Annotated in this window: 57 protein-coding genes, 3 tRNA genes and 1 pseudogene (2 of these 61 cut by a window edge); 47 read left to right on the forward strand and 14 right to left on the reverse strand. The window is 52.3% G+C overall.

The annotated features are described in order from the left end of the window. Positions 1 to 716, reverse strand: the beginning of a protein-coding gene (frdA, locus tag HV334_RS02185) for a fumarate reductase (quinol) flavoprotein subunit (RefSeq protein ID WP_181221115.1). 1075 nt of this gene lie to the left of the window's left edge; only the first 716 of its 1791 coding nucleotides appear in the window; it begins with the start codon at positions 714 to 716; its stop codon lies off the left edge, out of view. Between the two features lie 324 nt (positions 717 to 1040). Here frdA and epmA point away from each other — a divergent pair, with 324 nt between their 5' ends. The 4 genes from epmA (at position 1041) to HV334_RS02205 (ending at position 5067) form a co-directional block, all read left to right on the forward strand. Then, positions 1041 to 2018, forward strand: a complete 978-nt coding sequence (gene epmA / locus HV334_RS02190; RefSeq protein WP_003830517.1) for an elongation factor P--(R)-beta-lysine ligase — start codon at positions 1041 to 1043, stop codon at positions 2016 to 2018. 214 nt (positions 2019 to 2232) lie between these two features. Next, positions 2233 to 3735: a glutamate/gamma-aminobutyrate family transporter YjeM gene (yjeM, locus tag HV334_RS02195; protein ID WP_047500025.1), complete on the forward strand. Its 1503-nt coding sequence runs from the start codon at positions 2233 to 2235 to the stop codon at positions 3733 to 3735. Positions 3736 to 4036: 301 nt separating this feature from the next. Continuing rightward, positions 4037 to 4753: a hypothetical protein gene (locus HV334_RS02200; protein ID WP_181221116.1), complete on the forward strand. Its 717-nt coding sequence runs from the start codon at positions 4037 to 4039 to the stop codon at positions 4751 to 4753. Beyond that, positions 4753 to 5067 (forward strand): YjeO family protein, encoded by a 315-nt coding sequence (locus tag HV334_RS02205; protein WP_047500022.1) that lies wholly within the window; start codon positions 4753 to 4755, stop codon positions 5065 to 5067. The genes HV334_RS02200 and HV334_RS02205 overlap by 1 nt, the downstream gene beginning before the upstream one ends. Positions 5068 to 5117: 50 nt before the next feature. Here the strand turns inward: HV334_RS02205 and mscM are convergent, their stop codons facing one another. The 3 genes from mscM to rsgA all read right to left on the reverse strand — a co-directional run bounded on the left by mscM (position 5118) and on the right by rsgA (position 10563). Next, positions 5118 to 8432 (reverse strand): miniconductance mechanosensitive channel MscM, encoded by a 3315-nt coding sequence (gene mscM / locus HV334_RS02210; RefSeq protein ID WP_016151404.1) that lies wholly within the window; start codon positions 8430 to 8432, stop codon positions 5118 to 5120. 17 nt (positions 8433 to 8449) lie between these two features. Continuing rightward, a complete protein-coding gene (gene asd, locus HV334_RS02215) occupies positions 8450 to 9418 on the reverse strand; it encodes an archaetidylserine decarboxylase (RefSeq protein ID WP_181221117.1) in 969 nt (322 codons plus the stop codon). Positions 9419 to 9510: 92 nt separating this feature from the next. Continuing rightward, positions 9511 to 10563, reverse strand: a complete 1053-nt coding sequence (gene rsgA / locus HV334_RS02220; protein WP_019078196.1) for a small ribosomal subunit biogenesis GTPase RsgA — start codon at positions 10561 to 10563, stop codon at positions 9511 to 9513. Between the two features lie 105 nt (positions 10564 to 10668). Between rsgA and orn the strand changes: the two genes are divergently transcribed. The 4 genes from orn (at position 10669) to HV334_RS02240 (ending at position 11881) form a co-directional block, all read left to right on the forward strand. Further along, positions 10669 to 11214 carry an oligoribonuclease gene (orn, locus tag HV334_RS02225; RefSeq protein WP_016151407.1) on the forward strand — a complete coding sequence of 182 codons (546 nt, stop codon included), beginning with the start codon at positions 10669 to 10671 and terminating at the stop codon, positions 11212 to 11214. A gap of 240 nt (positions 11215 to 11454) precedes the next feature. Further along, positions 11455 to 11530, forward strand: a tRNA-Gly gene (locus HV334_RS02230). A 156-nt stretch (positions 11531 to 11686) separates the two neighbouring features. Continuing rightward, positions 11687 to 11762: transfer RNA gene (locus HV334_RS02235), tRNA-Gly, on the forward strand. Between the two features lie 43 nt (positions 11763 to 11805). Next, positions 11806 to 11881 (forward strand) — tRNA-Gly (locus HV334_RS02240). 269 nt (positions 11882 to 12150) lie between these two features. Here the strand turns inward: HV334_RS02240 and queG are convergent. Beyond that, entirely contained in the window at positions 12151 to 13290 is a 1140-nt protein-coding gene (queG, locus tag HV334_RS02245; protein ID WP_047500017.1) for a tRNA epoxyqueuosine(34) reductase QueG, read from the reverse strand. Between queG and nnr the strand changes: the two genes are divergently transcribed. The 23 genes from nnr to HV334_RS02360 all read left to right on the forward strand — a co-directional run bounded on the left by nnr (position 13289) and on the right by HV334_RS02360 (position 37228). Then, positions 13289 to 14836, forward strand: a complete 1548-nt coding sequence (gene nnr / locus HV334_RS02250) for a bifunctional ADP-dependent NAD(P)H-hydrate dehydratase/NAD(P)H-hydrate epimerase (RefSeq protein WP_181221118.1) — start codon at positions 13289 to 13291, stop codon at positions 14834 to 14836. The two genes, queG and nnr, sit on opposite strands and share 2 nt — an antisense overlap. Then, positions 14808 to 15269, forward strand: a complete 462-nt coding sequence (gene tsaE, locus HV334_RS02255; protein WP_016151410.1) for a tRNA (adenosine(37)-N6)-threonylcarbamoyltransferase complex ATPase subunit type 1 TsaE — start codon at positions 14808 to 14810, stop codon at positions 15267 to 15269. Before nnr ends, tsaE begins: the two co-directional genes overlap by 29 nt. Positions 15270 to 15285: 16 nt before the next feature. Continuing rightward, the gene (amiB, locus tag HV334_RS02260) at positions 15286 to 16617 is read left to right on the forward strand and encodes an N-acetylmuramoyl-L-alanine amidase AmiB (protein WP_141876169.1); all 1332 of its coding nucleotides are present in this window, start codon (positions 15286 to 15288) and stop codon (positions 16615 to 16617) included. 9 nt (positions 16618 to 16626) lie between these two features. After that, the gene (gene mutL / locus HV334_RS02265; RefSeq protein WP_181221119.1) at positions 16627 to 18489 is read left to right on the forward strand and encodes a DNA mismatch repair endonuclease MutL; all 1863 of its coding nucleotides are present in this window, start codon (positions 16627 to 16629) and stop codon (positions 18487 to 18489) included. Next, positions 18482 to 19432 carry a tRNA (adenosine(37)-N6)-dimethylallyltransferase MiaA gene (gene miaA / locus HV334_RS02270; RefSeq protein ID WP_016151413.1) on the forward strand — a complete coding sequence of 317 codons (951 nt, stop codon included), beginning with the start codon at positions 18482 to 18484 and terminating at the stop codon, positions 19430 to 19432. Before mutL ends, miaA begins: the two co-directional genes overlap by 8 nt. An 84-nt stretch (positions 19433 to 19516) precedes the next feature. Then, positions 19517 to 19825, forward strand: a complete 309-nt coding sequence (hfq, locus tag HV334_RS02275; RefSeq protein WP_003025584.1) for an RNA chaperone Hfq — start codon at positions 19517 to 19519, stop codon at positions 19823 to 19825. A 74-nt stretch (positions 19826 to 19899) separates the two neighbouring features. Further along, entirely contained in the window at positions 19900 to 21180 is a 1281-nt protein-coding gene (gene hflX / locus HV334_RS02280; protein ID WP_016151415.1) for a ribosome rescue GTPase HflX, read from the forward strand. Between the two features lie 189 nt (positions 21181 to 21369). Continuing rightward, entirely contained in the window at positions 21370 to 22623 is a 1254-nt protein-coding gene (gene hflK, locus HV334_RS02285; protein ID WP_016151416.1) for an FtsH protease activity modulator HflK, read from the forward strand. Positions 22624 to 22625: 2 nt separating this feature from the next. Beyond that, positions 22626 to 23630 carry a protease modulator HflC gene (hflC, locus tag HV334_RS02290; RefSeq protein WP_181221120.1) on the forward strand — a complete coding sequence of 335 codons (1005 nt, stop codon included), beginning with the start codon at positions 22626 to 22628 and terminating at the stop codon, positions 23628 to 23630. An 82-nt stretch (positions 23631 to 23712) separates the two neighbouring features. Then, entirely contained in the window at positions 23713 to 23910 is a 198-nt protein-coding gene (locus tag HV334_RS02295) for a DUF2065 family protein (protein WP_019078201.1), read from the forward strand. A gap of 102 nt (positions 23911 to 24012) precedes the next feature. Continuing rightward, on the forward strand, positions 24013 to 25311 hold the full coding sequence (gene purA, locus HV334_RS02300; RefSeq protein WP_003025606.1) for an adenylosuccinate synthase: 1299 nt from the start codon (positions 24013 to 24015) through the stop codon (positions 25309 to 25311). A 216-nt stretch (positions 25312 to 25527) separates the two neighbouring features. Continuing rightward, complete coding sequence (nsrR, locus tag HV334_RS02305) at positions 25528 to 25953, forward strand: nitric oxide-sensing transcriptional repressor NsrR (RefSeq protein ID WP_003025609.1); 426 nt, start codon at positions 25528 to 25530, stop codon at positions 25951 to 25953. A 38-nt stretch (positions 25954 to 25991) separates the two neighbouring features. Then, a complete protein-coding gene (rnr, locus tag HV334_RS02310) occupies positions 25992 to 28454 on the forward strand; it encodes a ribonuclease R (RefSeq protein WP_047500007.1) in 2463 nt (820 codons plus the stop codon). A 70-nt stretch (positions 28455 to 28524) separates the two neighbouring features. Next, positions 28525 to 29256, forward strand: coding sequence for a 23S rRNA (guanosine(2251)-2'-O)-methyltransferase RlmB (gene rlmB, locus HV334_RS02315; RefSeq protein WP_003830482.1), 732 nt, complete (start codon positions 28525 to 28527; stop codon positions 29254 to 29256). A 124-nt stretch (positions 29257 to 29380) separates the two neighbouring features. Further along, entirely contained in the window at positions 29381 to 29785 is a 405-nt protein-coding gene (locus HV334_RS02320; protein ID WP_149381742.1) for a DUF2170 family protein, read from the forward strand. 15 nt (positions 29786 to 29800) lie between these two features. Then, positions 29801 to 30499 (forward strand): PspA/IM30 family protein, encoded by a 699-nt coding sequence (locus HV334_RS02325; protein ID WP_181221121.1) that lies wholly within the window; start codon positions 29801 to 29803, stop codon positions 30497 to 30499. Further along, on the forward strand, positions 30499 to 31566 hold the full coding sequence (locus HV334_RS02330) for a potassium channel family protein (protein ID WP_181221122.1): 1068 nt from the start codon (positions 30499 to 30501) through the stop codon (positions 31564 to 31566). The genes HV334_RS02325 and HV334_RS02330 overlap by 1 nt, the downstream gene beginning before the upstream one ends. Continuing rightward, positions 31566 to 32225 carry a YjfK family protein gene (locus tag HV334_RS02335; protein WP_181221839.1) on the forward strand — a complete coding sequence of 220 codons (660 nt, stop codon included), beginning with the start codon at positions 31566 to 31568 and terminating at the stop codon, positions 32223 to 32225. The genes HV334_RS02330 and HV334_RS02335 overlap by 1 nt, the downstream gene beginning before the upstream one ends. A 17-nt stretch (positions 32226 to 32242) precedes the next feature. Beyond that, complete coding sequence (locus HV334_RS02340) at positions 32243 to 32686, forward strand: DUF350 domain-containing protein (protein WP_181221123.1); 444 nt, start codon at positions 32243 to 32245, stop codon at positions 32684 to 32686. Between the two features lie 21 nt (positions 32687 to 32707). Further along, positions 32708 to 33625 (forward strand): IS5-like element ISEc35 family transposase, encoded by a 918-nt coding sequence (locus tag HV334_RS02345; protein WP_028016400.1) that lies wholly within the window; start codon positions 32708 to 32710, stop codon positions 33623 to 33625. Between the two features lie 85 nt (positions 33626 to 33710). Next, positions 33711 to 34352 (forward strand): DUF1190 domain-containing protein, encoded by a 642-nt coding sequence (locus tag HV334_RS02350; RefSeq protein ID WP_181221124.1) that lies wholly within the window; start codon positions 33711 to 33713, stop codon positions 34350 to 34352. Positions 34353 to 34354: 2 nt separating this feature from the next. Beyond that, a complete protein-coding gene (locus HV334_RS02355; protein ID WP_149381752.1) occupies positions 34355 to 35521 on the forward strand; it encodes a glutathionylspermidine synthase family protein in 1167 nt (388 codons plus the stop codon). Positions 35522 to 35605: 84 nt separating this feature from the next. Then, on the forward strand, positions 35606 to 37228 hold the full coding sequence (locus HV334_RS02360; RefSeq protein WP_047358896.1) for an isovaleryl-CoA dehydrogenase: 1623 nt from the start codon (positions 35606 to 35608) through the stop codon (positions 37226 to 37228). A gap of 85 nt (positions 37229 to 37313) precedes the next feature. Here the strand turns inward: HV334_RS02360 and yjfN are convergent, their stop codons facing one another. Further along, positions 37314 to 37589, reverse strand: a complete 276-nt coding sequence (yjfN, locus tag HV334_RS02365) for a DUF1471 family protease activator YjfN (RefSeq protein ID WP_181221125.1) — start codon at positions 37587 to 37589, stop codon at positions 37314 to 37316. 147 nt (positions 37590 to 37736) lie between these two features. Then, entirely contained in the window at positions 37737 to 38066 is a 330-nt protein-coding gene (bsmA, locus tag HV334_RS02370) for a biofilm peroxide resistance protein BsmA (protein ID WP_181221126.1), read from the reverse strand. Between the two features lie 181 nt (positions 38067 to 38247). On the opposite strand from bsmA, the gene yjfP reads away from it, so the two are divergent. Further along, entirely contained in the window at positions 38248 to 38997 is a 750-nt protein-coding gene (yjfP, locus tag HV334_RS02375) for an esterase (RefSeq protein WP_049282115.1), read from the forward strand. Here the strand turns inward: yjfP and ulaR are convergent. Together ulaR and ulaG are read right to left on the reverse strand one after the other, a co-directional pair. Further along, positions 38994 to 39749, reverse strand: a complete 756-nt coding sequence (gene ulaR, locus HV334_RS02380) for an HTH-type transcriptional regulator UlaR (protein WP_016151423.1) — start codon at positions 39747 to 39749, stop codon at positions 38994 to 38996. The genes yjfP and ulaR overlap by 4 nt on opposite strands. A gap of 106 nt (positions 39750 to 39855) precedes the next feature. Beyond that, positions 39856 to 40920, reverse strand: a complete 1065-nt coding sequence (gene ulaG, locus HV334_RS02385) for an L-ascorbate 6-phosphate lactonase (protein WP_016151424.1) — start codon at positions 40918 to 40920, stop codon at positions 39856 to 39858. Positions 40921 to 41287: 367 nt separating this feature from the next. On the opposite strand from ulaG, the gene ulaA reads away from it, so the two are divergent. The 6 genes from ulaA to HV334_RS02415 are packed head-to-tail and all read left to right on the forward strand — an operon-like array spanning position 41288 to position 45698. After that, on the forward strand, positions 41288 to 42685 hold the full coding sequence (gene ulaA / locus HV334_RS02390) for a PTS ascorbate transporter subunit IIC (protein WP_181221841.1): 1398 nt from the start codon (positions 41288 to 41290) through the stop codon (positions 42683 to 42685). Positions 42686 to 42700: 15 nt separating this feature from the next. Continuing rightward, positions 42701 to 43006 carry a PTS ascorbate transporter subunit IIB gene (gene ulaB, locus HV334_RS02395; RefSeq protein WP_016151426.1) on the forward strand — a complete coding sequence of 102 codons (306 nt, stop codon included), beginning with the start codon at positions 42701 to 42703 and terminating at the stop codon, positions 43004 to 43006. A gap of 11 nt (positions 43007 to 43017) precedes the next feature. Further along, positions 43018 to 43485: a PTS ascorbate transporter subunit IIA gene (ulaC, locus tag HV334_RS02400; RefSeq protein ID WP_109017781.1), complete on the forward strand. Its 468-nt coding sequence runs from the start codon at positions 43018 to 43020 to the stop codon at positions 43483 to 43485. A 12-nt stretch (positions 43486 to 43497) separates the two neighbouring features. Then, positions 43498 to 44148 carry a 3-keto-L-gulonate-6-phosphate decarboxylase UlaD gene (gene ulaD, locus HV334_RS02405; protein WP_046275837.1) on the forward strand — a complete coding sequence of 217 codons (651 nt, stop codon included), beginning with the start codon at positions 43498 to 43500 and terminating at the stop codon, positions 44146 to 44148. 9 nt (positions 44149 to 44157) lie between these two features. Continuing rightward, the gene (locus HV334_RS02410) at positions 44158 to 45012 is read left to right on the forward strand and encodes an L-ribulose-5-phosphate 3-epimerase (protein WP_181221127.1); all 855 of its coding nucleotides are present in this window, start codon (positions 44158 to 44160) and stop codon (positions 45010 to 45012) included. Continuing rightward, on the forward strand, positions 45012 to 45698 hold the full coding sequence (locus HV334_RS02415) for an L-ribulose-5-phosphate 4-epimerase (protein ID WP_153689797.1): 687 nt from the start codon (positions 45012 to 45014) through the stop codon (positions 45696 to 45698). The genes HV334_RS02410 and HV334_RS02415 overlap by 1 nt, the downstream gene beginning before the upstream one ends. 130 nt (positions 45699 to 45828) lie before the next feature. On the opposite strand, the gene yjfY is transcribed toward HV334_RS02415, so the two are convergent. Then, entirely contained in the window at positions 45829 to 46104 is a 276-nt protein-coding gene (gene yjfY / locus HV334_RS02420) for a DUF1471 family protein YjfY (RefSeq protein WP_016155520.1), read from the reverse strand. A gap of 297 nt (positions 46105 to 46401) precedes the next feature. Here yjfY and HV334_RS02425 point away from each other — a divergent pair, with 297 nt between their 5' ends. From HV334_RS02425 to HV334_RS02450, 6 genes are all read left to right on the forward strand, one after another. After that, entirely contained in the window at positions 46402 to 47166 is a 765-nt protein-coding gene (locus HV334_RS02425) for a TSUP family transporter (protein WP_016151432.1), read from the forward strand. Positions 47167 to 47325: 159 nt separating this feature from the next. After that, positions 47326 to 47721: a 30S ribosomal protein S6 gene (rpsF, locus tag HV334_RS02430; protein ID WP_016151433.1), complete on the forward strand. Its 396-nt coding sequence runs from the start codon at positions 47326 to 47328 to the stop codon at positions 47719 to 47721. A gap of 6 nt (positions 47722 to 47727) precedes the next feature. Then, positions 47728 to 48042, forward strand: coding sequence for a primosomal replication protein N (priB, locus tag HV334_RS02435; RefSeq protein WP_003025674.1), 315 nt, complete (start codon positions 47728 to 47730; stop codon positions 48040 to 48042). A gap of 4 nt (positions 48043 to 48046) precedes the next feature. After that, a complete protein-coding gene (rpsR, locus tag HV334_RS02440; RefSeq protein WP_000135199.1) occupies positions 48047 to 48274 on the forward strand; it encodes a 30S ribosomal protein S18 in 228 nt (75 codons plus the stop codon). A 41-nt stretch (positions 48275 to 48315) separates the two neighbouring features. Continuing rightward, positions 48316 to 48765, forward strand: coding sequence for a 50S ribosomal protein L9 (rplI, locus tag HV334_RS02445; protein ID WP_003025676.1), 450 nt, complete (start codon positions 48316 to 48318; stop codon positions 48763 to 48765). 143 nt (positions 48766 to 48908) lie between these two features. Continuing rightward, entirely contained in the window at positions 48909 to 49832 is a 924-nt protein-coding gene (locus tag HV334_RS02450) for a DMT family transporter (RefSeq protein WP_019078212.1), read from the forward strand. 54 nt (positions 49833 to 49886) lie between these two features. Here HV334_RS02450 and HV334_RS02455 read toward each other — a convergent pair whose 3' ends face one another. Beyond that, positions 49887 to 50537: an OapA family protein gene (locus tag HV334_RS02455; protein ID WP_016151435.1), complete on the reverse strand. Its 651-nt coding sequence runs from the start codon at positions 50535 to 50537 to the stop codon at positions 49887 to 49889. A gap of 219 nt (positions 50538 to 50756) precedes the next feature. On the opposite strand from HV334_RS02455, the gene fklB reads away from it, so the two are divergent. After that, positions 50757 to 51377, forward strand: coding sequence for an FKBP-type peptidyl-prolyl cis-trans isomerase (fklB, locus tag HV334_RS02460; protein WP_029139741.1), 621 nt, complete (start codon positions 50757 to 50759; stop codon positions 51375 to 51377). Between the two features lie 309 nt (positions 51378 to 51686). After that, positions 51687 to 53096: a D-serine/D-alanine/glycine transporter gene (gene cycA / locus HV334_RS02465; protein WP_181221128.1), complete on the forward strand. Its 1410-nt coding sequence runs from the start codon at positions 51687 to 51689 to the stop codon at positions 53094 to 53096. Between the two features lie 80 nt (positions 53097 to 53176). Here the strand turns inward: cycA and ytfE are convergent, their stop codons facing one another. Beyond that, positions 53177 to 53839, reverse strand: coding sequence for an iron-sulfur cluster repair protein YtfE (gene ytfE / locus HV334_RS02470; RefSeq protein ID WP_049282112.1), 663 nt, complete (start codon positions 53837 to 53839; stop codon positions 53177 to 53179). A 244-nt stretch (positions 53840 to 54083) separates the two neighbouring features. Between ytfE and HV334_RS25450 the strand changes: the two are divergent. Next, a pseudogene (locus tag HV334_RS25450) lies at positions 54084 to 55637 on the forward strand (methyl-accepting chemotaxis protein). Positions 55638 to 55700: 63 nt separating this feature from the next. On the opposite strand, the gene HV334_RS02480 reads toward HV334_RS25450, so the two are convergent. Then, a complete protein-coding gene (locus HV334_RS02480; protein ID WP_016151440.1) occupies positions 55701 to 56666 on the reverse strand; it encodes a DMT family transporter in 966 nt (321 codons plus the stop codon). A 76-nt stretch (positions 56667 to 56742) separates the two neighbouring features. Beyond that, positions 56743 to 57273 carry the 3' portion of an AraC family transcriptional regulator gene (locus tag HV334_RS02485; RefSeq protein ID WP_094761019.1) on the reverse strand. It continues 294 nt past the right edge of the window, so only the last 531 of its 825 coding nucleotides appear in the window; its start codon lies beyond the right edge, outside the window — the gene reads right to left on this strand; its stop codon occupies positions 56743 to 56745.

Below are 57273 nucleotides of genomic sequence, written 5' to 3' on the forward strand. Positions count from 1 at the left end.
CCTGGCAGACCCGTCGGGTGATACTGAACGAATTCCATATCACGCAGCGGAACGCCGTGGCTCAGCGCCATGCCCATACCGTCGCCAGTTACGATGCCGCCGTTGGTGTTGTAACGGTAAACACGACCTGCGCCGCCCGTTGCCATCACAACAGCATTAGCACGGATCTGCATCAGCGTGCCTTCCATCATGTTCATGGCAACCAGGCCGCGAGCATGGCCATCATCAACCAGGATATCCAGAACGAAGTGTTCGTCAAAGCGCTGAATCTGCGGGAACTGCAAAGATGTTTGGAACAGCGTATGCAACATGTGGAAGCCGGTTTTATCCGCGGCAAACCAGGTACGCTCGATTTTCATACCGCCGAAGCGACGTACGTTGACGCTACCGTCTTCACGGCGGCTCCATGGGCAGCCCCATTGTTCCAGTTGCGTCATTTCAGTTGGGCAGTGGTGGACAAAGTAATCCACGACATCCTGCTCACACAGCCAGTCTCCGCCTGCTACCGTATCGTGAAAATGGTAGTCAAAGCTGTCATGATCCTGCGCGACAGCAGCAGAGCCGCCTTCGGCAGCAACGGTATGGCTGCGCATTGGGTACACTTTTGAGATCAGTGCGATTTTAGCGTTGGGATTTGCTTGTGCGGCAGCAATTGCAGCACGTAATCCCGCGCCACCGGCGCCTATAATGGCAAGATCGGCTTGAAAGGTTTGCACGACATTCCTCCAGATTGTTGTTATTTCATTCCTGCCTGAAATCAGATGCTTCATCGGCTTCAAACAGGTTATGAACGCGTTTCCACTGCTCCTTTATAGGTACAATAGTATAGTCTCAGGGATGTGCGGGAAATTTGACGTGTTCGATTTTTTTAGCGTGTCAAAGGGGGGAATTATCATTGAATTTGATTAATTTAATTACTAAACCACCCCATGTCGCTTTTTTTATCCAATTGCCAGTGTGGATTATTGGCGTGCGAAATTTGTCTCGTTAACGCGATACGAGTAGACTTCGTGCCCTTGTCTTAAATCGGAGAAACAACCATGAGCGAAACGGCAACCTGGCAGCCGAGCGCGTCCATCCCCAATCTGTTAAAACGTGCAGCAATTATAGCGGAGATTCGCCGCTTTTTTGCCGATCGTGGCGTGCTTGAGGTTGAGACCCCTTGTATGAGTCAGGCAACGGTAACGGACATCCATCTGTTCCCGTTCGAAACGCGTTTCGTCGGCCCTGGACACTCCCAGGGAATGAATCTCTATTTAATGACCAGCCCGGAATACCATATGAAGCGCCTGCTGGTGGCAGGATGCGGCCCGGTGTATCAACTGTGCCGCAGCTTCCGTAATGAAGAGATGGGGCGTCATCATAACCCTGAATTCACCATGCTCGAGTGGTATCGTCCGCACTACGATATGTATCGCCTGATGAATGAAGTGGATGATTTGCTCCAGCAGGTGCTGGACTGCTCACCTGCGGAAAGTCTCTCTTACCAGCAAGCCTTCCAGCGCCATCTGGAGATAGACCCGCTGTCTGCGGATAAAACCCAACTGCGGGAAGTGGCGGCGAAATTGGATCTCAGCAATATCGCCGATACCGAAGAAGACCGGGACACCTTACTGCAGTTGCTGTTTACGATGGGCGTTGAGCCGCATATTGGCAAAGACAAACCGACGTTTGTGTATCATTTCCCGGCCAGCCAGGCATCACTGGCGCAAATCAGTACCGAAGATCACCGCGTGGCTGAACGTTTCGAGGTTTACTACAAAGGTATTGAACTGGCGAATGGTTTCCATGAATTGACCGACGCGCGCGAACAGCAGCAGCGGTTTGAACAGGATAACCGCAAACGTGCCGCGCGTGGCTTGCCGCAGCAGCCTATCGACACCAACCTGCTTGAAGCGTTAAAAGTGGGGATGCCGGATTGCTCTGGCGTGGCGCTGGGCGTTGACCGTCTGGTGATGCTGGCGCTGGGCGCAGAGAGCCTGGCCGAGGTTATCGCATTTACCGTCGATCGCGCGTAACGCACTCTCCTTCCATACAAAGTGGCGGTGAAATGGCCACTTTGTAGCATGTTTTTTCATTTACCCTCTAATAGCCACAATTTACTCCTGGATATTTGATATCGTTCAGGTATCAATTCTGTGTTGATTTTTCTATCGCTGAACTCTGAAAAGAGGGCAGTGCCAACCGGTGAGTGGCGTTTGTTAAACGCTTGCCAGAGTAAGGGATGGTTTAATGACCCAAACAATAAAAAAGATGAGCCTAATAGGTCTCATCCTCATGATATTTACGTCTGTTTTCGGTTTTGCGAATAGCCCCTCCGCATTCTATTTAATGGGGTATAGCGCGATTCCGTGGTATATATTTTCTGCATTATTATTCTTTATCCCATTTGCTTTAATGATGGCGGAAATGGGGGCTGCCTATCGGAAAGAAGAGGGCGGAATCTATTCGTGGATGAATAATAGCGTTGGGCCACGCTATGCGTTTATCGGCACGTTTATGTGGTTTTCTTCCTATGTGATATGGATGGTAAGCACTGCAGCGAAAGTCTGGGTACCTTTTTCAACTTTCTTATTTGGCGCAGACATGACGCAGCACTGGCGTTTTGCGGGACTTGAGCCTACGCAGGTCGTCGGGTTGCTCGCCGTCGGTTGGATGATTCTGGTAACCTGCGTGGCCTCCCGGGGTATTAATAAGATTGCTCGTATTACGGCTGTAGGCGGAATTGCCGTAATGTGTCTTAATTTAGTTCTGTTGTTAGTGAGTGTCGCTATTTTGTTATTAACTGGTGGTCACTTTGCGCAGGATATTAATTTCATCTCCTCGCCTAATCCGGGATATCAGTCCGGTCTGGCCATGTTGTCATTTGTTGTATTTGCTATTTTTGCTTACGGCGGAATAGAAGCCGTGGGGGGATTAGTTGATAAAACAGAAAAGCCAGAAAAGAACTTTGCCAAAGGCATTGTCTTTGCCGCGATTGTCATTTCTGTCGGTTATTCACTGGCCATATTTTTATGGGGCGTTAGCACCAACTGGCAGCAAGTATTAAGCAATAGCTCGGTCAACCTCGGCAATATAACGTATATCCTGATGAAAAGCCTCGGGATGACGTTAGGTAACGCGCTGCATGTTTCTCCTGAAACCGCGATGGCGACGGGGGTGTGGTTCGCGCGTATCACCGGGCTTTCTATGTTTCTCGCTTATACCGGCGCTTTTTTCACGCTCAGCTATTCGCCACTGAAAGCGATTATTCAGGGAACGCCGAAGGCGCTGTGGCCAGCGCCAATGACCAAACTGAATGCCGTGGGGATGCCGACGACGGCAATGTGGTTGCAGTGCCTGCTGGTGAGCCTGTTTATCCTGCTGGTTTCGTTTGGCGGCGATACGGCTTCAGCGTTCTATAACAAACTGACGCTGATGGCGAACGTCTCGATGACGCTGCCGTATCTGTTCCTCGCGCTGGCGTTTCCGTTCTTTAAAGCCCGTACGGGCCTGGAAAGACCGTTTGTTGTCTTTAAAACCCGAGCGGCGACGTTACTGGCCACATCGGTGGTTGTGCTGGTGGTGACGTTTGCCAATGTGTTCACCATCATCCAGCCGGTGATTGAAGCTGGGGACTGGAACAGCGCATTGTGGATGACCGGAGGCCCGATCTTCTTCTCGCTGTTGGCAATGGCGATTTATCAGAACTACAGCCGTCGTATGGTGAAACTCCCCCGGTGGGTGACAGACTAAGGAAAGATAAATATTGAATTTCCGCAAAGCCCGATAGGGATACCGTCCGGGCTTTGTTCGTATTAAATCATTTTTATAATTTATCAAAATGATATTCGTGTGTATATCTTTTGATATATTTATTATGACAATCATCTTGGGGTGATATTGTATAATTGGAAATGATTGCTGCTATGAATTTATTTTAAAAAATATAACTTCTGATTTTTCCTTTTATGCTTGTGATGTCTGTCTCATTACTGGTTGAGAATCATGGCTATTGTTAGGTCAATGTTTACATTGCCTTGGTGATTAAATTTTTATGATGATCAGCTCTCCGCCATTTTGTGAGATAGACGAATATGGTTTTCCTCATTGGAACGGGTTGGATTTTTTCCGTTGGTATGCCCTGCCTACCAATTGGCGTTTTATGACTGGGAAATCATATCTTTGGTATTATAAAACGGCTTGGTTAATTCACCATAGAACTATTATAAAACAATGTGCTTATGAAGCAAGAGTCCCAGAATTACTCCTTGCAGGTGTTGCTGTCGCAGAAGTTGGCGGAACTCCAGAGAGATTTAAAGGTGTTGGTGTTCTGCAATTTAGACAGGTAATTGAAGAAGTATTGGGAAAGAGCAGCAATGAATGGTCGAATGCTACATCTGTCGGTTCAGTTGCTATCCAGATAGGCGTTGCAGCAAGAACAATAGGTATTCACCCAGATAAACTGACTCATTTTCAGCAATTCCGCTTGTCGCAGTGTTTGCTTGATAACCACTTTAATATTCGGGTGGTAGCATTCCATTTACGCGATCTTATTTTATATGACAATCCAGATTCTGATACTATGTACTTGACAGATGAACAAATAATATTGGCTGGTTCTAGATATAATCGTGGAACCATGAGAAATAAAAAGGATATTATCCAATCTATTAGTGAACAACCCGGTTTTCCGGATCGTGAGTATAGTGAATATGGTCGTCGAATTATAGAAAAGAAAGATGCAATACTTAAAATTATGCGAGACGGCTAATGAGTTGGAAGTCTTTTACATTGAATTTCATCTGGGGCATAGTTAGCATTATATTGATAATTATGTTTTCAACTCAGGACAAGGAATGGTTTATTGACGGCAGGGGAATCAATAATGTCTGTGATGTCATGGATTATATTGAGGACGACGATGTTCGTTCTGTGGGCATAATCTTAACACTACCTCTGTTTATTCCTTTTATCTATGCGATCGTATGGAGAAGACAGCGCGGTATCTGGCAATATTCTGTCATGGCGGCTCTCCTGCTTTTTTGGTTATGGCGTTTTATCATTAGATATCAATTATGCTGGTAAATAAGACGCTGGGTAGTGTAAGCACACCTCACGTCTTATTGTGGCATGACTTACAAACTCCCCGCCGGGCGACTGCTTCTGCCCGCAGAACTTAAGGTTCTTCCCGTTTGCTTACCGCCGAGGCTCTCCAGACGCATCTGGAACGGTGGGAACGGCATATCGATACCGTGCTCACGGAAGCCTGCCAGAATCAACTGGTGGATTTCGTGGCGCAGCGGCATACGATGCCCCATTTCAGCGGCATAAATACGCAGTTCGAAGATTTGAATCCCTTGCTGCAGGTCAACCAGGAAGACTTCTGGTGCCGGGTTATCGATAACCAGCGAGCAGCGTTGTGCGGCAGTAAGCAGGATCTGCGTAACCTCCTCGCTGTTAGCCTCCGACGGTGCCGGGATGGTTAATACCACACGGGTGACCGAATCCGATAACGACCAGTTGATAAACTGCTCGGTGATAAAGGCTTTGTTGGGGACGATGATCTCTTTGCGGTCCCAGTCGCTGATGGTCGTGGCGCGGGTATTAATTTTCGTCACGCTACCGGTAAGATCGCGAATCGTCACCGTGTCGCCAATGCGGATTGGTTTTTCAAACAGGATAATCAGGCCGGAAATAAAGTTGGCGAAGATCTCCTGCAAACCAAAGCCCAGACCGACACCGAGAGCCGCTACCAGCCATTGCAGTTTGGACCACTCAATACCGATCATTGAGAAGCCAACCAGACCGCCAATCAGCATCAGCAGGTACTTGGTGATGGTAGTGATGGCGTAACCGGTGCCGGGGGTTAAATCGAGATGTTGTAGCAGCGCCAGCTCCAGCAGCGCGGGCAGGTTGCGCACTAACTGGGTAGTGATGATAAACACCAGGATTGCGATAAGCACTGCACCCAGCGTTATCGGCTCTAAACTTTCCACACCCTGCACCGTGGAGGTGACATCCCACAACGAGATGTTTTCCAGGAAGCCGAAAGCGGAATGAATTTCTGACCACAGCACAATGACCGAGAGCAGGGCGATAAGCATCAGGATAGAGCGCACCAGGCGCAGTGATTGCGCGCTGATAGCATCTAGATCCACTTCGCTTTCATCAACATCAATCGTGCCTTCAAGGCTGGTGGAATGCGCTGGTTCTTCTTCACCCCGTGCGCGCTGCGCCAGCATTTCAGCACGTCGATGCTTGGCGCGGTCAAACGCCAGCCGGCGGCGCTGGATCAGCATCCAGCGGCGGATAACGTGATACACCACCAGTAACAAGAACCAGATAGCTACGGACGTTTCAAGACGCGCCAGTAAAGCTTGCGACGTGGCGAGATAGCCCACTGCTGCAGCGAGAATGGCAATCAGCGGAGCGCCCATCAGCATATTCCACAGCATGCTGTTGACCATGTTATCGCTGTTGCCCTCTTTATCGAGGTACAGCGGTATTCCGGCGCGTTTCAGGCTCAGGGTCACGACCGCCAGCGCACCGCAAATCAGAATAAAGCACAGACGCCCCAGTGAGGCGGAGAATTCCCGGTCATTGAGATTATCAAACATAATCACCGCCATGATCAGCGGCACAATCAGCCCGATACTCATCAGGTAATAGTGCATGGCTTTCGCGACGCGGTTACGCGGCCAGCCAAAGTGGGCAATGAACAGACCGTTTGGGCGCGCAAAGGTGGCGCAAATCATTACTGCCCACAGCATGGGCACCGTGGCGGTAACGCCATCGCCGATAGCGACAGCCAGTGGATAAGGCCAGGCTTCCTGCAATCCGTAACCGAGCGTTGCCCACAGCACCGGCAACGGAGAAGCGACGAGTATCGACCAGAACACCGTGCGTATTGTCAGCCAGAAGTGGTCCTGGGTGACTTTCCCGACCCGGGCAGATGAACGCTCCAGAAAACGGGTGAAGTGTTTGCGCGAAGAGAGGCTAAAGCCAACCAGCACCAATGCCGCGAAAAGCGGCAGCAGCGTTTCTTTGCTGGTCAGCATCATGATGCTGGCTTTGCCCAACTGATTAAACGTATCTAATGAGATCAGACGCCGCAGATCCTGGACGATGTCGACAGGCCAGGAGAGGGAGATGGGGCTAACGTCCGAGGTCCAGAACAGATAGCGGTGCGTTGCTTCGTTGACCTCTTTTAGCGCATCTTCCAGTTGGCTGTTAGAGACTTTGAGCTTGGTCAGCTCAAGGATCAGCGTATCGCCGCCCTGTAACAAAGAGTTCAACAGCTCACGCTGGGTGCGTAACTGGGCGTTGAGAATGCTGCTCTGTTCAGCGGTCAGCGGTTGTCCATCGGCCTGATGAATCTGACGCAACTGCGGCTGTTTGTTAAGGAGATCCTCATAGCGCATACGGTGCACGCGAAGCTGCGCCATTTCGGTATCCAACTGCTGAGGCTTGGGCATTTCCGGTAAACGGGATACCTGCGCGCGCAGTGCTTCTCCCAGCATATTTGAGACCCCAAGCCACTGAGACTGCTCTCGCAGCGTATTCAATGCCTGGCGCACCTGTAGCGTTTGGCTGGCGGCTTGACGCTGTTGCGAGGCGACCAGGTCCATACGTTGCGCCTGCTGGTTTAATGCCTGAGACAGTTCGCGGTTAACCTTGAACTGGTCGACAATACCTTCCGGCAGTCCCGCGCTGTTTTCCGCCAACAGTTCGGTGCTTTCCAGCGCTCGCTCTGCCTCACGCTGACGTTGACTGTTGAGCTGGTTGCGCAAAGCCTGCAGGTAAGTATCGAGCTGCTGGCTCTGTTTTTCCGCCAGCTCTGAGCGCATACGCGCCAGCTCCTGGCGGTTATTAGCGGAAAGCTGCGCCAGCTCCAGTTCATCGACCAGGGCTTTGAGTTTGGCGGATTCAGCCTGCATCGCCTGATTCTGCGCGGGATTAGAGTTGGCGGTACCAATACGTCGCTCAAGCTCATTTAGCTGGCGGCGGGCATCGGTTTGCTGTTGAGGAAGCTGGCTTAACGAGTCGGCGATTTCCCGGGCGCGATCCTGCTCCTGCTGGGCCTGACGACTCTTTTCCAACAGTTGGCTGCTGACCTGGAGGATCTCCTGGTTTAACGCATCGGTGGTGAGTCCGGTTGGCACATTGCGCGGTTCGTCGCGCAGGTTGCTAAGCTGCGCGCGTAATGTTGCGGACAGCTTGGGGAAGTTATCAATAACCTGCTGATATTGCTGGGCACGTTCGAGAGAACCTTTACGCTCCTCGAGGGCATTCAGCGCGGACTGGAGCGCCTCGACGGTTTCTGGCTGAGCAGGTTTCGCCGCTTTTGCCTGCTCCAGTTCCTGGGTGAGTTGTTTGGCATCGGGGGCCGTCGCAGCGTACGCCCCCAGGCTGAGGCACCAGGCCATCAGAAAAGTGATAATCAGGCGCACAGCAGCGATTCCTATGTTTAACTTTCGTCTTTTTTGTCGTCAACCAGCGGGCTGGCGTCGTGTTCTGCTTCGATCTCTTCTTTCGCAAGCGTGGCAGGTTCTGCCTCTGGCGTCACGAATGTCTCGGTCGAGATGGCCATTGGCTGGCCGATTTTGGTCACTGAAAGGTCCTGCAACTGCTCAACCAGGTTAACTTTGCCAGGCGCGAACAGGTTGATAACGGTGGAACCGAGCTTAAAGCGGCCCATTTCCTGACCTTTCAGCAGCGCCACCGACCCTTCGCTTTCGCCTTCCGGCCAGGTCCAGCGTTTGATGACGCCTTCACGCGGTGGGGTAATGGTGCCAGCCCATGCGGTTTCAATACTGCCGACGATGGTCGCGCCGACCAGAATCTGCACCATCGGGCCAAATTCGGTATCAAACAGACAGATTACGCGTTCGTTGCGTGCAAACAGGTTTGGAACGTTTTGCGCAGTCAGGATATTTACAGAGAAGAGATCGCCTGGCACGTACATCATTTCACGCAGGATACCGTTACACGGCATATGTACACGGTGGTAATCGCGTGGAGATAAGTAAGTGGTCACAAACGTACCGTTGCGGAATTTGTCCGCCATCTGGTAGTTGCCGGCCAGCAGTGCTTCAAGGGTATAGGTGTGCCCTTTGGCCTGCAGCAGTTTGTCTTCTTCGATGTTTCCTAACTGGTTAATCACGCCGTCAGCAGGCATGACCAGTACGTTTGGATCGGTGTTAATCGGGCGAACGTCGTCGCGCAGTGGGCGAACAAAGAAGTCGTTAAAGGTGCGATAGCTGGCGGTATCCGGCTTTTGCGCCTCTTTCATATCGACCTTGTAATATTTCACGAACAGATCGATAACCAGTTTAGTCAGCCATCCCGCTCGTTTGCTCGCACCCCAACCCGCCAGGCGAGTGAGCCATAGTTTCGGCAGAATGTATTGTAGCGAAAGCTTAAATGAGTTTAACAAGGTAGCCTCCAGGCCATAATTTGTTCCCGATCCGGCATACGGGCCGGATCCTGAAAAAAGGGGGACGATTCTAGCGATGCTTAGCTTAGTTGTCAGTTGTCTGTATCAGAAAAGTTTTTACGTGTTTTTACCTGCGCCATGCTTTCCAGGATGCGGTGATAATTTTCAAACCGAGTTTCAGCTATTGCCCCTTTTTCTACGGCCTCACGGATAGCGCAGCCTGGATCGGTATCATGCTTGCAGTCGCGGTATTTGCAGTGGCCCAGGTAGTCATGGAATTCGACAAAACCATGTGTGATTTGTTCCGGCTCCAGATGCCACAAGCCGAACTCACGTACGCCAGGGGAGTCGATAACGTCGCCACCGTGCGGGAAATGATACAGGCGAGAGGCAGTGGTGGTGTGCTGTCCAAGGCCGGAGTTGTCGGAGACATCGTTGGTCAGGATCTCTTCCTGCAGACCGAGAAGATTATTGAGCAGGCTAGATTTACCAACGCCCGACTGACCGGCAAAAATGCTGATGCGATCGGTTAATGCTTCTTCAAGCGGTTTCAGGCCGTCTTTCGTGCGGCTTGATACCATCAACACGCGATAGCCAATGTGGCGATAAATATCCATCTGTTCGTTAACAAAGGCCATGCCTTCGTCATCCAGCAGATCGATCTTATTCAATACGATAATTGGTTCAACGTGTAGCGTTTCACAGGCTACCAGATACCGGTCGATAATATTGAGTGACAGCTCGGGTAAGATGGCTGAGACAATAACGATCTGGTTGATGTTGGCGGCAATGGGTTTCACCCCGTCGTAAAAGTCGGGACGTGTCAGTACCGAGGTACGCTCGTGTACCGCCTCAACGATGCCTTTGACATTCACGCCTTCTGCTGCTGCTTTTCCCGGGCGCCAGACAACGCGATCGCCGGTCACCAGCGAGCGAATTGTACGGCGGATGTTGCAGCGGTGAATCTCACCGTCAGCAGATTCCACGTCGGCATGCATGCCAAAACGGCTGATTACGATGCCTTCAGCGGTTTCGCCAAACAGGTTGTCGTCGTAGTCTGGCTTCTCCGTGGACGTTTTCAGACGACGCTGGTGATTGGCGTTCACACGGCGCTGTTGGCCTTTGGAGAGTTTATTCTTACTCAATCGGACTGACTCCTGGTCGCCCATAATGGGCAAAACATTTATGATACACGCAATTTTAGATGAATATAGTCACACTGAATGTGACGCTGAAGGGTGGAAAATAGCATGAGTGCCAATGAAAACAACCTGATTTGGATCGATCTGGAGATGACAGGTCTGGATCCCGAGCGCGATCGCATAATTGAGATAGCCACGCTGGTGACGGATGCCAACCTGAATATTCTGGCTGAAGGACCGACAATTGCGGTGCACCAGTCCGACGAACAGCTGGCATTAATGGATGACTGGAACGTACGTACGCATACCGGTAGTGGGCTAGTGGATCGCGTGAAGGCGAGCACCATGGGGGATCGTGAAGCTGAACTGGCTACGCTGGCTTTTTTGAAAGAGTGGGTTCCAGAAGGGAAATCACCTATCTGCGGCAACAGCATCGGTCAGGATCGCCGTTTCCTGTTTAAATACATGCCGGAGCTGGAGGCGTATTTCCATTATCGCTATCTTGACGTCAGTACTCTGAAAGAGCTGGCGCGTCGTTGGAAGCCGGAAATTCTTGCTGGCTTCACCAAGCAGGGAACGCATCAGGCGATGGACGATATTCGTGAATCTGTTGCTGAGCTTGCTTACTATCGCGAACATTTTATTAAGCTTTGATTTTGTAGATTGCCGGGCGGCGCTGTGGCTTACCCGGCCTACGAATATCGTTCCTGTGAGCTTGCACTGAGGCTGGATTGTCGCTAAATTAGACGACTTGCCGATAAATTCAGCACTTAAACAGAAAAACGAAAAAATCGCTTTTAGGGGGGTTGCAGCTAAACGGATTTCTCGTATAATGCGCCTCCCGTAACGACAGAGAATTACACGTTACGGCAGCAGCAAAAGCAGTACAAATTTGCGGGAATAGCTCAGTTGGTAGAGCACGACCTTGCCAAGGTCGGGGTCGCGAGTTCGAGTCTCGTTTCCCGCTCCAAAATTTGAAAGTGCTTGTCAAGCACAGACCACCAATCGCAGAATTTCGAATTGCGACAAGGCGGCAGTTGAATGAGTCCTTAGAAGCTTACCGAAGTAAGTGACTTAGGCGAATGAAGGCAGCCAACGCAGTAGCGGTTCGAAAGACGAAGATTAAGCGGGAATAGCTCAGTTGGTAGAGCACGACCTTGCCAAGGTCGGGGTCGCGAGTTCGAGTCTCGTTTCCCGCTCCAAAATTTGAAAGTGCTTTTGTCTACAAAGCACAGACACACCCAAGCGGGAATAGCTCAGTTGGTAGAGCACGACCTTGCCAAGGTCGGGGTCGCGAGTTCGAGTCTCGTTTCCCGCTCCAAATTCTTACCCCAATAAAAATATCCACAGCGAATAAATACGTTGGGGACGTTTTGTTTCGTCATTGACATACTCTTGTAAACAGACTTATCCACAGGTTTGGGTATTATTCCTGGAGTGCAAAAAACTTAGTCGGGTGAATAGTATCATTTTAACTCTTTGAAAATATTGAATTAATTATCATTTCAAATTGTTAATGCGATCACTTGACGATTTTTTCCCTCTTGAATATCAATGTGTTTTTATTTTTATACACAAGCTGTGGATGACTTAAGCGTCACGCGGCAGACCCTTTTCAATGACTCTGACTAAACGTTGTTTCTTCGGTAACTGCACTTCAACTACGCAGGCATTTCGCTTCTCGATTTGCTGAGCAACCGCCCACTCTATGTGTTCGTCGAGAAGTGGGTGCTCACCTCTGCGACTTTCCAGCGCGTGAATAACGGCTTCATCCCATGGGGCATTACCCAGCGCAACAGCGATATTTCGCAGCCAGCGCAGGTGACCAATACGACGAATAGCAGACCCCTCCGTGACTTTTAAAAACCACGCTTCGCTCCAGCTAAACAGCTCTATTAACTCCGGAGCATGAAGCTGTTTGCGTGGGTTGAAGTCATCCTCTGTCGTCAACTGCGAGTAGCGGTTCCACGGGCAAATGAGCTGGCAATCATCGCAGCCGTAAATTCGATTCCCCAACAGGGGACGAAATTCTTCCGGGATCGCGCCTTCCAGTTCGATAGTGAGATAAGAGATACAGCGGCGCGCATCTACCGTGTAGGGTTCAACGATGGCTCCGGTGGGACAGATGGTCATACAGGCGACGCATTTCCCGCATCCTTCTTCTACTGGGTTGTCGACCGGCAGGGGCAAATCGATCAGTAATTCCCCGAGAAAGAAAAATGAACCAGCTTCGCGATTGAGGATAAGTGAGTGCTTACCTGTCCAGCCAAGCCCGGCTTTTTCCGCTAATGGACGCTCAAGAATGGGCGCAGAATCGACAAAAGGTCTAAAATTCAGCGAAACGCAGTGCTGTTGAATCCTCTCTCCCAGTTTTTTTAAGCGGTTACGCAGCAGTTTATGGTAGTCGCGCCCAAGCGCGTAACGGCTGACGTAACCCAGAGAGGGGTTTTTCAACGTGCTGGCAAAGGCCGCATTGGCAGGAAGATAGTTCATACGTACGCTGATGACACGTAACGTACCGGGTAATAATTCGTGAGGTCGGGCGCGCATCATGCCGTGACGGGCCATCCAGTCCATCTCGCCGTGATAGTGTTTATCCAGCCAGGCCTGCAGTTTGGGCTCCGCTTCGCTGAGGTCGGTATCGGCAATACCGACCTGCTGAAAGCCAAGCTCCAGCCCCCACTGCTTAATATTTTGCGCTAACTGATTGAGATCGAGGGGCTCTGACATGACGGACCATACAATGAAGAAAAACCCCGCAAGTATACCACACTCCATTTGGCACGCCGATGACATCAGGCGGATGGAGCGAGAGGCGGCAGACAGTTTAGGACTGACGTTGTACGAGCTGATGCAACGGGCGGGAGAGGCGGCGTTTCAGGTCACCCGCGAGACATATCCAAACGCTCAGCACTGGCTGGTGCTATGTGGCCATGGCAACAACGGTGGTGATGGTTACGTGGTGGCAAGGCTTGCCAAAGCCCAGGGGCTTGATATTACGTTGCTGGCGCAGGAGAGTGATAAAGCGCTCCCTGAGGAAGCACAGCAGGCACGCGACGCCTGGCTTAACGCCGGTGGCGTCATTCATGCTGCGGATATCAATTGGCCAGATCGCGTGGACGTCATTATTGATGCGCTGTCAGGCACGGGCTTAAAACACGCGCCGCGTGAGCCTCTCTCGGTATTGATCGAACGTGCCAATCACCATCCTGCTCCTGTCGTGGCGATAGACATTCCATCCGGCCTGCTGGCGCAGACGGGCGCGGCGCCGGGCGCGGTTATCAACGCTGCGCACACCGTGACCTTTATTGCGTTGAAGCCTGGTCTGCTAACCGGTAAAGCGCGCGATGTCACCGGACGCCTGCATGTTAACGCACTCGGACTGGACGACTGGCTGGCGGGGCAGAACGCGCCGCTGCAACGGTTTGATGCTCAACAGCTTGTACACTGGTTAACGCCGCGTCGACCCACCTCGCACAAAGGCTCCCACGGTCGGCTGGTGATCATCGGTGGTGACCACGGCACGGCTGGCGCAATACGCATGGCCGGTGAAGCGGCGCTGCGTGCAGGAGCCGGGCTGGTTAAAGTGCTGACCCGTAGTGAAAATATTGCGCCTATTCTGACTGCCAGACCGGAACTGATGGTCGATGCGCTGACGCCGCAGACTCTGGAGGAGAGCCTGGCGTGGGCGGATGTTGTGGTAATAGGACCAGGGCTTGGTCAGCAGGAATGGGGTAAAAAAGCGCTGCAGAAGGTAGAGAATTTTCGCAAACCGATGCTCTGGGATGCGGATGCGTTGAACCTGCTGGCAATCAACCCCGATAAACGTCACAATCGCGTGATCACGCCGCATCCTGGTGAAGCCGCGCGACTTCTGGGCTGTTCCATTGCAGAAATTGAAGACGATCGCTTACTTTGTGCACAACGTCTGGTAAAACGGTACGGAGGCGTCGTCGTGCTGAAAGGCGCGGGTACGGTTGTTGCTGCCGAACAGGCCGAATTGGGTATTATTGATACCGGCAATGCTGGAATGGCCAGCGGCGGAATGGGTGATGTGCTTTCCGGTATTATTGGCGCATTGCTCGGACAGAAGCTAACCCCGTATGATGCGGCATGTGCGGGATGTGTCGCGCACGGTGCGGCGGCGGATGTGCTGGCGGCGCGTTTTGGTACGCGCGGCATGCTGGCAACAGATCTCTTTACCACGCTACAGCGTATTGTTAACCCTGATGTGATTGACGTTTATCATGATGAATCGAGTAATTCCACTACCTGATGAGCAGGCGACTTTAGACCTGGGACTGCGGGTAGCCAAAGCCTGTGATGGCGCGACGGTAATTTATTTGTACGGCGACCTGGGGGCGGGTAAAACCACTTTCAGCCGGGGATTCCTGCAGGCGTTAGGTCACAAAGGAAATGTAAAAAGCCCCACCTATACGCTGGTTGAACCCTATTCGCTCGATAATTTGATGGTATATCACTTCGATCTGTACCGACTTGCGGACCCAGAGGAGCTGGAATTTATGGGGATCCGCGATTATTTTGCCAATGACGCCATCTGCCTGGTGGAATGGCCGCAACAAGGTAAAGGTGTACTGCCAGACCCGGACGTCGAAATACACATTGAATATCAAGCGCAAGGTCGAGAAGCGCGCATAAGCGCAGTCTCCTCATCGGGTGATTTATTGCTGGCGCGTTTAGCCGATTAACCTTAAGGGTGGCGGGATGATTTATCGCATCAGAAACTGGCTGATGGCAACACTGGTCCTGCTGTGCGCGCAGGCAGGGGCCGCCAGCCTCTCCGATCTTCAGGTGTCCAATGGCAATCAGCAAGCGCGGATTACGCTGAGCTTTATTGGCGATCCTGAATACGCAGTTTCGCAGGACGGGAAACGAACCGTCGCGTTGGATATTAAACAAACCGGTGTGATTCAGGGGTTACCGCTGCTGTTTAGCGGCAATAATCTGGTGAAATCTATCCGTTCCGGCACGCCAAAAGATGCGCAGTCTCTGCGCCTGGTGGTGGATTTAACCGAGAACGGCAAAGCCGAAGCCGTAAAACGCCAGAACGGCGGCAATTATACCGTCGTGTTTACCATCAAAGCTGATGCGCCACCGCCGCCTCCACCACCTCCTGTGGTTGCGAAGCGTGTTGAAGCGCCGGTTATCGCCCCGCGCCCTGCCGAGCCTGCGCGTAATCCGTTTAAAGCGGAAAACGATCGCACCACGATGGTAACCAACAGTAATACCTCCACACGACCTGCGGCGCGCGCCAGTACCAGTAACGGCGAAAAAGTAGTTATCGCCATTGATGCCGGACACGGCGGGCAGGATCCTGGCGCTATTGGTCCCGGTGGCACACGTGAGAAAAACGTCACGATTGCCGTGGCGCGCAAACTGCGCAGTTTGCTCAATGATGACCCGATGTTTAAAGGCGTACTCACCCGTGATGGCGATTACTTTATCTCGGTGATGGGGCGTTCAGACGTTGCGCGTAAACAAAACGCCAACTTCCTGGTCTCTATACATGCAGATGCCGCACCAAACCGGGATGCCACTGGTGCTTCCGTCTGGGTACTGTCAAACCGTCGGGCAAACAGTGAAATGGCCGGCTGGCTGGAACAGCACGAAAAGCAATCGGAACTGTTGGGTGGGGCGGGCGATGTGCTGGCAAACAGCCAGTCCGATCCTTATCTCAGCCAGGCCGTGTTGGATCTGCAGTTCGGTCATTCGCAACGCGTTGGGTATGATGTAGCGACCAGCATGATCGGCCAGTTAGAACGTATTGGCTCGATGCATAAGCGTCGTCCGGAACACGCCAGCCTTGGGGTATTACGTTCGCCTGATATCCCGTCAGTGCTGGTTGAAACTGGCTTTATCAGTAACAACAGCGAAGAGCGTCTGTTGGCGAGTGATGACTACCAGCAGCAGCTGGCCGAGGCAATTTACAAAGGATTGCGTAACTATTTCCAGGCGCACCCGATGCAAACCGGGCCTCAAGGCACACCGGCGCAAACCGCCAGTGCGGTATCGCCTGGCAACACGTTAACAAATTAAGGATTAGCCATGCCGATTCAGGTTCTACCGCCACAGCTGGCGAACCAGATTGCCGCAGGCGAGGTGGTAGAACGGCCTGCGTCAGTGGTGAAGGAGCTGGTGGAAAACAGTATCGATGCCGGTGCGACGCGCATTGATATTGATATTGAGCGCGGCGGCGCGAAGCTTATCCGTATTCGTGACAACGGCTGCGGGATTAAAAAAGACGAGCTGGCGCTGGCGCTGGCGCGTCATGCCACCAGTAAAATTTCCTCGCTTGACGATCTCGAAGCCATCGTGAGCCTCGGGTTTCGCGGCGAAGCGCTGGCCAGTATCAGCTCCGTTTCTCGTTTAACCCTGACGTCGCGTACGCAAGAACAACCTGAAGCCTGGCAAGCTTATGCCGAAGGGCGCGACATGGATGTGACGGTTAAACCCGCTGCGCATCCGGTGGGAACCACGCTGGAGGTGTTAGATCTGTTCTACAACACTCCGGCGCGGCGCAAGTTTATGCGCACCGAGAAAACTGAATTTAATCATATCGACGAAATAATCCGCCGCATTGCGCTGGCACGTTTTGATGTGACGATTAATTTGTCGCACAACGGCAAAGTGGTGCGTCAGTACCGGGCAGTGGCTGCGGATGGGCAGCAGGAGCGCCGACTGGGCGCGATTTGCGGCACGCCATTTCTGGAACATGCGCTGGCGATTGAATGGCAGCATGGCGATTTAACGCTGCGCGGCTGGGTGGCCGATCCTAACCACACAACGGCGGCGCTGGCGGAAATCCAGTACTGCTATGTGAATGGCCGGATGATGCGCGACCGGTTGATCAACCATGCTATTCGTCAGGCCTGTGAAGATAAGCTGGGAGCCGATCAGCAGCCCGCTTTTGTGTTGTATCTGGAAATCGACCCGCATCAGGTGGATGTTAACGTACATCCCGCCAAACATGAGGTCCGTTTTCATCAATCACGGCTGGTACATGATTTTATTTACCAGGGCGTGTTGAGCGTCCTGCAACAGCAGCTTGAAACGCCGCTGCCGTTGGCTGATGACGACGAGCCCGCGCCAAGGCACATCCCAGAAAACCGCGTCGCGGCCGGGCGTAACCATTTTGCCGAACCGGCCCCGGCGCGTGAACCTGCGACACCGCGTTACTCAGCATCTGCTGGCGCTGGCAGCAGTGGTGGCCGTCAGATGGGGGCCAGTTGGCCTCATGCCCAGCCTGGATATCAAAAGCAGCAGGGTGAGATTTATCAGCAACTGCTACAGACGCCGGTTCCGCCGCGTAAAACGCCGGTTTCTGAAACGCCATCAGCACCTCTGACCGGCAACAGCCAAGGCTTTGGGCGGGTGCTAACCATTGTCGGTACGGACTGCGCATTACTCGAATGCGATGGTCATATTCGGTTGCTGGCATTGCCGGTGGCGGAACGTTGGCTACGTCAGGCGCAGTTAACGCCGGACCAGGGCGTCGTTTGCGCTCAGCCGTTACTGATCCCTTTACGTCTAAAAGTGACCGCTGATGAAAAAGCGGCGCTGCAAAAAGGGCAGAGCCAACTGGCTGAGTTGGGTATTGAATTTCAACTGGATGCGCAGCATGTGACCATCCGGGCGGTGCCTTTACCCTTACGCCAACAAAATTTACAAATCTTGATTCCTGAACTGATAGGCTACCTGGCGCAGCAGTCCGAATTCGAACCGGGCAATATTGCACAGTGGATTGCACGTAATCTGATTAGCGAGCATCCGCAGTGGAGCATGGCTCAGGCGATTACGCTGTTAGCGGATGTTGAGCGGCTTTGCCCACAACTCGTGAAGGCGCCGCCGGGTGGTTTGTTACAACCTGTTGATTTACATTCGGTAATGAATGCCCTGAAACATGAGTGATACCCGTAAGGCGAGCCTGCCAAAGGCGATTTTTTTGATGGGGCCGACGGCCTCCGGTAAAACGGCACTGGCAATTGAATTGCGTAAAGTTTTGCCTGTAGAGTTGATAAGCGTTGATTCCGCCCTTATTTACAAGGGGATGGATATCGGTACAGCCAAGCCTGATGCAGATGAATTACAGGCCGCGCCGCACCGGTTGCTGGATATCCGCGATCCGTCCCAGGCTTACTCTGCTGCGGATTTTCGCCGCGATGCGTTAGCCGAGATGGCCGATATCACCGCCGCGGGGCGTATTCCGCTGCTGGTGGGCGGCACAATGTTATATTTCAAAGCCTTGCTTGAAGGGCTGTCGCCGTTACCGTCGGCAGATCCGGAAGTCAGGGCCAGAATTGAGCAGCAGGCGGCAGAGCATGGGTGGGACGCGTTACACCGACAGCTTCAGGAAATAGATCCAGTGGCTGCGGCGCGTATTCATCCAAATGATCCGCAAAGACTTTCCCGGGCACTGGAAGTTTTTTTCATTTCGGGTAAAACTTTAACGGAGCTGACGCAAACGTCAGGAGATGCTTTGCCGTATCAGGTGCATCAGTTTGCTATCGCCCCGGCGAGCCGTGAACTGCTCCATCAGCGAATTGAGCAGCGTTTTCATCAGATGTTGGCTTCAGGTTTTGAAGCAGAAGTCCGGGCGCTATTTGCCCGTGGAGATTTGCATACGGATTTGCCTTCCATTCGTTGTGTAGGGTATCGCCAGATGTGGTCATACATTGAAGGCGAAATTTCATACGATGAAATGGTTTATAGAGGTGTTTGCGCCACGAGGCAGTTGGCGAAGCGACAGGTAACCTGGTTGCGTGGTTGGGAAGGGGTGCACTGGCTTGACAGTGAAAAGCCTGACCAGGCGCGAAACGAAGTATTACAGGTTGTTGGTGCTATCGCGAACTGAATGTGTACAATTGAAACGTATCGTGCGCAATTTTTCAGAATCGAAAGGTTCAAAGTACAAATAAGCATATAAGGAAAAGAGAGAATGGCTAAGGGGCAATCTTTACAAGATCCGTTCCTGAACGCACTGCGTCGGGAACGTGTTCCAGTTTCTATTTATTTGGTGAATGGTATTAAGCTGCAAGGTCAAATCGAGTCTTTTGATCAGTTCGTGATCCTGTTGAAAAACACGGTCAGCCAGATGGTTTATAAGCACGCGATTTCTACTGTTGTCCCGTCTCGCCCGGTTTCTCATCACAGCAATAATGCCACCGGCGGCACTGGCAGCAACTACCATCACGGTAGCAACGCGCAAGGTTCATCTGCGCAACAGGACAGCGAAGAAACCGAATAAGGTTGTTAGCTGTTTTACACACGGGGAGCCAGCGATCCTGCGTTCCCCGTTGATATATATTAAGGGGTTGACGCTTGTTTGACCGTTATGATGCCGGTGAGCAGGCGGTACTGGTACACATCTATTTTTCGCAAGACAAAGATATGGAAGACCTCCAGGAGTTTGAATCTCTGGTTTCTTCCGCCGGTGTCGAAGCAATGCAGGTGATTACCGGGAGCCGTAAAGCACCGCACCCGAAGTATTTTGTTGGTGAAGGTAAGGCAATCGAAATTGCGGAAGCCGTAAAAGCGACTGGCGCTGCGGTGGTGATTTTTGATCATGCTCTAAGCCCCGCCCAGGAACGTAACCTGGAACAGTTGTGCCAGTGTCTTGTTATCGACAGGACAGGTCTTATTTTAGATATTTTTGCCCAGCGTGCGCGCACCCATGAGGGTAAGTTGCAGGTTGAGCTGGCGCAGTTGCGCCATATGGCTACTCGTCTGGTCCGTGGCTGGACCCACCTTGAAAGGCAAAAGGGCGGGATTGGTTTGCGCGGTCCGGGTGAAACCCAGCTCGAAACCGACCGTCGTTTGCTGCGTAATCGCATTTTGCAAATACAGTCGCGCCTGGAAAAAGTTGAAAAGCAACGTGAGCAGGGGCGACAGTCGCGCAAGAAAGCGGATGTCCCAACCGTATCACTGGTGGGATATACCAACGCCGGAAAATCCACCCTGTTCAACCAGATCACCGAAGCCCGGGTTTACGCAGCGGATCAGCTGTTTGCGACCCTGGACCCAACGCTGCGCCGTATAGACGTAGCGGACGTCGGTGAAACCGTGCTGGCGGATACCGTAGGGTTTATCCGTCATTTGCCGCACGACCTGGTGGCGGCGTTTAAAGCCACCCTGCAGGAAACGCGTCAGGCGACATTGCTGCTGCATGTTATTGATGCTGCAGATTTTCGTGTGCAGGAAAACATCGAGGCCGTCGACACGGTGCTCGAAGAGATCGATGCGCATGAGATCCCGACTCTGCTGGTGATGAATAAAATCGATATGCTGGATGATTTTGAACCACGTATCGACAGAGATGAAGAGAATAAACCCATTCGCGTTTGGGTTTCAGCGCAAACGGGAATAGGTATACCACAGCTTTTTCAGGCTTTGACTGAGCGACTTTCCGGTGAGGTGGCGCAGCATACGTTGCGTTTGCCGCCGCAGGAAGGGCGTCTGAGAAGCCGGTTTTACCAACTTCAGGCAATAGAAAGAGAGTGGATGGAGGAGGACGGCAGCGTGGGTCTGCAGGTTCGTATGCCGATCGTAGACTGGCGTCGCCTCTGTAAACAAGAACCGGCACTGGAAGACTATATTGTCTGACCTGACGGATATGGCCTGAAGATTTTTTCGCCTCTATACCTTGTGGGTTTTGTGCAGCATGAAGGTGGCAAGTCCTGAAATCTTCAGGAGCATAGTCAACTATGTGACTGAGATTAAGGGGCGTAGCCAACGCATCGGCAGCGCAAAATACGCAGGTATAGTATCGCATAACAAATATGGAGCACAAAAATGGCGTGGAATCAGCCCGGTAATAACGGACAAGACCGCGACCCGTGGGGAAGCAGCAAACCTGGCGGCAACCCTGAGGGAAATGGAAACAAAGGTGGTCGCGATCAGGGACCTCCCGATCTGGATGATATCTTCCGCAAACTGAGTAAAAAGCTCGGTGGTCTGGGTGGCGGTAAAGGTGCTGGTTCTGGCGGCGGTAGCTCATCGCAAGGCCCGCGTCCGCAATTGGGTGGTCGAGTCTTTACTATCGCAGCGGCAGCTATCGTCATTATCTGGGCGGCCAGCGGTTTCTACACCATTAAAGAAGCGGAACGCGGCGTGGTGACACGCTTCGGTAAATTCAGCCATTTGGTTGAACCGGGTCTGAACTGGAAACCGACCTTTGTCGACGAAGTGACCCCGGTCAACGTGGAAGCCGTGCGTGAACTTGCCGCATCCGGCGTGATGCTGACCTCTGACGAAAACGTCGTACGCGTTGAAATGAACGTGCAGTACCGCGTGACCGATCCGCAGCGTTACCTGTTTAGCGTAACCAGCGCGGATGACAGTCTGCGTCAGGCAACCGACAGCGCCCTGCGTGGGGTTATCGGTAAATACACCATGGACCGTATCCTGACCGAAGGGCGTACCGTTATTCGTAGCGATACCCAGCGTGAACTGGAAGAAACGATCCGTCCGTACAACATGGGTATCACCCTGCTGGACGTCAACTTCCAGGCAGCACGTCCGCCGGAAGAAGTAAAAGCCGCGTTTGACGATGCCATTGCAGCACGTGAAAACGAGCAGCAGTACATCCGTGAAGCAGAAGCGTACACCAACGAAGTTCAGCCACGTGCTAACGGTCAGGCACAGCGTATTCTGGAAGAAGCGCGTGCTTACAAAACGCGAACCATCCTGGAAGCACAGGGTGAAGTGGCTCGTTTCGCAAAAATTCTGCCGGAATATAAAGCCGCACCGCAAATTACTCGCGAGCGTCTGTATATCGAAACCATGGAAAAAGTGCTGAGCAATACCCGCAAAGTCCTGGTTAACGATAAGGGCAGCAATCTGATGGTTCTGCCGCTGGATCAAATGCTGAAAGGCGGTAGTGCGCCAGCAGCAAAGAGTGACAGCAGTTCAAACCTGCTGCGTCTGCCGCCAGCAACGACGTCCGGCACTGGAGCAAGCAATACCTCGTCCACCAGTCAGGGCGATATTATGGACCAACGCCGCGCGAACGCGCAGCGTAACGACTACCAGCGTCAGGGGGAATAACGATGCGTAAGTCAGTTATTGCGATTATCATCATCGTTCTGGTAGTTCTGTTCATGTCTGTCTTTGTGGTCAAAGAAGGCGAGCGCGGGATTACTCTGCGCTTTGGTAAAGTTCTGCGTGACGATGAAAACAAGCCGCTGGTTGTTGCACCAGGCCTGCACTTCAAGATTCCGTTTATTGAATCTGTGAAGATGCTGGATGCGCGTATTCAGACCATGGACAACCAGGCCGATCGCTTTGTTACCAAAGAGAAGAAAGACCTGATCGTTGACTCCTACATTAAGTGGCGCATCAGTGACTTTAGCCGTTACTACCTGGCAACGGGCGGTGGCGATGTTTCTCAGGCAGAAGTCCTGCTGAAACGTAAGTTCTCTGACCGTCTGCGTTCTGAAATTGGTCGTCTGGACGTGAAAGACATCGTTACCGATTCCCGCGGTCGTCTGACGCTGGAAGTTCGTGATGCGCTGAACTCCGGTTCTGCTGGCACGGAAGATGAAGTCGCGACACTGGCGGCAGATAGCGCGATTGCCGAAGCGGCTGAGCGTGTTCAGGCTGAAACAAACGGTAAAGTACCGGTCATCAACCCGAACAGTATGGCGGCATTGGGCATCGAAGTGGTTGACGTGCGTATCAAGCAAATCAACCTGCCTGCTGAAGTGTCTGAGGCTATCTACAACCGTATGCGCGCTGAGCGTGAAGCGGTAGCGCGTCGCCATCGTTCACAAGGTCAGGAAGAAGCGGAAAAACTGCGTGCCACGGCGGATTATGAAGTGACTAAAACGCTGGCAGAATCTGAGCGTCAGGGCCGCATCATGCGCGGTGAAGGCGATGCAGAAGCCGCTAAACTGTTTGCCGATGCGTTCAGCCAGGATCCTGACTTCTATGCCTTCATCCGTAGCCTGCGTGCTTACGAGAAGAGCTTTGAAGGCAACCAGGACGTGATGATCATGAGCCCGGACAGCGATTTCTTCCGCTACATGAAGACACCGAGCGCTACGACACGCTAGTAAAGTTCCAGCGGTTTTAAACCAGCAAAACCACCGGCATCCCCAGGGATGCGGTGGTTTTCTTTTTATAAAAGGACGATGGATGAATTCAACAATTTTGCTGGCGCTCGCGCTGGTTTTGGTGCTGGAAGGCCTGGGCCCTATGCTTTATCCACGCGCGTGGAAGAAAATGATTTCCGCAATGGCGCAACTTCCCGAAAATACTTTGCGTCGTTTTGGTGGAGGTCTTGTGGTTGCGGGCGTTGTGGTCTACTACATGTTGAGGAAAACGATTGGCTGATCAATAAGTAGCCTATTTTGCGGATTTTCGCATGCAAAAAGTGCTGTATATCTGAAAAAGCGGTGGTAGAATCCATTTTTAAGCAAACGGTGATTTTGAAAAATGGGTAACAACGTCGTCGTACTGGGCACCCAATGGGGTGACGAAGGTAAAGGGAAGATCGTCGATCTTCTGACTGAACGGGCTAAATATGTTGTGCGCTACCAGGGTGGTCACAACGCAGGCCATACTCTCGTAATCAACGGTGAAAAAACCGTCCTCCATCTTATTCCATCAGGTATTCTTCGCGAGAATGTCATCAGCATCATCGGTAACGGTGTTGTACTGTCTCCGTCCGCGCTGATGAAAGAAATGAAAGGACTGGAAGATCGTGGCATCCCGGTTCGCGAGCGCCTGCTGTTGTCTGAAGCTTGTCCGCTGATCCTTGATTATCACGTTGCGTTGGATAATGCTCGTGAGAAAGCGCGTGGCGAGAAAGCGATCGGTACTACCGGTCGTGGCATCGGTCCGGCTTATGAAGACAAAGTAGCTCGTCGCGGTCTGCGCGTTGGCGATCTGTTTGATAAAGCAACCTTCGCTGAAAAACTGAAAGAAGTGATGGAATATCACAACTTCCAGCTGGTGAATTTCTATAAAGTTGAAGCAGTTGACTACCAGAAAGTGCTGGATGATGTGATGGCGATTGCCGACATCCTGACCTCTATGGTTGTTGATGTTTCCGATCTGCTGGACCAGGCGCGTAAGCGTGGCGATTTCGTCATGTTCGAAGGCGCACAGGGTACCCTGCTGGATATCGACCACGGTACCTATCCGTACGTAACGTCTTCCAACACCACCGCAGGTGGCGTGGCGACCGGCTCCGGCCTGGGTCCACGTTATGTGGATTACGTTCTGGGTATCATCAAAGCTTACTCTACACGTGTAGGCGCGGGTCCGTTCCCGACTGAGCTGTTTGATGACGTTGGCGAGTTCCTGTGCAAACAAGGTAACGAGTATGGCGCGACCACCGGTCGTCGTCGTCGCACCGGTTGGCTGGACTCCGTTGCGGTACGCCGTGCAGTACAGATTAACTCCCTGTCTGGCTTCTGCCTGACCAAACTGGACGTACTGGACGGTTTGAAAGAGGTGAAAATCTGTGTCGCTTATCGTATGCCGGATGGCCGTGAAGTAACGACTACCCCGCTGGCTGCAGACGACTGGAAAGGTATCGAGCCGATCTACGAAACCATGCCGGGCTGGTCTGAATCCACCTTCGGTGTGAAGGAACGTAGCGGTCTGCCGCAGGCAGCACTGAACTACATCAAGCGTATTGAAGAACTGACCGGTGTGCCGATTGATATTATCTCAACTGGCCCAGACCGTACTGAGACCATGATCCTGCGCGACCCGTTCGACGCATAATTATGGTTATAGCGTGGCGTCGAATGGCGCTGCGCTTGCACTATCTTAGGCCGGATGAGGCGCTTTGCATCATAATCCGGCTTAAAATCACGTAAGTTCCTCGCTTTTTTCCTTCCTGAACTGAAATAAATTAGCGACCTGGCTGGTGGCTGGTTTATCATCAATGTAATTAATACCACCAGGTTTATCCGTTTTATCCCTTTTCCTGAGGTTGATGTGCAGTTAACAAGTTTCACCGATTACGGATTACGTGCGCTAATCTACATGGCGTCACTTCCCGAAGGACGTATGACCAGTATTTCTGAGGTGACAGAAGTCTACGGCGTGTCCCGTAATCATATGGTCAAAATAATCAATCAACTTAGCCGTGCGGGCTTCGTTACTGCTATTCGAGGAAAAAATGGCGGTATCCGCCTGGGTAAACCAGCTAAGGATATTGGTATTGGTGATGTGGTTCGCGAGCTGGAACCACTATCGTTGGTCAATTGTAGCAGCGAGTTTTGCCACATTACCCCAGCCTGTCGACTTAAACAGGCGCTTTCTAAGGCAGTGCAAAGTTTTCTCACGGAACTGGACAACTACACACTTGCTGATTTGGTTGAAGAGAATCAACCGCTTTATAAATTATTGCTGGTGGAGTGACGAAAATCTTCATCAGAGCTGACAATGGAGGAACCTCGATGTCACAAGATCCTTTCCAGGAACGCGAAGCAGAAAAATACGCGAATCCTATCCCGAGCCGGGAATTTATCCTCGAACATTTAACTAAACGTGAAAAACCGGCCAACCGCGATGAGCTGGCCGCTGAACTCAACATTGAAGGTGAAGAGCAGCAAGAAGCGCTGCGTCGCCGCCTGCGCGCCATGGAGCGTGACGGGCAACTGGTCTTCACTCGTCGTCAGTGCTATGCGCTGCCGGAGCGTCTTGACCTGCTGAAAGGTACCGTTATTGGCCACCGTGATGGCTACGGCTTTCTGCGCGTTGAAGGCCGCAAAGATGACCTGTACCTGTCCAGCGAGCAGATGAAAACCTGCATTCATGGCGATCAGGTGTTGGCACAGCCGCTGGGCGCGGACCGTAAAGGTCGTCGCGAAGCGCGTATTGTGCGCGTACTGGTGCCGAAAACCAGCCAGATTGTCGGTCGCTACTTCACCGACGCTGGCGTTGGGTTTGTCGTCCCTGACGACAGCCGCCTGAGCTTTGATATCCTGATCCCGCCGGAAGAGGTGATGGGTGCTCGTATGGGTTTTGTGGTCGTGGTTGAGCTGACCCAGCGTCCGACGCGTCGCACTAAAGCGGTGGGTAAAATTGTTGAAGTCCTGGGCGACAACATGGGAACCAGCATGGCCGTTGATATGGCTCTGCGTACTCATGAAATCCCGTATATCTGGCCTCAGGCGGTCGAAAAACAGGTCGCCGGACTGAAAGAAGAAGTGCCGGAAGAAGCGAAAGCCGGACGTGTCGATCTGCGCTCCCTGCCGCTGGTCACTATCGATGGCGAAGATGCGCGTGACTTCGATGATGCGGTTTACTGCGAGAAGAAGCGCGGCGGCGGCTGGCGTTTATGGGTGGCGATTGCTGACGTAAGCTATTACGTTCGCCCGCCGACTCCGCTGGACCAGGAAGCGCGCAGCCGTGGCACATCCGTCTACTTCCCATCGCAGGTTGTTCCGATGCTACCGGAAGTGCTGTCTAACGGATTGTGTTCGCTCAACCCGCAGGTGGACAGGCTGTGTATGGTCTGTGAAATGACCATTTCGTCGAAAGGCCGCTTAACAGGCTTTAAATTCTACGAAGCGGTTATGAGCTCCCATGCGCGTCTGACCTACACCAAGGTCTGGCACATGCTGCAGGGCGATCAGGAACTGCGTGAGCAGTACGCGCCGTTGGTTAAACACATTGAAGAGCTGCATAACCTCTACAAAGTGCTGGATAAAGCGCGTGAAGAGCGTGGCGGTATCTCGTTTGAAAGTGAAGAAGCGAAGTTTATCTTCAATGCTGAACGCCGTATTGAGCGTATTGAGCAGACGCAGCGTAATGACGCGCACAAACTGATTGAAGAGTGCATGATCATGGCGAACATCTCAGCGGCGCGATTCGTTGAGAAAGCCAAAGAGCCGGCACTGTTCCGCATTCACGATAAGCCGACGACCGAAGCGATTAATTCGTTCCGTTCGGTGTTGGCGGAGCTGGGGCTGGAGCTGCCCGGCGGTAATAAACCCGAGCCGCGTGATTACGCTGAACTGCTGGAGTCGATTGCTGACCGTCCTGACGCAGAAATGCTGCAAACTATGCTGCTGCGTTCAATGAAGCAGGCGATTTACGATCCGGAAAACCGCGGTCACTTTGGTCTTGCGTTGCAGTCTTATGCACACTTTACCTCGCCGATCCGTCGTTACCCGGATCTCTCCTTGCACCGGGCGATTAAGTATCTGCTGGCGCAGGAGCAGGGCCATAAAGGCAACACCACGGAAACGGGTGGCTACCATTATTCGATGGAAGAGATGCTGCAGCTGGGTCAACACTGTTCGATGGCCGAGCGCCGTGCTGACGAAGCCACACGCGACGTCTCTGACTGGCTGAAGTGCGACTTTATGCTGGATCAGGTAGGTAATGTCTTCAAAGGCGTGATCGCCAGCGTTACCGGGTTTGGTTTCTTCGTCCGTCTTGATGAGCTGTTTATCGACGGTCTGGTGCATGTCTCCTCCCTGGATAACGACTACTATCGTTTTGACCAGGTTGGGCAGCGTCTGACGGGGGAATCCAGCGGTCAAATGTATCGCCTGGGCGATCGCGTGGAAGTTCGCGTGGAAGCGGTCAACATGGACGAGCGTAAAATCGACTTCAGTTTGATCTCCAGCGAACGTGCACCGCGCAATGAAGGTAAAACCGCGCGTGAAAAAGCGAAAAAAAGCGATGCGGGTAAAAATACCGGTAAGCGTCGTCAGATGGGCAAAAAAGTAAATTTCGAGCCGGATAGCGCTTTCCGCGGCGAGAAGAAAGGCAGAGCCAAACCTCAGGCGGATAAAAAAACGGCTGAGAAGAAAGGCGATAAAAAAGCGAAAAAGCCATCGGCAAAAACGCTTAAAATCGCTGCCGCCACCAAAGCTAAACGCGCGACGAAAAAGAAAGTCGCGCAATAACAGCCATAAACAGTAAGTCGGGCAACCTCGCGTTGCCCGCGTTACGCATAAACTATTAACGAGTACATTCATGAGTGAAATGATTTACGGCATCCATGCGGTGCAGGCTCTGCTGGAACGTGCGCCTGAGCGCTTCCAGGACGTCTTTATTCTCAAAGGTCGTGAAGATAAACGCCTGCTGCCGCTGATCCACGCACTGGAAGCACAGGGTGTTGTCATTCAGCTGGCTAACCGCCAGTTCCTGGATGAGAAAAGCGAGGGTGCGGTACATCAGGGAATTATTGCTCGCGTGAAGCCGGGTCGTCAGTATCAGGAAAACGATCTGCCGGATCTGATTGCTACGCTCGATCAGCCGTTCTTTTTGATCCTCGATGGTGTTACCGATCCGCATAACCTGGGGGCATGCCTGCGTAGCGCCGATGCTGCTGGCGTCCATGCTGTTATCGTACCGAAGGATCGTTCTGCGCAGTTGAATGCAACGGCGAAAAAAGTGGCCTGCGGCGCGGCAGAAAGCGTACCGCTGATCCGTGTGACCAACCTGGCGCGCACTATGCGTATGCTGCAGGAAGAGAATATCTGGATCGTCGGAACCGCAGGTGAAGCTGACCATACTCTCTACCAGAGCAAAATGACCGGACGTCTGGCGCTGGTGATGGGCGCAGAGGGTGAAGGTATGCGTCGTTTGACCCGCGAACACTGTGACGAACTGATCAGCATCCCGATGGCTGGGAGCGTTTCGTCGCTGAACGTTTCAGTTGCGACGGGCATCTGCCTGTTTGAGGCTGTACGCCAGCGCGGCTAAACTTATTTTTCGGAAAAAGCCATCCAGATTTGGATGGCTTTTTTTTATCTTAAACAAGTATGATAAATAGTGGAAAATGATATTTATTTTATTTATTTTTAACTAACTAATATATGGAAAATATATGGCATGGACTCCGCAGTTGCTTGCTAAAGCACTACAAACTCTTCCTGAATTAAATATAAATACTGAATATAACGAACAATCATTAATGGTCAAAATGAATGATTTTGGTGATTTGTCGCTCAGTGTTCTATTCACTTCCCGCCAAATTATTATAGAAACCGTTATTTGTTCTGTTAGTAGTATTCATGATCAGGATGAATTTAATATTTTCTTATTACGTAATCAAAAAATCCTTCCTTTGTCTTCTGTGGGAATTTCTCGCGTTCAGCATGAAGAATATTACGTCGCATTTGGCGCCCTCTCGCTTAATTCATCGTTGGATGATGTGGTTCTGGAGATGACTACGCTTGCAGATAACGCGCTGGATCTCGCTGAAATAACTGAAGAATACACTTACGAATAACAAGGAACGCTATTTATGGGAATTTTGAAAAGCCTGTTTACTCTCGGCAAGTCTGTGCTTTCGCAAGCGGAAGAGTCAATCGAAGAAGCGCAGGGGGTGCGGATGCTGGAACAGCATATTCGCGATGCGAAAGGTGAACTGGATAAAGCCGGAAAATCACGGGTTGACTTGCTGGCGCGCGTGAAGTTGAGCAACGATAAATTAAACGATCTGCGCGAGCGCAAGGCCAGTCTGGAAAACCGGGCACTTGAGGCGCTGAGTAAAAATGCTAATCCGTCTCTGATTAACGAAGTTGCGGAAGAGATTGCTCGTCTGGAGAATGTCATAACCGCCGAGGAGCAAGTGCTTACTAACCTTGAAATCTCTCGTGATGGCGTTGAAAAAGCGGTTAATGCCACCGCGCAGCGGATTGCGCAGTTTGAACAGCAGCTTGAGGTGGTAAAGGCAACGGAAGCGATGCAGCGTGCCCAACAGGCCGTAACCACATCGACTGTCGGCGCGTCTTCCAGTGTCTCTACGGCGGCGGAGTCGCTCAAGCGTTTGCAAACACGCCAGACAGAGCGTCAGGCCCGCCTGGATGCGGCCGCACAGCTTGAGAAAGTTGCAGATGGGCGTGACCTTGACGAAAAACTGGCAGAGGCAGGCATTGGCGCAACTAATAAAAGCTCTGCTCAGGATGTTCTGGCGCGACTGCAACGGCAGCAAGGCAAGTAATGCTGTTCACTTGGGTCATCAAAATATGCCAACGGAATCTCTCAAGACTGACCTGGCCTGCTTTGATTGGGCTATTTGTAGGGCAGTACCTGTTTTGTTACCTGGTGCTGAGGTTACTGGGCGAAGAGATGCTGGTTGGTCGCCTGAGCGATTTTATCTATTACTGCTCGGTCGTGGGTTCTACGCTGGGGTTCGGCGACCTTAGTCCGCAGACAGCAGAAGGGCGAGTTTTTACCGCTCTCTGGCAGATCCCAGTCAGCGTTGGATTATTCGGCGCATTAATGGGTAAGGTTATTGGCATGGTACAAGGACTGTTAGCAAAAGGAATGATGGGGATGGGGGATTATCGTCATTTGCGCAATCATATACTGGTGGTTGGCTGGCGCGGCCACCAGACGGAAAAAATGATATCGCTGCTGTTGTATGACACCCGGCGTGCTTTCGAGCGGGTGCTCCTGTGTGAATCGGATGATATTCAACATCCTTTGCAGGGGAATCACTGGGTTGATTTCATTCGTATTCGTAATTTTAATGACGCACATGAGCATGCTCGTATGGGGTTATGCACGTGCCAGAGCGCTATCATCTTTGCCCGTACGGATGAACTTACGTTTACCATCGCACTTTCGCTGGCTGATTCGATCCCTGATCAGTGCCATGTTGTTGCTTATATGGAAGATGAGCGTTACGCAGGATTGCTTGAGGTGCATTGTCCGCGCATTGAAATTGTACGCAATCTCTCTGCTGAACAAATTTCTCGATCCATTCAGGATCCTGGTTCTTCCCAGTCGGTTGCATCCATTATGAATCCTATGCTGGGCGACACGGGTTTTGCCGTACCGATTCCGGAAGAGGTGACTTCAATTCGTTATGGCAATTTAATGCGTTATATGAAGCTCCGCCATGATGCAACCGTGTTGGGCATTAGCACCTGTAAAAATGGTCGTGGTATGGAATTGAACCCGGTCATCTCGACGGAGGTAAAAGGAGGAATGTGGCTACATCTGATTGGTAATAGCCGCATTCTGGCGAAGGAGATTGCCTGGCTGGAGATCGAGGATAAATGATGACAAGTTTTTTCCAACGTTTATTTGGTAAGGCCGCTGCTGTTGCGCCAGTTCGTGGGCCGTTGGGGTTACATCTGAATGCAGGATTCACGATCGATACATTGGCATTTCGCCTGTTAGAAGAAGCTTTATTGATTGAATTGCCGGGTGAAGAGTACACCGTTGCAGCCGTCAGCCACATTGATTTAGGTGGTGGAAGTCAGATTTTCCGCTACTACACGTCTGGAGAGGAGTTTTTGCAAATCAATACCTCCGGTGGAGAAGATATCGATGATATCGACGATATCAAACTCTTTGTTTATGAAGAAAGTTACGGGATTTCGCAAAAAAAACACTGGCAGTCTGCCATTAGCCCGTCAGTGATAGGTACGCCAACACTTAGCTGGCAGGAAGAACGTTGGCAGCGCTTTTTTAACGATGAAGAACCGGGGAATATTGAACCGGTTTATATGCTGGAAAAGGTGGAAAACCAGCAGCACGCCACATGGGAAGTGCACAATTTTACCATGGGCTACCAGCGACAGGTGGAAGATAATACCTGGGAATACCTGCTGTTAAACGGTGAAGAGTCATTTAATGAGCAGGGAGAACCTGAGTGGGTATTCTCCCGGGCGTTGGGCATCGATATTTCTTTAACATCAATCAATATTATTGGTTAATTTCAGGGACGGTTACAATGCATATACTGGATTCATTATTGGCTTTTTTCGCCTATTTTTTTATTGGTGTAGCCATGGTGATAATTTTCCTTTTTATTTATTCGAAAATAACGCCGCACAATGAATGGCAACTTATCAAAAATAATAATACGGCAGCGTCGCTGGCATTTAGTGGAACCTTGCTTGGTTACGTTATTCCGCTATCCAGTGCGGCAATTAATGCTGTTAGCATTCCAGATTATTTTGCCTGGGGTGGTATTGCACTGGTAGTTCAACTCGTTATTTACGGCGGTGTGCGCTTATATATGCCGACGCTGAGTGAAAAAATCATTAATCACAATAGCGCCGCGGGATTATTTATGGGAACCGCTGCGCTGGCGGGAGGCATTTTTAACGCCGCCTGCAGGCGTTGTTGCTCAAATCAGGGAACTATCCCGCAGTTTGGTGATCTGATCTCTTAGGTTCACCACCGGGAGCGCCAGATGGGCAAGTCCAAGCACAAGATCAGCAACTGGAAACAGTACAACCAAGCCTTGGTGCAACGTGGTTCGTTGACCGTCTGGATGGATGAGCAAGCCATCCAGCAGTGGCATTGCCAAACCCATCATGGCCGCCGAGGGCGAGGCTTCCATTACAGCGACTCCGCCATTGAAACCGCGCTGATGCTCAAGGCGGTATTCAAGCTACCGCTGCGTGCCTTGGAAGGCTTCATCAACTCGCTGTTCAAGCTGATGAAGGTGCCCTTACAGTCGCCGGACTACAGCTGTATCAGCAAGCGCGCCAAGACGGTCGAAATCAAGTACCGCCTACCGAGCCATGGCCCAGTGGCTCACCTGGTCATCGATGCCACCGGACTCAAGGTCTATGGCGAAGGCGAATGGAAAATTCGCAAGCACGGCAAGGAGAAACGCCGCGTCTGGCGCAAGCTTCACCTGGCCGTAGATGCGGCGACCCATGCCATCGTTGCAGCCGAAGTCAGCCTGGAAACGGTGGGCGATAACGAGGTGTTGCCCACGCTGCTCAACCCCTTGCGCCGCAAGATAGAACAAGTCAGCGCCGATGGTGCCTATGACACCAGAGCCTGTTATGCCCTACTGCAAAAGAAGGGCGCCAAGGCCACCATACCGCCGAGAAAAAATGCGGCATTCTGGAAGACAGGCCATCCACGCAACGAGGCGGTTGCCGCGCTCAAGGCAGGAGAACTGGAGCAATGGAAAAAGGACTCTGGCTATCATCAGCGCTCGATAGCTGAGACCGCCATGTATCGCTTCAAGCAGCTCATCGGTCCGAAACTGAGTCTGCGGAGCTACAACGCCCAGGTGGGTGAGATCCTGGCCGGGGTGAAAGTCATGAACAAGGTCATAGGGCTTGGTATGCCTATTCGGCAGGCTGTCAACTAAGCCCGCCCGGCGGGTTGGGGAGCGACCATCCAACTTTGGATTTGATCAACAAGGCCCCGCCTGCATGACATGGTAATGGACGATCATGGCAAGAAAACGTAAATCAGGAAGCAAAAACAAGGTGGTGGGGCATTCTGCTATTACGCGGATTAACCGCCCGATTAATCCCTTTGAAAAAAAACGTAGCCGTTACAGCGGCAAATATCTGACGCTGGCTATTATGGGCGGCGCGGCATTTTTTATTCTTAAAGGATGTGCAGACGACGCCGATACCGATAATGATGGCGACGGTAAATTTTACTCAACGGTGAGTGAATGCATTGATGATGGCAATAGCGCCACCGTTTGTACCGATGGCTGGAACAACGCGAAAGCTGAATTCTATGCCAGCTTGCCAAAGCAAATGAGTAAGGAGAGTTGTCAGGCACAGTTTGGTGACTGTTATCTCGATAGCACGGCTCAGAGCTGGGTACCTGTGGTCACCGGGTTTTTACTCACCAGGATGATTCGCAAAGATCGCGATGAACAGTATGTTTACAGCAGCGGCGGTTCTTCATATGCTTCGCGCCCGGTCTGGCGTACGACTTCGGGAGAGTATGGCTGGCGTTCCGGCAGCGGAAAAAATGATACCGCTACCACCCATACTTATACGACGAAGAAAGTATCGACGGTTTCTCGTGGCGGCTATGGAAGATCATCCAGCGCACGTGGGCACTGGGGAGGTTAACGATGCTGCGACATGATGTCCCTATACGCCGGGATCTGAACCGGATCGCTTACGATCACGGTTTTGATTTTCATATCATCGACAATGAGATTTATTGGGATGAGAGCCGGGCATACCGCTTTACGCTTCGGCAAGTGGAAGAGCAGATCGAAAAGCCCACTGCGGAACTGCACCAGATGTGTCTGGACGTTGTCGAACGAGCAGTTAACGACGAACAGATTATGCAGCAACTGGCGATCCCGCCGCTGTACTGGGACGTTATTGCCGAAAGCTGGCGCAATCGTGATCCCTCTCTGTACGGCCGCATGGATTTTGTCTGGTGCGGAAATAACTCCCCGGTCAAGCTGCTGGAATACAATGCTGATACGCCAACGTCGCTCTATGAGTCGGCGTATTTTCAGTGGCTATGGCTGGAAGATGCGCGTCGTAACGGCGTTATCCCACGCGATGCCGACCAGTATAATGCCATTCAGGAACGGCTTATATCCCGTTTTGCGGAACTTTATAGCCAGGAACCCTTCTACTTCTGCTGCTGTGAAGATACCGATGAAGATCGCACTACCGTGCTGTATTTACAGGATTGCGCGCAGCAGGCAGGGCAAGAATCGCGGTTTATGTATATTGAAGAACTGGGGCTTGGCGTCGGCGGTGTGCTCACGGACCTGGATGACAATGTGATTCGTCGCGCTTTTAAGCTCTATCCCCTGGAATGGATGATGCGAGATGAAAATGGTCCCTTGCTTTGCCATCGTCGCGAGCAGTGGGTTGAACCGTTGTGGAAAAGTGTGCTCAGTAATAAAGGGTTGATGCCATTGCTGTGGCGTTTTTTCCCCAATCATCCCAACCTACTGCCAGCTTGGTTCGACGGAGAAGTACCGCAAATTGCGCAGGGTGAAAGCTATGTGCGTAAACCCATATTCTCCCGTGAAGGGGGAAACGTCACCATTTTTGATGGTCAGCAACATATCGTCGAACACGCTGAGGGCGACTACGCCGAAGAGCCGATGATCTATCAGGCATTTCAGGCGCTACCGCGTTTTGGTGATAGCTATACGCTGATTGGCAGTTGGATCGTGGATGATGAAGCGTGTGGCATGGGGATCCGCGAAGATAATACGTTGATCACGAAAGATACTTCTCGCTTTGTTCCTCACTATATTGCGGGCTAACCGTGCTTTTGTGATCTCCCTCCGTCGCGAATAATGTGGTTCTGACCATACTTAAGGTGACGGCCATTGACGGAGGGAGACACAATGCACTGGCAAACGCATACCGTTTTTAACCAACCTGTACCGCTCAATAACAGCAACTTATATCTGTCCGATGGCGCGCTGTGTGAAGCGGTTATCCGTGAAGGCGCTGGCTGGGATAGCGATCTTCTCGCCAGTATTGGTCAGCAACTAGGGACTGCCGAGTCGCTCGAGCTTGGCCGTCTGGCCAATGCTTTTCCACCCGAGTTGTTGCGCTACGACTCGCAGGGTCAGCGGCTGGATGATGTGCGTTTTCATCCTGCCTGGCATTTACTGATGCAGGGATTGTGCGCCAATCGCGTACATAATCTGGCCTGGGAAGAAGACGCGAGGCAGGGAACATTTGTCGCCCGGGCGGCCCGTTTCATGCTGCATGCTCAGGTGGAAGCGGGCACGTTGTGTCCGGTTACCATGACTTTTGCCGCCACGCCGTTGTTACTTCAGATGTTACCTGCCCCCTTTCACGACTGGTTTACGCCGCTGCTAAGCGACCGTTATGACTCGCATTTACTGCCCGGAGGGCAAAAGCGTGGGTTATTGATCGGCATGGGAATGACCGAGAAGCAGGGGGGGTCAGATGTGTTGAGCAATACCACTCAGGCAGAACGTCTTACAGACGGCTCGTATCGGCTGGTGGGACATAAGTGGTTTTTCTCCGTGCCGCAAAGCGATGCCCATCTGGTGCTGGCTCAGGCAAAGGGAGGTTTATCCTGCTTTTTTGTACCGCGATTTTTACCCGACGGGCAGCGTAATGCTATTCGTCTGGAGCGGCTGAAAGATAAGTTAGGCAATCGCTCCAACGCCAGCTGCGAGGTTGAATTCCATGATGCGATTGGCTGGCTATTGGGTGAAGAAGGGGAAGGTATACGTCATATCCTGAAAATGGGCGGGATGACGCGTTTTGACTGTGCGCTCGGCAGTCATGGCATGATGCGACGTGCTTTTTCCGTCGCGATTTACCATGCGCACCAGCGACAGGTTTTTGGCAAACCATTGATCGAACAACCGATGATGCGCCAGGTATTAGGTCGGATGGCGCTCCAACTGGAAGGTCAGACGGCGTTACTGTTCCGACTGGCGCGGGCCTGGGACCGTCGCGCTGATGCCCAAGAATCTCTGTGGGCCAGGTTGTTCACACCAGCAGCGAAATTCTCTGTTTGCAAGGCCGGTATGCCGTTTGTTGCAGAGGCGATGGAAGTGCTCGGCGGGATTGGCTACTGCGAGGAGAGTGAATTGCCGCGCCTGTATCGTGAGATGCCGGTAAACAGTATCTGGGAGGGCTCTGGCAACATTATGTGCCTCGATGTATTGCGGGTGCTGACAAAACAACCCGGCATATACGATATGCTCAGCGAAGCCTTTGCTGAGGTAAAAGGGCAAGACCGACATTACGATCGAAGGGTACGTCAACTACAGCAGCGTTTACGTAAACCCAGCGAGGAGTTGGGACGGGAGATTACACAGCAGCTTTTCCTGCTCGGTTGCGGGGCGCAGATGTTGCGCTATGCCTCTCCGCCAGTGGCGCAGGCCTGGTGTCAAATGATGCTCGATACGCGTGGTGGACTACGATTGTCCGAGCAGGTGCTGAACGACTTGCTCCTGCGGGCAACGGGGGGATTACGGTAATAATATGCCTGATGGCGACGCTGGCGCGCCTTATCATGCCTACATTCAATGTAGGCCGGATAAGTTTACGCCATCCGGCGATCTGTTAAGCATAGAGTATGGCCTGTACGCGCCAGTTGTCGGGCTGCTGGTCTTCGTACATCTGAATGATCCGATACCATGAGGCACCCTGTTCATCCGCTTTTAACGCGACTACTCGTTCTACATCCTGCGGATTCCCTGCAATGTTACTGACAGATATCAGGCCAATTTCGTTCAGGCCTGTAACGCAGTCAGCACTGGCGAACTCGGCAGACTGCGCCGTAGTAACTACCAGTCCGGCAGAAAGCAGCAGTGAGGATAAGGCAAGTGATTGTTTCATCGTCAGCTCCATTATTCGTACCCCTACACACGGCAGGGCATTCCATCGCGATCATAAACCTCAAGCTTCCTGCTGTTGGTTTATTGTGCACAGGTAAACGCATAGCGGCGCAAAGCAATGTAAAGCTGACTAAATTCCAACCCAATGTTATTTACGATACAAAATAGCCTGTGAATACCATTGGCCTGTCACGATGGTTTCATCCACTAATAAAACCACGTAGTAATCAGCTTTAGCTGCGACGGCTTTGTCACGGATCTCTGCCAGCACATCATCCGGAGAGCCTCTTACCAGTGCGCTGACCGTTCCTATTCGCTGTAACCCATTACTCTGGTCACGGCGGATCTCCTGCGGGTGGTCGGCAACGGGCGGTGCGGGTTGCGGCGTTCCCTGTAGCACGCTACAGGCGCTTAAAAGCATCACCAGCAATAAAGAGGCAAACCGACGCATAACTCTATCTCGTTTCCTGATAGCCATAGTGTAGTGCCTTATCAATTTCCCTTTAGGGGAATGTTCCCGAAGTGTTATCTCTCACGCGATTTTCGAATGAAAATGTTGCGAAAGCGTAACCCAGTTCTCAACATTATGAATCATTGCCGAACACATTCGCTTGCGTTAAGTATTGCTGCATGGCATACCAGAAAAAAAGAGGCGACAAATGATTGAAATTGAAACACGACAGTTGGCTGGTATCCCTGTCCTGCACGCCGTTCCGGCTGGTAAACGCGAGTGTTCACTCCCTTGCATTATTTTCTATCACGGGTTTACATCTTCAAGTCTGGTCTATAGCTATTTTGCCGTTGCTCTGGCTCAGGCCGGATTCCGGGTTGTCATGCCCGATGCGCCTGACCATGGTGCCCGCTTCAACGGTGATGCTCAGGAGCGAATGTTCCGCTTCTGGCATATATTGCAGCAAAGCATGCAGGAGTTTACGACGTTACGTGCGGCGCTGGTGGCGGAAAATTGGCTATCAGATGAAAGACTTGCTGTTGCGGGGGCGTCGATGGGAGGCATGACGGCGTTGGGCATTATGGCCCGCCATCCCGAGGTTAAATGTGTAGCCAGCCTGATGGGTTCGGGCTATTTTACCCGTCTTGCACAAACGCTTTTTCCCCCTTTACGGGTCCAGACGCCAGAGCAGCAGGCAGAGTTCGATGCCGTTATCGCACCGCTCGCCGAATGGGACGTTACGCATCAGCTACAACGCCTGGCCGACAGACCGTTGCTGTTGTGGCATGGACAGGAGGACGATGTGGTGCCCGCGGTTGAAACCTTCCGCTTACAGCAGGCGCTGATTCAGGCAGGGCTGGATAACAATTTAACCTGCCTGTGGGAAGCGGGCGTGCGCCACCGCATCACGCCAGAGGCGCTGGCAGCGACGGTAACGTTTTTTCGCCAGCACCTTTAAACGCGCACGATGCTTACGCCCTGAGCTTCAAGTTGTTGCAGAATCTCAGGGTTAGCATTTTTGCCGGTAATGAGCATATCGATTTGATCGGCGCGACTGAACAGCATCCCCGCGCGTTCACCGACCTTACTGCTATCGACCAGCACCACCAGTTTACCCACTACGTTAAGCATCTTCTGCTCAGCCATCGCGGTTAGCATATCGGTTTTATACAGTCCGTCCGCGGTCAACCCTTTACCGCTGGTAAACATCCAGTGTCCGGCATACAGGCTATTTTCGCTGCCTTGCGGACTAAGCGTGATGGACTGGCTTTTGTTGTATTGCCCTCCCATGATGATCACGCTGTCATGCTCCTGGTCGATCAGATAGTTCGCCAGCGGCAGATAATTGGTGATGATCTGCACCGGCTTGCCGCACATTTCACGACCAAGCAGGAAGGCGGTTGATCCGCAGTTGATCACCACGCTTTCACCCGCATTTACAAGCTGGGATGCTGCCTTGGCAATACGAACTTTTTCATCGTGGTTCTGCGCCTGATGCAGATTCATAGGTGTCCAGCGCGGACGTTGCTGGGTGATGGCTTCTGCGCCATTGCGGACTTTCTTGAGTTTGCCGCTTTCGTCGAGTTTATTGATGTCCCGGCGTGCTGTGGCTGGTGAAATCCCCAGACGCTCAATCACGTTCTCAACGGTAACAAAGCCCAACTGCGCCAGCATATCCAGCAATATTTGATGTCTTTGTGCTTCAGTCATGAGCTATTCCGATACAAATTGATTTGAAAAGATGATATTTGAAATAGCCTGGAAATACTAAAGTAAATGGGAAAAAATGCCGGAATAGCCCGGCATTTTGTAGGGGTCACAAGAAGGATTTAAACGGCAGATCCGGTTCAATCGTGAAGCAGTCATCAAAGCCGCGCGGATAGTGATATTCAAAGTTATCTTTGTCCAACGGCCAGGTGAACTTACCGCCCACCTGCCAGATAAACGGCTTAAAGCCATACTTCAGTCGATCTTTTTTCATCTCCCACAGTACGCGGATCTCCTGAGGGTCGGCCTGGAAGTTTGACCAGATGTCATGATGGAAAGGGATCACCACTTTCGTATTCAACGCTTCCGCCATGCGCAGCATGTCGGAGCTGGTCATTTTGTCCGTAATCCCGCGCGGATTCTCACCATAGGAACCGAGCGCAACGTCGATCTGGTGCTCGTTGCCATGCTTTGCGTAGTAGTTAGAGTAGTGCGAGTCTCCGCTGTGGTACAGCGTTCCGCCCGGTGTTTTGAACAGGTAGTTTACCGCACGTGCATCCATACCATCCGGCAGCACACCTGCCGCTTTTTGATCGGCAGGTAGCGTGATTAATGCCGTACGATCAAACGCGTCAAGCGCATGAATTTCAATATCTTTCACTTTCACCACATCGCCTGGTTTTACCACGATGCAGCGCTCTTTTGGCACACCCCAACCGATCCACAGATCCACACAGGTTTGCGGCCCGATAAATGGCACGTCATCGGCGCAGTTTTGCATGACGGCGGCCGCGACATTCACGTCGATGTGATCGTTATGATCGTGTGTCGCCAGCACCGCATCGATCTGTCGAATTGCAAACGGATCAAGAACAAACGGCGTGGTGCGCAGGTTTGGCTGCAGTTTCTTCACCCCAGCCATGCGTTGCATCTGGTGGCCGGTTTTCATTAGCGGGTTACCGTGACTCTGTTTACCCGTCCCGCACCAGAAATCGACGCAGATGTTCGTCCCGCCTTCCGACTTCAGCCAGATGCCGGTACAGCCAAGCCACCACATAGCGAATGTGCCCGGGGCGACCTGCTCCTGTTCGATCTCTTCATTCAGCCAACTTCCCCACTCCGGGAATGTGCTCAGGATCCATGATTCACGCGTGATGCTTTTTACTTTACTCATCGCATTTACCTTCATATTTATTCAGATTAAGTCAATTTATGATTTGTTTTGATTGATATTGACAGCATTTTTTCAAGAAGGCAATGCATTGATTTTTGGTGTTCAGCGGGGAAATGTGAGCAAATCACAGCGTGACAGGATGGTTTACTTGAGTGTTTGTTTTGTATTTTATTGTTTTAATAGAGTTTATTTTGGAAACGATGAATTAGAAGTAAAGCCACTCTGCAAGTGTGTGAATTATTTGCGTACTGCATCACATTTAATCAAATTCAATCTTGTTGTGATTATTTTTGAAAACTAGAGTGAGGGCACAACATCCTGGGCATCTGTAATGAATGTTCAGCAACTTCGTCTACTGGAGATCGTTATGGAGATCCTCTACAACATCTTTACCGTCTTTTTTAATCAGGTTATGACCAACGCGCCCTTGCTGTTGGGTATTGTGACCTGTCTTGGTTACATCCTGCTGCGTAAAAGCGTCAGCGTTATTATCAAAGGCACGATCAAAACGATTATCGGTTTTATGTTGCTGCAAGCGGGATCGGGCATTCTGACCAGCACGTTTAAACCGGTGGTGGCAAAGATGTCCGAAGTTTACGGTATCAATGGTGCGATTTCCGATACCTATGCCTCCATGATGGCAACCATCGAACGTATGGGCGATGCCTATAGTTGGGTGGGTTATGCGGTGTTGTTGGCGCTGGCGCTGAATATTTGTTACGTACTGCTACGGCGTATTACCGGCATTCGCACCATCATGTTGACCGGCCACATAATGTTCCAGCAGGCGGGCCTGATTGCCGTCTCTCTCTACATCTTTGGTTACCCGATGTGGACCACCATCATCTGCACCGCGGTGCTGGTGTCCCTCTACTGGGGCATTACTTCCAATATGATGTACAAGCCGACGCAGGAAGTGACCGACGGCTGCGGTTTCTCCATCGGTCACCAGCAGCAGTTCGCTTCATGGATTGCCTACAAAGTCGCGCCTTATCTGGGTAAGAAAGAGGAGAGTGTTGAAGATCTGAAGCTGCCGGGCTGGCTGAATATCTTCCATGACAACATCGTTTCTACCGCGATTGTTATGACCCTCTTCTTCGGCGCGATCCTGCTCTCTTTCGGCATTGATGTAGTTCAGGCGATGGCGGGTAAAACTCACTGGACGGTCTATATCCTGCAGACCGGTTTTTCGTTTGCCGTCGCTATTTTCATCATCACTCAGGGCGTACGTATGTTCGTTGCTGAGCTTTCAGAAGCGTTCAACGGTATCTCTCAACGTCTGATCCCGGGTGCAGTGCTGGCTATCGACTGCGCGGCGATTTATAGCTTTGCGCCCAACGCGGTGGTCTGGGGCTTTATGTGGGGCACCATCGGCCAACTGATTGCGGTGGGCATCCTGGTGGGTTGCGGCTCTTCTATTCTGATTATCCCTGGCTTTATTCCGATGTTCTTCTCGAACGCGACTATCGGCGTGTTTGCTAACCACTTTGGCGGCTGGCGCGCGGCGCTCAAGATTTGCCTGGTGATGGGGATGATCGAAATCTTCGGCTGCGTCTGGGCGGTGAAGCTCACCGGGATGAGCGCCTGGATGGGCATGGCGGACTGGTCAATTCTGGCGCCGCCGATGATGCAGGGCTTTGCCACCATCGGCATCGTGTTTATGGCCGTCATTATTCTGATTGCACTGGCTTATATGTTTTTCGCAGGACGCACCTTGCGCGCTGAGGAAGACGCAGAAAAACAACTGGCAGAACACTCTGCTTAATAAGGAGTTCCGATTATGACCGTACGTATTTTGGCTGTATGTGGCAATGGGCAGGGGAGTTCCATGATCATGAAGATGAAGGTGGATCAGTTTTTAACCCAGTCAAATATTGACCATACGGTAAACAGTTGCGCAGTAGGTGAATACAAAAGTGAACTGAGCGGCGCGGATATCATCATCGCTTCTACCCATATCGCCGGTGAGATTACCGTATCGGGCAATAAATATGTTGTTGGCGTACGCAACATGCTGTCTCCCGCCGATTTTGGACCAAAACTGCTGGAAGTGATCAACGCGCATTTCCCTCAGGACGTGAAGTAAGGAGGCGGCCTATGAAATTACGTGATTCGCTGGCAGACAATGACGCCATCCTTTTACAGGCCGAGGCCAGTTCCTGGCAGGAAGCGGTAAAGCTGAGCGTGGATCTGCTGGTTAAGGCTGATGTGGTTGAACCACGCTACTACCAGGCCATCCTCGACGGAGTCGAACAGTTCGGCCCGTATTTCGTGATTGCGCCCGGCCTGGCGATGCCGCACGGCCGTCCGGAGGAAGGGGTTAAGAAAACCGGTTTTGCGCTGGTGACGCTGAAAACACCGCTGGTGTTTAACCACGAAGATAACGACCCGGTCGACATCCTGATCACCATGGCGGCAGTAGACGCCAACACACATCAGGAAGTCGGCATCATGCAGATCGTGAATCTTTTTGACGACGAAGCCAATTTCGACCGTTTACGTGCCTGCCGTACCGCGCAGGAAGTGCTGGATTTAATTGATAACGCCACTGCGGCGGCTGTTTAAAAGGATACCAAAATGTCATTACCTATGTTGCAGGTTGCGCTGGATAACCAATCAATGTCTTCCGCCTATGAAACGACGCGTCTGATTGCCGAAGAGGTCGATATCATTGAGGTGGGCACGATTCTTTGCGTGGCAGAGGGGGTGCGCGCCGTACGCGATCTGAAGGCGCTTTATCCGCATAAAATTGTGCTGGCGGATGCCAAAATCGCCGACGCGGGTAAAATCCTCTCGCGCATGTGTTTCGAAGCCAATGCTGACTGGGTTACCGTCATCTGCTGCGCGGATATCAATACCACCAGGGGGGCGCTGGAGGTGGCGAAAGAATTTAACGGCGACGTGCAGATTGAACTGACTGGTTACTGGACCTGGGAGCAGGCGCAGGAGTGGCGTGACGCGGGCATTGGGCAAGTGGTATATCACCGCAGCCGTGACGCGCAGGCGGCGGGTGTGGCATGGGGAGAGGCAGATATCAGCGCCATCAAACGCCTTTCTGATATGGGCTTTAAGGTCACCGTCACCGGCGGCCTGGCGCTGGAGGATTTGCCGCTGTTCCAGGGGATCCCTATCCACGTCTTTATTGCCGGACGCAGCATTCGCGATGCCGCCTCTCCGGTAGACGCTGCGCGTCAGTTCAAACGTTCCATCGCCCAACTGTGGGGATAAGGAGCGACTATGTTGTCGAAACAGGTCCCGCTCGGTATCTATGAAAAAGCGCTCCCCGGCGGGGAGTGCTGGCTGGAACGCTTGCAGCTGGCGAAGGAACTGGGCTTTGATTTTGTTGAAATATCGGTTGATGAAACCGACGATCGCCTGGCGCGTCTTGACTGGCGCCGCGAGCAGCGACTGGCGCTGGTGGCCGCTATCGCCGAGACAGGGATACGCGTACCGTCCATGTGCCTGAGCGCTCATCGTCGTTTCCCGCTTGGCAGTGAAGATGATGCGGTGCGCGAACAGGGGCTGGAGATCTTGCGTAAAGCCATTCAGTTTGCGCAGGATATCGGTATTCGCGTTATTCAACTGGCGGGTTACGACGTCTATTACCAGCAGGCCAATAACGAAACGCGTCGTCGGTTTCGCGATGGGCTGAAAGAGAGCGTGGAGATGGCGAGCCGCGCGCAGGTGACGCTGGCGATGGAAATCATGGATTATCCGCTGATGAATTCGATCAGCAAGGCACTGGGTTATGCCCACTATCTCAACAATCCGTGGTTCCAGTTGTATCCCGATATTGGCAATTTGTCGGCGTGGGATAACGACGTGCAGATGGAGCTGCAGGCTGGGATGGGTCATATCGTTGCCGTACACGTGAAGGATACCAAACCCGGTGTATTCAAAAATGTGCCGTTTGGTGAAGGGGTTGTTGAGTTCGAACGTTGTTTTGCGACGCTCAAACAGAGTGGGTACTGCGGACCATACCTGATTGAGATGTGGAGTGAAACGTCGGACGACCCGGCACGTGAAGTCGCGAAGGCGCGCGACTGGGTGAAGGCGCGAATGGCCAGCGCAGGTCTGGTGGAGGCGGTGTAATGCAAAAACTTAAACAGCAGGTTTTTGAGGCCAATATGGATTTGCCGCGCTACGGGCTGGTGACGTTCACCTGGGGGAACGTCAGCGCCATTGACCGCGAGCGCGGGCTGGTGGTGATTAAGCCTAGCGGCGTCGACTACCAAACGATGCAGGTAGATGACATGGTGGTTGTGGATCTGGCCGGCAACGTAGTGGAAGGGCGCTATCGTCCTTCTTCTGATACCGCCACCCATCTGGTGCTGTATCGCCGCTATTCTTCTCTCGGCGGCGTGGTGCACACCCACTCAACCCACGCGACGGCATGGGCGCAGGCGGGTCTGGCAATTCCCTCGTTCGGCACGACGCATGCGGATTACTTCTTTGGCGATATTCCCTGCACCAGGGCGTTAACTGAAGCTGAAGTTCAGGGCGAGTATGAGCTAAATACCGGCAAGGTGATTGTCGAAACGCTGGGGGAGGTGGAACCTTTGCATACGCCTGGCGTAGTGGTGTACCAGCATGGCCCGTTTGCCTGGGGCAAGGATGCTCACGACGCGGTACATAACGCCGTGGTAATGGAGGAAGTGGCAAAAATGGCATGGATTGCGCGTGGTATTAATCCGGCTCTTAGCCCCATCGACAGCTATCTGATGAATAAGCATTTCATGCGTAAGCACGGCCCAGACGCCTATTACGGACAGAAGTAACGACTAAGTCCTGGAGCCCAATCATTCAGGGGATGTTATCGATCTGGTTTCGGGACTTTGTTGCAAAAAAAGCCCCCTGTTATGGGGGCAAATTAAACTGCGGCAATGTTCTCGTTGGTTATTTCTGGTGCTAGCGGTAAATATCTGCACTGGCGTGCATATTTCCGTTACTACCGGGTTCCCTGGTGAGGATCACGTGGTAGTAGGTTGCGCCTTGCGCATCGGTCTCTTCATTCAGGGCCTGAGTGGCTTCACTTTCAGTGGCGAAGTTATGATTTATGTAAATGACGCCTAAGCTCTGCACATCATCCATATTCCTGGCCTGATGATTGTCAATTTTGATGGCTGCCGTTGCATTTGCACTAAGCAAAAGCATAGCCAGAAGGGTCAAAACACGGGCTCGCATATGTACCTCCTCGACTGCGGTCTCTGGTTGCCTCTCTCCTGTGAGTGATTAGCTTCTGATGTAATTTTAACCGTTACCGGCGCAGTCGATAGCGACCATTTCTGATGCAGTTGTTCAAAAAATTACCGCATGACCATCTTTTCTTTTATTAACAGGCCGCCGGTGTGTACCGCGCGGTGAAAAATACCTGTCTTTCGCGCATAAGCACTTACCAAATAGTCAATTTAATCGGGTGAGTACGCCGTTTATAGTGAGCCGGATAATTAATATAACTTTATGATAATAAGGCAAAAACTTATGGATACTTCATTCATGGATTTCAGCTACTTTGTGATTATGTTTATGGTCGCGCTGGTGGCAGGCTTTATTAACGTGGTGTCGGGCGGCGGTGGTTTTCTCTCGATTGGCGCACTGTTAATTTCTGGTTTACCCCCGGCGAATGCGCTGGCAACCAATAAAATTCAGGCGCTGGGCAGCTCGCTGACCTCCGGGATTTATTTTTTACGCCGGGGGCATATCAACGTGCAGGAGCACAAGTATGTGTTTTTATCTGCCTTTATCGGTTCTGCGATGGGAACGACGCTTATCCAGTTCATTGAACCGGAACTGCTGAAGAAACTGCTCCCGATCCTGATTATCGCGGTCGCCATCTACTTTATTTTTGCGCCAAATCTCAGCGAACCGAAAAGAAAGCAGCAGGTATCCCTGTTTCTCTTCTCGTTGATCGGCGGGGGATGCATTGGTTTTTATGACGGCTTTCTCGGTGCCGGGGCTGGCTCCTTTTATACCCTCAGCTATATCCTGCTGTGGGGATACAGCATCGATAAGGCGCAAATTCACTCGAATTTTATTAACCTGGCGTCCAACATCGCCTCGATATTGTTCTTCATTTTTGGCGGTAAAATGATCTGGTCGCTGGGGCTGGTGATGTTTGCCGGGCAGTCCCTCGGCGCACGTCTTGGCGCGACGGTCGTACTAACGCGCGGCAAGAAAGTTATCCGACCCATGATTGTCATTGTCTCCATTTGCATCAGCGTCAAAATGCTGCTGGATATGTATTAATGGCGACACGATAAATAATCGTACAATTACCTTGAGTTTAGTGGCAGGCGCCAGTATTATGACGCGTCAATTTTTCAGCCGACCTTTAACACGTTCCTTGCCTCCCCGGGCCTCGGCTGACCCAGACAGGAGGCTGAATAATCCGTAAGGAGCAATTCGATGCGTCATTACGAAATCGTTTTTATGGTCCATCCTGACCAGAGCGAACAGGTTCCGGGTATGATCGAACGCTACACTGCTGCCATCACTGGTGCAGAAGGCACGATCCACCGTCTGGAAGACTGGGGCCGCCGTCAGCTGGCTTACCCGATCAACAAACTGCACAAAGCTCACTACGTTCTGCTGAACGTTGAAGCGCCGCAGGAAGTGATCGATGAGCTGGAAACTACCTTCCGCTTCAACGATGCCGTTATCCGCAGCATGGTTATGCGTACTAAACACGCTGTTACCGAAGCATCTCCGATGGTTAAAGCGAAAGACGAGCGTCGTGAACGTCGCGATGATTTCGCTAACGAAACCGCAGATGATGCTGAAGCTGGGGATTCTGAAGAGTAATTTCTGATGACCAACCGTCTGGCGTTGTCCGGCACCGTGTGCAGGGCTCCCCTTCGAAAGGTCAGTCCATCAGGAATTCCTCATTGCCAGTTCGTGCTTGAGCATCGTTCTGTGCAGGAGGAAGCCGGGTTTCACCGGCAGGCGTGGTGCCAAATGCCCGTTATTATTAGCGGACACGAAAACCAGGCCATTACTCACAGTATAACGGTCGGTAGCGCAGTGACCGTTCAGGGGTTCATCTCTTGCCACAAGGCAAAGAACGGCCTGAGCAAAATGGTTCTGCATGCCGAGCAGATTGAATTGATAGATTCTGGAGACTAGCCATATGGCACGTTATTTCCGTCGTCGCAAGTTCTGCCGTTTCACCGCGGAAGGCGTTCAAGAGATCGACTATAAAGATATCGCTACGCTGAAAAACTACATCACCGAAAGCGGTAAGATTGTCCCAAGCCGTATCACCGGTACCCGTGCAAAATACCAGCGTCAGCTGGCTCGCGCTATCAAACGCGCTCGCTACCTGTCCCTGCTGCCGTACACTGATCGTCATCAGTAATCGGTCACGGTCCATTAATACGACTTTGAGAGGATAAGGTAATGCAAGTTATTCTGCTTGATAAAGTAGCAAACCTGGGTAGCCTGGGTGATCAGGTTAACGTTAAAGCGGGCTATGCTCGTAACTTCCTGGTACCACAGGGTAAAGCTGTTCCTGCTACCAAGAAAAACGTTGAATTTTTCGAAGCGCGTCGCGCTGAGCTGGAAGCTAAACTGGCTGACGTTCTGTCCGCTGCTGAAGCTCGTGCTGAGAAAATCAACGCACTGGAAACCGTAACCATCGCGTCTAAAGCTGGCGACGAAGGTAAACTGTTCGGTTCCATCGGTACTCGCGACATCGCTGACGCTGTAACTGCAGCTGGCGTTGAAGTAGCTAAGAGCGAAGTTCGTCTGCCGAACGGCGTTCTGCGTACCACTGGTGAGCACGAAGTGAGCTTCCAGGTTCACAGCGAAGTGTTTGCTAAGCTGACTGTAAACGTAGTTGCAGAATAAGTTTTTATTCTGATTACCGCGTAAAAGCGCCGGCCTTGTGTCGGCGTTTTGCTTTCCTGTTCCCTCCGCTTTTCGCTCTGGCTATTCTTTATCCTTTTCGGGATAATCATAAAAATAAAACATTATTTCAAAGTGGTGATGGAATGGAACCAACGCACCAACCTCTGTTTGCGCGTAAAAATGTTGTCTACCTGAGCGCAGCGTTCTGCTGTCTGCTGTGGGGGAGCGCCTATCCGGCGATCAAAAGCGGATATGAGATCTTCCAGATTGCCACGGATGACATTCCTTCAAAAATTGTCTTTGCCGGCTATCGCTTCCTGTTTGCTGGATTATTGCTGCTATTGCTGGCGGTGGCGCAGCGTAAACCGATTGGCCGGTTAAGCCCGCGTCAGTACGGTCAGCTCACGCTGTTGGGACTGACGCAAACCTCGCTGCAATACATCTTCTTCTATATTGGCCTGGCGTTCACGACGGGGGTCAAAGGGTCGATCATGAACGCGACCGGCACCTTCTTCAGCGTGCTGCTGGCCCATTTTATCTATCAGAACGACAAGCTGAGCTACAACAAAGTGCTGGGCTGTATCCTGGGTTTTACCGGCGTAATGGTGGTGAACTTTAGCAGCGGACTGGATTTTAGCTTCAGCCTGTTAGGGGACGGTTCAGTGGTGATGGCGGCCTTTATTCTTTCTGCCGCCACGTTATACGGTAAACGCATTTCTCAGACGGTAGACCCGACGGTAATGACAGGATATCAGTTGGGTGTCGGCGGTCTGGCGCTGGTTATCGGCGGCTACGCTTTTGGTGGCACGCTGACCGTACACGGTGCGTCTTCAGTGGCGATTCTGGGCTACCTGACGTTACTCTCTTCGGTCGCTTTTGCGTTATGGAGTATTCTGCTCAAGCATAACCGCGTGGGGATGATTGCGCCGTTTAACTTCCTGATCCCGGTTTCGGGGGCGGTTCTGTCGGCGATATTCCTCGGCGAAAACATTCTCGAATGGAAATATGCGCTGGCGCTGGTGCTGGTCTGTTCCGGGATCTGGTGGGTGAACAAGGTGAAGCGCTGACGCTTCACCTTGATGTCTGATGCGCTGTGTTTATCAGGTCTACAGGTGTGCTGGTTAACGGGCGCGAATAAAACTGCCGTTAGGTTGTCGAGTAAACAGTACCTGCTGACCATTACCGGTATCAATGGTTAATCCCGTTACCACGCCGTTGGCATTCTGCCTGATTTGTACCATCTGGCCGTCTTTCAGGTTGCTCAGCGGTTTTCCGGCACCTTCAACCTGCGCCATTGCGTATACATCGGTTGGCGGGAGGTTATGGTCACGGAATACCTGCGCCAGCGTTTTGCCCGAGTCTACGCGATAGGAGCGCCACTGCTGCTCAATTCCACTATCCTGTTGGAAAGGTTGCGTCTGCGGCTGAGATTGCTGAGCCTGCGGCTGCGCGTCTGGTTCTCCTTCCTGGATTGGCTCAGGCGCAAGCGGAGCGACCTGGCCCGGATCGTTTTGCGGGGCGACCAACTGTGCCTGCAGTTGAGCTTCGGTCGGCGGCTGCGACTGTGACTGTAAATCCAGCTGGGCAGTACGCGTAACCACAGGGGCATCGCTGGTGTCACTGGAGGGCAGCAGGAAGCCTATCACCAGCACGATAGCAGCAATTATAATGCCGCGTCGGTGCATAGGCGGTAGCGGATCCATAATGCGAAAATTGTCCGGTGCATGCCAGATTTTCGCCAGGGTTGGTTTTAATTCAAAGCGCCCGGGCATGGCTTTCCTCCTGCTCCGCGTCTCGTTCCTCGATCATAGAGTATAGATGGCTAATGCTATGATGTTCGTCATATTACCCGCTTTCGTGACGTCAACGCGGGGTATTCCTATTGTTTATGTTTCCTCGCGATTTGTCATCTGTTCCCGAGACAAAGTTTTACCGGATGCGGCATGGCTGATATGCTGCCCGCTACTTTACATCCGATGAAAGGAAATATGATGGCTAACCCGACTTTTGACACTATCGAAGCGCAAGCAAGCTACGGCATTGGTTTGCAGGTAGGACAACAGCTGAGTGAATCCGGACTGGAAGGACTGTTGCCTGAAGCGCTGGTAGCGGGTATCGCTGACGCGCTGGAAGGTAAGCACCCGGCAGTGCCGGTTGATGTTGTGCATCGCGCACTGCGTGAAATCCACGAACGCGCTGATGCAGTACGTCGCGAGCGTTTCCAGGCTATGGCGGCTGATGGCGTCAAATATCTGGAAGAAAACCGTGAGAAAGACGGTGTGAACAGCACTGAATCCGGTTTGCAGTTCCGTGTGCTGACTCAGGGCGAAGGTGCTATTCCAGCGCGTACTGACCGCGTTCGCGTGCACTACACCGGTAAACTGATCGACGGTACCGTGTTTGACAGCTCTGTCGCACGCGGCGAACCGGCTGAATTCCCGGTTAACGGCGTGATCCCAGGCTGGATTGAAGCGCTGACCCTGATGCCGGTAGGTTCCAAATGGGAACTGACTATTCCTCAGGAACTGGCTTACGGCGAGCGTGGCGCTGGCGCGTCCATTCCTCCGTTCAGCACGCTGGTGTTCGACGTTGAGCTGCTTGAGATCCTGTAAGCAGTGACTTCTGTTCCCTCCGAGGCCGGGGGGAACAAAAAAATAGCGTGAAAAGCTATAGTTACGTGGTTGTCGATATTTTATTTTGCAAATGCCTCGTTAGCGTGTATTTTTGTGAGCTGATTCGCGCTATCAGAGTGATATGACACTCACTTTAAACATTAAATTAACATTATATCTAAATCTTAGTATTCATCCCGCCAATTCTTACCTAATATCGATGAGTCCTGATAATCAGGAACGTCGTATCATAGACACACTAAAGGCCGTAGAGCCTGAACAACACAGACAGGTACAGGAAGAAAAAACATGGTAGATCAGGTAAAAGTCGACGCCGCTGAAGAGGCTTCGTCTGAACAGTCGCTACGGCGCAATCTCACAAACCGTCATATTCAACTTATTGCCATTGGTGGTGCTATTGGTACCGGCCTGTTTATGGGCTCTGGTAAAACCATCAGCCTCGCCGGACCGTCGATCATCTTTGTGTATATGATTATCGGTTTTATGCTGTTTTTCGTGATGCGTGCAATGGGTGAATTGCTGCTCTCGAATCTGGAGTACAAATCTTTTAGTGATTTCGCCTCTGATCTGCTCGGGCCATGGGCCGGGTATTTTACCGGCTGGACTTACTGGTTCTGCTGGGTTGTTACCGGGATGGCAGACGTTGTCGCCATTACGGCGTATGCGCAATTCTGGTTCCCCGAACTTTCAGACTGGGTCGCCTCGCTGGCGGTGATCGTGCTGCTGCTGAGCCTCAACCTTGCCACTGTAAAAATGTTCGGTGAGATGGAGTTCTGGTTTGCGATGATCAAAATCGTCGCCATCATCGGCCTGATTGTCGTTGGTCTGGTGATGGTGTTGACGCACTTCCAGTCGCCAACCGGCGTTCAGGCATCGTTCACGCATCTGTGGAATGACGGTGGCTGGTTCCCGAAAGGTCTGAGCGGCTTCTTTGCTGGCTTCCAGATAGCCGTGTTCGCGTTTGTGGGTATTGAGCTGGTGGGAACGACCGCAGCGGAAACCAAGGACCCGGAGAAATCTCTACCGCGCGCCATTAACTCGATTCCGATCCGTATCATCATGTTCTACGTTTTTGCGCTGATCGTGATTATGTCCGTAACACCGTGGAGCTCGGTAGTGCCAACCAAGAGCCCATTCGTTGAACTGTTTGTGCTGGTCGGTCTGCCTGCCGCGGCGAGCCTGATCAACTTTGTGGTGCTGACTTCAGCTGCCTCTTCCGCAAATAGTGGCGTGTTCTCTACCAGCCGTATGCTGTTCGGCCTGGCACAGGAAGGCGTAGCGCCTAAAGCGTTTGCCAAACTGTCTAAACGCGCAGTTCCGGCGAAAGGTTTAACCTTCTCCTGTATCTGTCTGCTGGGCGGCGTGGTGATGCTTTACGTGAACCCGAGCGTGATTGGCGCGTTCACCATGATCACTACCGTGTCGGCGATTCTGTTCATGTTCGTCTGGACCATCATTCTTTGCTCGTACCTGGTGTACCGCAAGCAGCGTCCGCACCTGCATGAAAAATCAATCTACAAGATGCCGCTAGGCAAGCTGATGTGCTGGATATGTATGGCGTTCTTCGTCTTCGTACTGGTACTGCTGACGCTGGAAGATGATACCCGCCAGGCGCTGATCGTGACGCCGCTGTGGTTCATCGCGCTGGGTCTGGGTTGGTTGTTTATCGGTAAGAAACGTATGGCAGGTATGCGTTAATTTTAGTGCCCGGTAGCGCGATGCTTACCGGGCCTGAATTCCGTAGGCCGGATTCGCGTTAGCGCTATCCGGCGATATCTTTACTCCCCGGCGAGAGCTCGCGGGAACAACACATTATTTTCCAGACTGATGTGTTCCATCAAGTCGTCGATCATCTCGTTAATGCCGTTATACATGGCTTTCCAGGTGGTGCAGGCTTCTGGCGGCGGCGTCACGTTATGGGTGATGTGTTTGATCACTTCGACCAGTTCACCGGCATCGTCATGTTCGCTTTCCATCACGCTGATTGGTCCCATCGCCTGGCTACCCATGCCCTGTTTGATCATCGGGAACAGGATCTGCTCTTCTTTCACCATATGGCTGGATAGCTCTTCATGCAGCATGGTCAGGTTTTTCGCCAGACCGCGTGGTACGTTCGGTTTGTCTGCGTGAACGCGTTCAACTTTCGTGGCCTGCAGGATCAGTTCCGGTAGCTGTTCGCGGTGTCTGTCGTGATAACGCACGATGATATGATCGATGATTTCAGCCAGTGCCACGGTACGCCAGTCTTTCTCCAGCGGCTGTTCAGCCAACTGCGCGAGCTGTGCCTCAATAACGTCTAAATCCAGCTCTTTACGCGCAGCAGCGCGTGCCAGCGTTTGCTTACCGCCGCAGCAGTAATCCATATCGTATTTACGAAACAGGGCCGAAGCGCGAGGAATAGAGAGCGCCAGTTCACCTAAAGGTTGATCGCGATAAGACATTGCCGTTACCTCATTCTCAATAATATAAGATGTATTTTAAATGCAACTTATGGCGAAGGATATAACCCTTTCGGGGTGGGGTGTTTTGTGATGAATCTCACGAAAATTTCTTGTTTCGTTAAGGTGCTGAATCTTATTAGAAAGGAGAGGGATGGCGAAAAAAGCCGCGCGACAGGATTAAATAAGCGCACGCCGCTGCCGATAGTTAGACCTCAGACAATACCTGCATAATAAAAGGCTACAGATGTTTAAACGAATCAAAGTGATAACCCTACTTATCACCGTGTTACTCGCCCTGGGCGCGATGCAGCTCATCTCCGCGGGCGTCTTTATTGGCGCGCTCAATAACGATAAGCAAAACTTTAACGTCTCTCAGCTTTCCAGCCAGAACGTGGCCGAGTTTACCGATGCGTGGATTAGCCTGAACCAGGCTCGCGTCACGCTCAACCGGGGCATGTTGCGTTTACAGGGAACGATGGCCAGCGAGATTAACGGCGGTCAGTTGAAGGAACTGGTGAACACGGCAAATCGCCTGTTGGCCGAATCGAAAGAGCATTACGATAAATACTACGCCCTGCCGGAAACACCGGGGCTTGATGAACATCTGGCCGATCGACTGGAAGAGCAGTACGGCATCTATTCTGCGACGCTGGCTAAAATGAACGCGCTGCTGGCTGAAGGTAAGCTGGAAGAGATGTTCAAGCAGAATGCCGAGCAAAAGCAAACGGCCATGCAGGAAGTCTATCGGGAATGGCGTAGCGCGCAAACGGCGCTGGCCACTGCCGGAGTGCAGGACAATGAGAGTGATTACCAGAAGATAATCTGGCTGCTGTCTGCCGTGATGCTGATTGTTGTCACCGTGATTATCGCCAGCTGGCTGGCGATGCAGCGAGTGCTGCTCAAGCCTCTCCACTAAGTGATGGGGCATATTCGCCACATTGCTGCGGGTGATTTGACGCACAGCATCAACGCCGATGGCAGCAATGAGATGGCGCTGCTGGCAGTCAACGTTCGCGACATGCAGCAGGCGCTGGCGAACACAGTCAGCGTGGTGCGTGACGGGGCTGACACCATCTATACCGGCGCAGGTGAAATTGCCGCCGGCAGTAACGATCTCTCTTCACGTACCGAGCAGCAGGCCGCCTCTCTGGAAGAGACTGCTGCCAGCATGGAACAACTCACCGCTACCGTGAAACAGAACGCGGATAACGCGCGTCAGGCGACCAGTCTGGCAAAAAATGCCTCACAGACGGCGCAGAAAGGCGGAACCGTGGTTGATGGCGTGGTGCGTACGATGGATGAAATCGCCACCAGTTCCAGCAAAATCGCGCAAATTACCAATGTTATCGACGGCATTGCCTTCCAGACTAATATTCTGGCGCTGAACGCGGCAGTAGAAGCGGCGCGTGCGGGCGAGCAGGGGCGCGGGTTTGCCGTGGTCGCTGGCGAGGTCCGTACACTGGCACAGCGTAGCGCTCAGGCGGCGAAAGAGATTAAGGCGCTGATTGATGACTCGGGGAATCGGGTAAATGCTGGTACGGCGCTGGTGCATGAAGCGGGTGAAACGATGGCGGAAATTGTGAGCGCCGTGACCCGTGTGACCGACATCATGGGCGAGATAGCCTCGGCCTCTGATGAACAGAGCCGGGGTATCGATCAGGTAGGTCAGGCGGTTGCCGAGATGGATCGCGTGACGCAGCAAAACGCCTCGCTGGTGGAGGAGTCCGCTTCCGCCGCCGCCGCGCTCGAAGAGCAGGCAGCACGACTGAATCAGACCGTAGCGGTGTTTAAAGTTTAACGTCTACTCCGGCCTACAAAATAATACCTTGTAGGTCGGATTAGCGCAGCGCCGTCCGGGCCATTATGATTGTGGAACCACGACGACGCTTGGTTTCTGTGGTTTGGCTCTGACGGCTATCACCACCCCAACAATCAGCAGCGCAATGCCGCTTACCGTCAGCAGCGGCGGGAATTCCTGGCGCAGGATAAAGGTGTACACCAGGCCAGCCAGCGTTTCGAAGACAATCAGCGGGCCGAGGATCACCGTCGGCAATTTTTGGCTGGCGACGTTCCAGCACAGTGCGCCAACCCACGAACACAATACCGCAATCGCTATCATCAGGCCGATAAACACGCCCGGACGCGGGCCGAAGGGCAGGGCAAAGTCCGGCGTTTGCCCGTTCAGCCACAGGCAGGCTGCAATATAACCGAGCAGAGAAACAGGCAACGTTACCAGTGCCTGGGCCGTCGCCCACATCATCGGGTGCTTATCTGGATTCTCGCGCAGCCAGCGGGCATTACGCAGCGCATACCACGCCCAACACACTACCGAGATCAGCGCCAGCGCGATTCCAGAACCATAACGCCAGCCGCTAAAGTCGGGTAAGCCTTGATTCAGCTCCGAGATATTCACGCACAGCAGACCGATACCAATCAGCACCAGCGCAGGCGACAGACGCCACCATGATAATTTGCCGTCGCGCTGGCTGTAGAGCAGGTTAGCGAAGACCGGGATCACAACCGGCAATGTACCAATAATCATCGTTGAAACCGGCGCGCCAGTGCGCTGGATGGCGCTTGCCAGGCAAACGTAATAAATTAGATTACCCATCATCGTTAGCGCCAGCGCAGTGACCCAGTCTTTACGCGTCAACTGACGCAAGCGCACACGCCCCAGCCAGGCAATCGGCAACGCTATTAGCCCCAGCGCCAGATAGCGTCCCATCGACTGCAATACCGCCGGGTATTCCGGTACGATCAGCGGCCCAACAAAAATTAATCCCCACATCAGCCCAGCCAGCAGGGCATACAACACGCCGCTAATCATTTTTGACATCCACATCGCTTAACAATAAGTCGAGTGTAGGCAGGAAAAATGCAGCCGTATTGTATGAGATTGCTGTTCAACGCCGGACGACTTGTTTCTGATAACGTACCGGCGTAATACCATAGCGATGGGTAAACGCGCGGGTGAGATGCGACTGGTCGGTGAGGCCGGTTGCGGCAGCGACCTCCGCGGCGGGCATTCCGTGAGTGAGAAAACCTTTGGCTCGCCACAGGCGGATCGCCATCAGCATCTGGTGCGGCGTGACGTGGAAATGAGATTTAAACTGGCGCTGAAAATGCCAGGGACTCAGCGCTGCAACCCGCGCCAGTTCGTCGAGCGTTACCGGGTGCATATAATTATCGTGCAAATACTCGCGTACCCGCTCAAAGCGATGCGATCCCTCCGGTAATACCGGCGCATGGCGGGCCAGCGGCTGGAACGTGTCGATCAGATCGAGTAATAGCCCTTTTTGCGCCAGCGGATCCTCAGTGTTCCACAGGCCATGGATCAGCGAGCAGATCTGGCGCGAGCGTAGCGGATCGTGACGCGTTACGTCATGAAACCACCAGTGGCGGATCCCGGTGACTTCTTCCAGAAGCTCTGGCTC

The sequence above is a fragment of the Citrobacter sp. RHBSTW-00944 genome, from assembly GCF_013615435.1.
GTDB lineage: Bacteria > Pseudomonadota > Gammaproteobacteria > Enterobacterales > Enterobacteriaceae > Citrobacter > Citrobacter braakii.

Coding starts and splice junctions, on each gene's coding strand:
- epmA (WP_003830517.1), top strand. CDS start 1,041: ATGAGCGAAACGGCAACCTGGCAGCCGAGCGCGTCCATCCCCAATCTG.
- yjeM (WP_047500025.1), top strand. CDS start 2,233: ATGACCCAAACAATAAAAAAGATGAGCCTAATAGGTCTCATCCTCATG.
- HV334_RS02200 (WP_181221116.1), top strand. CDS start 4,037: ATGATGATCAGCTCTCCGCCATTTTGTGAGATAGACGAATATGGTTTT.
- HV334_RS02205 (WP_047500022.1), top strand. CDS start 4,753: ATGAGTTGGAAGTCTTTTACATTGAATTTCATCTGGGGCATAGTTAGC.
- orn (WP_016151407.1), top strand. CDS start 10,669: ATGAGTGCCAATGAAAACAACCTGATTTGGATCGATCTGGAGATGACA.
- nnr (WP_181221118.1), top strand. CDS start 13,289: ATGACGGACCATACAATGAAGAAAAACCCCGCAAGTATACCACACTCC.
- queG (WP_047500017.1), bottom strand. CDS start 13,290: ATGTCAGAGCCCCTCGATCTCAATCAGTTAGCGCAAAATATTAAGCAG.
- tsaE (WP_016151410.1), top strand. CDS start 14,808: ATGATGAATCGAGTAATTCCACTACCTGATGAGCAGGCGACTTTAGAC.
- amiB (WP_141876169.1), top strand. CDS start 15,286: ATGATTTATCGCATCAGAAACTGGCTGATGGCAACACTGGTCCTGCTG.
- mutL (WP_181221119.1), top strand. CDS start 16,627: ATGCCGATTCAGGTTCTACCGCCACAGCTGGCGAACCAGATTGCCGCA.
- miaA (WP_016151413.1), top strand. CDS start 18,482: ATGAGTGATACCCGTAAGGCGAGCCTGCCAAAGGCGATTTTTTTGATG.
- hfq (WP_003025584.1), top strand. CDS start 19,517: ATGGCTAAGGGGCAATCTTTACAAGATCCGTTCCTGAACGCACTGCGT.
- hflK (WP_016151416.1), top strand. CDS start 21,370: ATGGCGTGGAATCAGCCCGGTAATAACGGACAAGACCGCGACCCGTGG.
- hflC (WP_181221120.1), top strand. CDS start 22,626: ATGCGTAAGTCAGTTATTGCGATTATCATCATCGTTCTGGTAGTTCTG.
- HV334_RS02295 (WP_019078201.1), top strand. CDS start 23,713: ATGAATTCAACAATTTTGCTGGCGCTCGCGCTGGTTTTGGTGCTGGAA.
- purA (WP_003025606.1), top strand. CDS start 24,013: ATGGGTAACAACGTCGTCGTACTGGGCACCCAATGGGGTGACGAAGGT.
- rnr (WP_047500007.1), top strand. CDS start 25,992: ATGTCACAAGATCCTTTCCAGGAACGCGAAGCAGAAAAATACGCGAAT.
- rlmB (WP_003830482.1), top strand. CDS start 28,525: ATGAGTGAAATGATTTACGGCATCCATGCGGTGCAGGCTCTGCTGGAA.
- HV334_RS02320 (WP_149381742.1), top strand. CDS start 29,381: ATGGCATGGACTCCGCAGTTGCTTGCTAAAGCACTACAAACTCTTCCT.
- HV334_RS02325 (WP_181221121.1), top strand. CDS start 29,801: ATGGGAATTTTGAAAAGCCTGTTTACTCTCGGCAAGTCTGTGCTTTCG.
- HV334_RS02330 (WP_181221122.1), top strand. CDS start 30,499: ATGCTGTTCACTTGGGTCATCAAAATATGCCAACGGAATCTCTCAAGA.
- HV334_RS02335 (WP_181221839.1), top strand. CDS start 31,566: ATGACAAGTTTTTTCCAACGTTTATTTGGTAAGGCCGCTGCTGTTGCG.
- HV334_RS02340 (WP_181221123.1), top strand. CDS start 32,243: ATGCATATACTGGATTCATTATTGGCTTTTTTCGCCTATTTTTTTATT.
- HV334_RS02345 (WP_028016400.1), top strand. CDS start 32,708: ATGGGCAAGTCCAAGCACAAGATCAGCAACTGGAAACAGTACAACCAA.
- HV334_RS02350 (WP_181221124.1), top strand. CDS start 33,711: ATGGCAAGAAAACGTAAATCAGGAAGCAAAAACAAGGTGGTGGGGCAT.
- HV334_RS02355 (WP_149381752.1), top strand. CDS start 34,355: ATGCTGCGACATGATGTCCCTATACGCCGGGATCTGAACCGGATCGCT.
- HV334_RS02360 (WP_047358896.1), top strand. CDS start 35,606: ATGCACTGGCAAACGCATACCGTTTTTAACCAACCTGTACCGCTCAAT.
- yjfN (WP_181221125.1), bottom strand. CDS start 37,589: ATGAAACAATCACTTGCCTTATCCTCACTGCTGCTTTCTGCCGGACTG.
- bsmA (WP_181221126.1), bottom strand. CDS start 38,066: ATGGCTATCAGGAAACGAGATAGAGTTATGCGTCGGTTTGCCTCTTTA.
- yjfP (WP_049282115.1), top strand. CDS start 38,248: ATGATTGAAATTGAAACACGACAGTTGGCTGGTATCCCTGTCCTGCAC.
- ulaR (WP_016151423.1), bottom strand. CDS start 39,749: ATGACTGAAGCACAAAGACATCAAATATTGCTGGATATGCTGGCGCAG.
- ulaG (WP_016151424.1), bottom strand. CDS start 40,920: ATGAGTAAAGTAAAAAGCATCACGCGTGAATCATGGATCCTGAGCACA.
- ulaA (WP_181221841.1), top strand. CDS start 41,288: ATGGAGATCCTCTACAACATCTTTACCGTCTTTTTTAATCAGGTTATG.
- ulaB (WP_016151426.1), top strand. CDS start 42,701: ATGACCGTACGTATTTTGGCTGTATGTGGCAATGGGCAGGGGAGTTCC.
- ulaC (WP_109017781.1), top strand. CDS start 43,018: ATGAAATTACGTGATTCGCTGGCAGACAATGACGCCATCCTTTTACAG.
- ulaD (WP_046275837.1), top strand. CDS start 43,498: ATGTCATTACCTATGTTGCAGGTTGCGCTGGATAACCAATCAATGTCT.
- HV334_RS02410 (WP_181221127.1), top strand. CDS start 44,158: ATGTTGTCGAAACAGGTCCCGCTCGGTATCTATGAAAAAGCGCTCCCC.
- HV334_RS02415 (WP_153689797.1), top strand. CDS start 45,012: ATGCAAAAACTTAAACAGCAGGTTTTTGAGGCCAATATGGATTTGCCG.
- yjfY (WP_016155520.1), bottom strand. CDS start 46,104: ATGCGAGCCCGTGTTTTGACCCTTCTGGCTATGCTTTTGCTTAGTGCA.
- HV334_RS02425 (WP_016151432.1), top strand. CDS start 46,402: ATGGATACTTCATTCATGGATTTCAGCTACTTTGTGATTATGTTTATG.
- rpsF (WP_016151433.1), top strand. CDS start 47,326: ATGCGTCATTACGAAATCGTTTTTATGGTCCATCCTGACCAGAGCGAA.
- priB (WP_003025674.1), top strand. CDS start 47,728: ATGACCAACCGTCTGGCGTTGTCCGGCACCGTGTGCAGGGCTCCCCTT.
- rpsR (WP_000135199.1), top strand. CDS start 48,047: ATGGCACGTTATTTCCGTCGTCGCAAGTTCTGCCGTTTCACCGCGGAA.
- rplI (WP_003025676.1), top strand. CDS start 48,316: ATGCAAGTTATTCTGCTTGATAAAGTAGCAAACCTGGGTAGCCTGGGT.
- HV334_RS02450 (WP_019078212.1), top strand. CDS start 48,909: ATGGAACCAACGCACCAACCTCTGTTTGCGCGTAAAAATGTTGTCTAC.
- HV334_RS02455 (WP_016151435.1), bottom strand. CDS start 50,537: ATGCCCGGGCGCTTTGAATTAAAACCAACCCTGGCGAAAATCTGGCAT.
- fklB (WP_029139741.1), top strand. CDS start 50,757: ATGGCTAACCCGACTTTTGACACTATCGAAGCGCAAGCAAGCTACGGC.
- cycA (WP_181221128.1), top strand. CDS start 51,687: ATGGTAGATCAGGTAAAAGTCGACGCCGCTGAAGAGGCTTCGTCTGAA.
- ytfE (WP_049282112.1), bottom strand. CDS start 53,839: ATGTCTTATCGCGATCAACCTTTAGGTGAACTGGCGCTCTCTATTCCT.
- HV334_RS02480 (WP_016151440.1), bottom strand. CDS start 56,666: ATGATTAGCGGCGTGTTGTATGCCCTGCTGGCTGGGCTGATGTGGGGA.